This window comes from Butyricicoccus sp., from assembly GCF_977037065.1.
The window spans coordinates 57,672-115,342 of the sequence record NZ_CDRQNY010000002.1; the positions used below are offsets into that span (position 1 = coordinate 57,672).

General features: G+C 53.9%; 54 protein-coding genes (2 of these 54 cut by a window edge). 32 read left to right on the forward strand and 22 right to left on the reverse strand.

Annotated features, from left to right (window positions below; genetic code table 11):
- The 22 genes from ACWVX6_RS01145 to ACWVX6_RS01250 all read left to right on the forward strand — a co-directional run.
- A protein-coding gene (locus tag ACWVX6_RS01145) for an ABC-F family ATP-binding cassette domain-containing protein (protein WP_110436760.1) crosses the window boundary here: on the forward strand, positions 1 to 1,311 show its 3' portion. Its footprint begins 294 nt before the window's first position; only the last 1,311 of its 1,605 coding nucleotides appear in the window; the start codon falls outside the window, past its left edge; it ends in the stop codon at positions 1,309 to 1,311.
- Positions 1,311 to 1,676, forward strand: a complete 366-nt coding sequence (locus ACWVX6_RS01150; protein ID WP_455152111.1) for a DUF2752 domain-containing protein — start codon at positions 1,311 to 1,313, stop codon at positions 1,674 to 1,676. The genes ACWVX6_RS01145 and ACWVX6_RS01150 overlap by 1 nt, the downstream gene beginning before the upstream one ends.
- 155 nt (positions 1,677 to 1,831) lie before the next feature.
- Entirely contained in the window at positions 1,832 to 2,278 is a 447-nt protein-coding gene (locus ACWVX6_RS01155; RefSeq protein ID WP_118645577.1) for an NfeD family protein, read from the forward strand.
- 12 nt (positions 2,279 to 2,290) lie between these two features.
- Positions 2,291 to 3,214, forward strand: coding sequence for an SPFH domain-containing protein (locus tag ACWVX6_RS01160; protein ID WP_118645575.1), 924 nt, complete (start codon positions 2,291 to 2,293; stop codon positions 3,212 to 3,214).
- 221 nt (positions 3,215 to 3,435) lie between these two features.
- Entirely contained in the window at positions 3,436 to 3,741 is a 306-nt protein-coding gene (locus ACWVX6_RS01165; RefSeq protein ID WP_110437221.1) for an ArsR/SmtB family transcription factor, read from the forward strand.
- A 5-nt stretch (positions 3,742 to 3,746) separates the two neighbouring features.
- Positions 3,747 to 6,443 (forward strand): heavy metal translocating P-type ATPase, encoded by a 2,697-nt coding sequence (locus ACWVX6_RS01170; protein ID WP_455152112.1) that lies wholly within the window; start codon positions 3,747 to 3,749, stop codon positions 6,441 to 6,443.
- Between the two features lie 133 nt (positions 6,444 to 6,576).
- Positions 6,577 to 8,427 (forward strand): TIGR03960 family B12-binding radical SAM protein, encoded by a 1,851-nt coding sequence (locus tag ACWVX6_RS01175; RefSeq protein WP_118761245.1) that lies wholly within the window; start codon positions 6,577 to 6,579, stop codon positions 8,425 to 8,427.
- Positions 8,420 to 9,088 carry a TIGR03936 family radical SAM-associated protein gene (locus tag ACWVX6_RS01180; protein WP_118761226.1) on the forward strand — a complete coding sequence of 223 codons (669 nt, stop codon included), beginning with the start codon at positions 8,420 to 8,422 and terminating at the stop codon, positions 9,086 to 9,088. The genes ACWVX6_RS01175 and ACWVX6_RS01180 overlap by 8 nt, the downstream gene beginning before the upstream one ends.
- Positions 9,089 to 9,100: 12 nt before the next feature.
- Positions 9,101 to 10,498 carry a tRNA (N6-isopentenyl adenosine(37)-C2)-methylthiotransferase MiaB gene (gene miaB / locus ACWVX6_RS01185; protein ID WP_118761225.1) on the forward strand — a complete coding sequence of 466 codons (1,398 nt, stop codon included), beginning with the start codon at positions 9,101 to 9,103 and terminating at the stop codon, positions 10,496 to 10,498.
- 15 nt (positions 10,499 to 10,513) lie between these two features.
- Entirely contained in the window at positions 10,514 to 13,108 is a 2,595-nt protein-coding gene (mutS, locus tag ACWVX6_RS01190; protein ID WP_118761224.1) for a DNA mismatch repair protein MutS, read from the forward strand.
- A gap of 60 nt (positions 13,109 to 13,168) precedes the next feature.
- The gene (gene mutL / locus ACWVX6_RS01195; RefSeq protein ID WP_455152113.1) at positions 13,169 to 15,172 is read left to right on the forward strand and encodes a DNA mismatch repair endonuclease MutL; all 2,004 of its coding nucleotides are present in this window, start codon (positions 13,169 to 13,171) and stop codon (positions 15,170 to 15,172) included.
- 16 nt (positions 15,173 to 15,188) lie between these two features.
- Positions 15,189 to 16,130, forward strand: coding sequence for a tRNA (adenosine(37)-N6)-dimethylallyltransferase MiaA (gene miaA, locus ACWVX6_RS01200; protein WP_455152114.1), 942 nt, complete (start codon positions 15,189 to 15,191; stop codon positions 16,128 to 16,130).
- Positions 16,131 to 16,162: 32 nt separating this feature from the next.
- Positions 16,163 to 16,411 (forward strand): RNA chaperone Hfq, encoded by a 249-nt coding sequence (hfq, locus tag ACWVX6_RS01205; protein WP_199667438.1) that lies wholly within the window; start codon positions 16,163 to 16,165, stop codon positions 16,409 to 16,411.
- A 19-nt stretch (positions 16,412 to 16,430) separates the two neighbouring features.
- Positions 16,431 to 17,720 (forward strand): HlyD family efflux transporter periplasmic adaptor subunit, encoded by a 1,290-nt coding sequence (locus ACWVX6_RS01210; protein ID WP_455152115.1) that lies wholly within the window; start codon positions 16,431 to 16,433, stop codon positions 17,718 to 17,720.
- On the forward strand, positions 17,717 to 18,442 hold the full coding sequence (locus tag ACWVX6_RS01215) for a YggS family pyridoxal phosphate-dependent enzyme (protein WP_455152116.1): 726 nt from the start codon (positions 17,717 to 17,719) through the stop codon (positions 18,440 to 18,442). The genes ACWVX6_RS01210 and ACWVX6_RS01215 overlap by 4 nt, the downstream gene beginning before the upstream one ends.
- Before the next feature lie 20 nt (positions 18,443 to 18,462).
- Positions 18,463 to 18,963: a cell division protein SepF gene (locus ACWVX6_RS01220; protein WP_243022707.1), complete on the forward strand. Its 501-nt coding sequence runs from the start codon at positions 18,463 to 18,465 to the stop codon at positions 18,961 to 18,963.
- Between the two features lie 21 nt (positions 18,964 to 18,984).
- Complete coding sequence (locus ACWVX6_RS01225) at positions 18,985 to 19,251, forward strand: YggT family protein (RefSeq protein WP_147356920.1); 267 nt, start codon at positions 18,985 to 18,987, stop codon at positions 19,249 to 19,251.
- 94 nt (positions 19,252 to 19,345) lie between these two features.
- Positions 19,346 to 19,939, forward strand: a complete 594-nt coding sequence (locus ACWVX6_RS01230; RefSeq protein ID WP_117488033.1) for a DivIVA domain-containing protein — start codon at positions 19,346 to 19,348, stop codon at positions 19,937 to 19,939.
- Positions 19,940 to 19,966: 27 nt separating this feature from the next.
- Positions 19,967 to 22,756, forward strand: a complete 2,790-nt coding sequence (gene ileS / locus ACWVX6_RS01235; RefSeq protein WP_455152117.1) for an isoleucine--tRNA ligase — start codon at positions 19,967 to 19,969, stop codon at positions 22,754 to 22,756.
- A gap of 61 nt (positions 22,757 to 22,817) precedes the next feature.
- Entirely contained in the window at positions 22,818 to 23,288 is a 471-nt protein-coding gene (gene lspA, locus ACWVX6_RS01240) for a signal peptidase II (protein ID WP_455152118.1), read from the forward strand.
- A 2-nt stretch (positions 23,289 to 23,290) separates the two neighbouring features.
- On the forward strand, positions 23,291 to 24,211 hold the full coding sequence (locus ACWVX6_RS01245) for an RluA family pseudouridine synthase (RefSeq protein WP_455152119.1): 921 nt from the start codon (positions 23,291 to 23,293) through the stop codon (positions 24,209 to 24,211).
- Positions 24,208 to 25,020, forward strand: a complete 813-nt coding sequence (locus ACWVX6_RS01250) for a Cof-type HAD-IIB family hydrolase (RefSeq protein WP_455152120.1) — start codon at positions 24,208 to 24,210, stop codon at positions 25,018 to 25,020. Before ACWVX6_RS01245 ends, ACWVX6_RS01250 begins: the two co-directional genes overlap by 4 nt.
- A gap of 69 nt (positions 25,021 to 25,089) precedes the next feature.
- Here the strand turns inward: ACWVX6_RS01250 and ACWVX6_RS01255 are convergent, their stop codons facing one another.
- The 9 genes from ACWVX6_RS01255 to ACWVX6_RS01295 all read right to left on the reverse strand — a co-directional run bounded on the left by ACWVX6_RS01255 (position 25,090) and on the right by ACWVX6_RS01295 (position 33,094).
- Positions 25,090 to 25,371 carry a helix-turn-helix domain-containing protein gene (locus tag ACWVX6_RS01255; RefSeq protein WP_158580247.1) on the reverse strand — a complete coding sequence of 94 codons (282 nt, stop codon included), beginning with the start codon at positions 25,369 to 25,371 and terminating at the stop codon, positions 25,090 to 25,092.
- Positions 25,343 to 25,513, reverse strand: coding sequence for a transposase (locus ACWVX6_RS01260; RefSeq protein ID WP_455152165.1), 171 nt, complete (start codon positions 25,511 to 25,513; stop codon positions 25,343 to 25,345). Before ACWVX6_RS01260 ends, ACWVX6_RS01255 begins: the two co-directional genes overlap by 29 nt.
- Positions 25,434 to 25,679, reverse strand: coding sequence for a transposase (locus ACWVX6_RS01265; protein ID WP_118761215.1), 246 nt, complete (start codon positions 25,677 to 25,679; stop codon positions 25,434 to 25,436). Before ACWVX6_RS01265 ends, ACWVX6_RS01260 begins: the two co-directional genes overlap by 80 nt.
- 203 nt (positions 25,680 to 25,882) lie before the next feature.
- Positions 25,883 to 26,467 carry a pyridoxal 5'-phosphate synthase glutaminase subunit PdxT gene (pdxT, locus tag ACWVX6_RS01270; protein WP_118761214.1) on the reverse strand — a complete coding sequence of 195 codons (585 nt, stop codon included), beginning with the start codon at positions 26,465 to 26,467 and terminating at the stop codon, positions 25,883 to 25,885.
- Position 26,468: 1 nt separating this feature from the next.
- Positions 26,469 to 27,341 carry a pyridoxal 5'-phosphate synthase lyase subunit PdxS gene (gene pdxS / locus ACWVX6_RS01275; RefSeq protein WP_110436780.1) on the reverse strand — a complete coding sequence of 291 codons (873 nt, stop codon included), beginning with the start codon at positions 27,339 to 27,341 and terminating at the stop codon, positions 26,469 to 26,471.
- 163 nt (positions 27,342 to 27,504) lie between these two features.
- Positions 27,505 to 29,424, reverse strand: coding sequence for an HlyD family efflux transporter periplasmic adaptor subunit (locus tag ACWVX6_RS01280; RefSeq protein WP_455152121.1), 1,920 nt, complete (start codon positions 29,422 to 29,424; stop codon positions 27,505 to 27,507).
- Between the two features lie 61 nt (positions 29,425 to 29,485).
- Positions 29,486 to 29,998, reverse strand: a complete 513-nt coding sequence (locus tag ACWVX6_RS01285; protein WP_118729857.1) for a nucleoside/nucleotide kinase family protein — start codon at positions 29,996 to 29,998, stop codon at positions 29,486 to 29,488.
- A gap of 130 nt (positions 29,999 to 30,128) precedes the next feature.
- A complete protein-coding gene (gene spoIVA / locus ACWVX6_RS01290) occupies positions 30,129 to 31,604 on the reverse strand; it encodes a stage IV sporulation protein A (protein ID WP_455152122.1) in 1,476 nt (491 codons plus the stop codon).
- Positions 31,605 to 31,618: 14 nt separating this feature from the next.
- A complete protein-coding gene (locus tag ACWVX6_RS01295; protein ID WP_455152123.1) occupies positions 31,619 to 33,094 on the reverse strand; it encodes a DUF3794 domain-containing protein in 1,476 nt (491 codons plus the stop codon).
- A 141-nt stretch (positions 33,095 to 33,235) separates the two neighbouring features.
- Between ACWVX6_RS01295 and ACWVX6_RS01300 the strand changes: the two genes are divergently transcribed.
- Entirely contained in the window at positions 33,236 to 33,382 is a 147-nt protein-coding gene (locus ACWVX6_RS01300; RefSeq protein ID WP_158557213.1) for a hypothetical protein, read from the forward strand.
- A gap of 153 nt (positions 33,383 to 33,535) precedes the next feature.
- Here the strand turns inward: ACWVX6_RS01300 and ACWVX6_RS01305 are convergent, their stop codons facing one another.
- Genes ACWVX6_RS01305 through nrdD form a run of 3 tightly spaced genes read right to left on the reverse strand, consistent with a single transcriptional unit; the run spans position 33,536 to position 36,688 of the window.
- The gene (locus ACWVX6_RS01305; RefSeq protein WP_118285774.1) at positions 33,536 to 34,051 is read right to left on the reverse strand and encodes a dCTP deaminase/dUTPase family protein; all 516 of its coding nucleotides are present in this window, start codon (positions 34,049 to 34,051) and stop codon (positions 33,536 to 33,538) included.
- A 16-nt stretch (positions 34,052 to 34,067) separates the two neighbouring features.
- Positions 34,068 to 34,562, reverse strand: a complete 495-nt coding sequence (gene nrdG / locus ACWVX6_RS01310; protein ID WP_119189370.1) for an anaerobic ribonucleoside-triphosphate reductase activating protein — start codon at positions 34,560 to 34,562, stop codon at positions 34,068 to 34,070.
- 5 nt (positions 34,563 to 34,567) lie between these two features.
- Positions 34,568 to 36,688 carry an anaerobic ribonucleoside-triphosphate reductase gene (gene nrdD / locus ACWVX6_RS01315; protein ID WP_118480065.1) on the reverse strand — a complete coding sequence of 707 codons (2,121 nt, stop codon included), beginning with the start codon at positions 36,686 to 36,688 and terminating at the stop codon, positions 34,568 to 34,570.
- 426 nt (positions 36,689 to 37,114) lie between these two features.
- Here nrdD and ACWVX6_RS01320 point away from each other — a divergent pair, with 426 nt between their 5' ends.
- The 4 genes from ACWVX6_RS01320 (at position 37,115) to hydF (ending at position 41,163) form a co-directional block, all read left to right on the forward strand.
- The gene (locus tag ACWVX6_RS01320; RefSeq protein WP_110436788.1) at positions 37,115 to 37,372 is read left to right on the forward strand and encodes a TM1266 family iron-only hydrogenase system putative regulator; all 258 of its coding nucleotides are present in this window, start codon (positions 37,115 to 37,117) and stop codon (positions 37,370 to 37,372) included.
- Positions 37,365 to 38,411, forward strand: a complete 1,047-nt coding sequence (hydE, locus tag ACWVX6_RS01325; RefSeq protein WP_455152124.1) for a [FeFe] hydrogenase H-cluster radical SAM maturase HydE — start codon at positions 37,365 to 37,367, stop codon at positions 38,409 to 38,411. The genes ACWVX6_RS01320 and hydE overlap by 8 nt, the downstream gene beginning before the upstream one ends.
- A 73-nt stretch (positions 38,412 to 38,484) precedes the next feature.
- Positions 38,485 to 39,933: a [FeFe] hydrogenase H-cluster radical SAM maturase HydG gene (gene hydG / locus ACWVX6_RS01330; RefSeq protein WP_117488055.1), complete on the forward strand. Its 1,449-nt coding sequence runs from the start codon at positions 38,485 to 38,487 to the stop codon at positions 39,931 to 39,933.
- Between the two features lie 12 nt (positions 39,934 to 39,945).
- Positions 39,946 to 41,163 carry a [FeFe] hydrogenase H-cluster maturation GTPase HydF gene (gene hydF, locus ACWVX6_RS01335; RefSeq protein WP_455152125.1) on the forward strand — a complete coding sequence of 406 codons (1,218 nt, stop codon included), beginning with the start codon at positions 39,946 to 39,948 and terminating at the stop codon, positions 41,161 to 41,163.
- A 236-nt stretch (positions 41,164 to 41,399) separates the two neighbouring features.
- On the opposite strand, the gene thiD is transcribed toward hydF, so the two are convergent.
- Together thiD and ACWVX6_RS01345 are read right to left on the reverse strand one after the other, a co-directional pair.
- Positions 41,400 to 42,197, reverse strand: a complete 798-nt coding sequence (gene thiD / locus ACWVX6_RS01340) for a bifunctional hydroxymethylpyrimidine kinase/phosphomethylpyrimidine kinase (protein WP_455152126.1) — start codon at positions 42,195 to 42,197, stop codon at positions 41,400 to 41,402.
- 1 nt (position 42,198) lies between these two features.
- Complete coding sequence (locus ACWVX6_RS01345; protein WP_455152166.1) at positions 42,199 to 43,092, reverse strand: radical SAM protein; 894 nt, start codon at positions 43,090 to 43,092, stop codon at positions 42,199 to 42,201.
- A 176-nt stretch (positions 43,093 to 43,268) separates the two neighbouring features.
- On the opposite strand from ACWVX6_RS01345, the gene metF reads away from it, so the two are divergent.
- The 3 genes from metF to ACWVX6_RS01360 are packed head-to-tail and all read left to right on the forward strand — an operon-like array spanning position 43,269 to position 47,148.
- Entirely contained in the window at positions 43,269 to 44,129 is an 861-nt protein-coding gene (gene metF / locus ACWVX6_RS01350) for a methylenetetrahydrofolate reductase [NAD(P)H] (RefSeq protein WP_118359370.1), read from the forward strand.
- Positions 44,126 to 44,770, forward strand: coding sequence for a vitamin B12 dependent-methionine synthase activation domain-containing protein (locus ACWVX6_RS01355; protein WP_455152127.1), 645 nt, complete (start codon positions 44,126 to 44,128; stop codon positions 44,768 to 44,770). Before metF ends, ACWVX6_RS01355 begins: the two co-directional genes overlap by 4 nt.
- A 5-nt stretch (positions 44,771 to 44,775) precedes the next feature.
- Positions 44,776 to 47,148 carry a homocysteine S-methyltransferase family protein gene (locus tag ACWVX6_RS01360; protein WP_455152128.1) on the forward strand — a complete coding sequence of 791 codons (2,373 nt, stop codon included), beginning with the start codon at positions 44,776 to 44,778 and terminating at the stop codon, positions 47,146 to 47,148.
- Between the two features lie 232 nt (positions 47,149 to 47,380).
- Here ACWVX6_RS01360 and ACWVX6_RS01365 read toward each other — a convergent pair whose 3' ends face one another.
- Positions 47,381 to 48,379, reverse strand: a complete 999-nt coding sequence (locus ACWVX6_RS01365) for a helix-turn-helix transcriptional regulator (RefSeq protein ID WP_455152129.1) — start codon at positions 48,377 to 48,379, stop codon at positions 47,381 to 47,383.
- Entirely contained in the window at positions 48,372 to 48,896 is a 525-nt protein-coding gene (locus ACWVX6_RS01370; RefSeq protein WP_455152130.1) for an O-acetyl-ADP-ribose deacetylase, read from the reverse strand. The genes ACWVX6_RS01365 and ACWVX6_RS01370 overlap by 8 nt, the downstream gene beginning before the upstream one ends.
- Positions 48,897 to 49,025: 129 nt before the next feature.
- On the opposite strand from ACWVX6_RS01370, the gene ACWVX6_RS01375 reads away from it, so the two are divergent.
- Positions 49,026 to 50,078 carry a tyrosine recombinase XerC gene (locus tag ACWVX6_RS01375; protein ID WP_455152131.1) on the forward strand — a complete coding sequence of 351 codons (1,053 nt, stop codon included), beginning with the start codon at positions 49,026 to 49,028 and terminating at the stop codon, positions 50,076 to 50,078.
- Positions 50,079 to 50,292: 214 nt separating this feature from the next.
- Here ACWVX6_RS01375 and pyrB read toward each other — a convergent pair whose 3' ends face one another.
- The 6 genes from pyrB to ACWVX6_RS01405 form a co-directional block, all read right to left on the reverse strand.
- A complete protein-coding gene (pyrB, locus tag ACWVX6_RS01380; RefSeq protein WP_117488072.1) occupies positions 50,293 to 51,357 on the reverse strand; it encodes an aspartate carbamoyltransferase in 1,065 nt (354 codons plus the stop codon).
- Between the two features lie 88 nt (positions 51,358 to 51,445).
- Positions 51,446 to 52,618 (reverse strand): ABC transporter permease, encoded by a 1,173-nt coding sequence (locus ACWVX6_RS01385; protein ID WP_455152132.1) that lies wholly within the window; start codon positions 52,616 to 52,618, stop codon positions 51,446 to 51,448.
- The gene (locus ACWVX6_RS01390) at positions 52,615 to 53,571 is read right to left on the reverse strand and encodes an efflux RND transporter periplasmic adaptor subunit (RefSeq protein ID WP_455152133.1); all 957 of its coding nucleotides are present in this window, start codon (positions 53,569 to 53,571) and stop codon (positions 52,615 to 52,617) included. The genes ACWVX6_RS01385 and ACWVX6_RS01390 overlap by 4 nt, the downstream gene beginning before the upstream one ends.
- 61 nt (positions 53,572 to 53,632) lie before the next feature.
- Complete coding sequence (gene radA / locus ACWVX6_RS01395; RefSeq protein ID WP_110436803.1) at positions 53,633 to 54,988, reverse strand: DNA repair protein RadA; 1,356 nt, start codon at positions 54,986 to 54,988, stop codon at positions 53,633 to 53,635.
- Positions 54,989 to 54,998: 10 nt separating this feature from the next.
- A complete protein-coding gene (locus tag ACWVX6_RS01400) occupies positions 54,999 to 55,697 on the reverse strand; it encodes an N-acetylmuramoyl-L-alanine amidase (protein ID WP_455152134.1) in 699 nt (232 codons plus the stop codon).
- A 51-nt stretch (positions 55,698 to 55,748) separates the two neighbouring features.
- On the reverse strand, positions 55,749 to 57,002 hold the full coding sequence (locus tag ACWVX6_RS01405) for an S-layer homology domain-containing protein (RefSeq protein ID WP_455152135.1): 1,254 nt from the start codon (positions 57,000 to 57,002) through the stop codon (positions 55,749 to 55,751).
- A gap of 116 nt (positions 57,003 to 57,118) precedes the next feature.
- Between ACWVX6_RS01405 and ACWVX6_RS01410 the strand changes: the two genes are divergently transcribed.
- A protein-coding gene (locus ACWVX6_RS01410) for an L-lactate dehydrogenase (RefSeq protein ID WP_455152136.1) crosses the window boundary here: on the forward strand, positions 57,119 to 57,671 show its 5' portion. The gene runs 392 nt beyond the window's last position; 553 of the gene's 945 nt are visible here — the first part of the coding sequence; it begins with the start codon at positions 57,119 to 57,121; its stop codon lies off the right edge, out of view.

The following is a 57,671-nucleotide window of genomic DNA, read 5'->3' on the forward strand; positions in this document are numbered from 1 at the left end:
AAGGATGCGCTCTACATGAAGGACCCGTTCACCGAGGAGGACGGCAACAGGGCTGCCGAGCTGGAGTCCGAGTTTGCTGAAATGGGCGGTTGGGACGCCGAGACCGAGGCCAGCCAGCTGCTGAACGGTCTGGGTCTGGATGCAGATGCCATCCTGTACACCGAGATGAAGAACCTCGGTGACGTTGAGAAGGTCAAGGTGCTGCTGGCGCGTGCACTGTTCGGCAAGCCGGATATTCTGCTGCTGGACGAGCCTACCAACCATCTGGATATTCAGGCAGTCCGCTGGCTGGAGGACTTCCTTGCCGATTTTGAGGGCACCGTCCTCGTTGTATCGCATGACCGTCACTTCCTGAACAACGTATGTACCCACATCGTCGATATTGACTACGGCAAGATCAAGCTGTACGTCGGCAACTATGAGTTCTGGTATGAGTCCTCTCAGTTGGTTCAGCGCATGATCAAGGACCAGAACCGCAAGAATGAGGAAAAGATCAAGGAACTGCAGAACTTCATTCAGCGTTTTGCGGCAAACAAGTCCAAGTCCCGTCAGGCGACCAGCCGCCGCAAGCTGATCGACAAGCTGTCCGTCGAGGAAATGCCGGCTTCGTCCCGCCGTTACCCGTGGGTAGCGTTCGACGCGGACCGTGAGGCAGGCAAGGACATTCTCGAGGTGCGCGGCATCTCCAAGACCATCGACGGCGAGAAGGTGCTCGACAACGTATCTTTCATCGTGCGCCGCGGTGACAAGATTGCGTTCATATCGGATAACGAGCTGGCAATGACTACGCTGTTCCAGATTCTTATGGGCGAGATGAAACCGGATGAGGGCAGCTTCAAGTGGGGCGTTACCACCTCGCAGAGCTATTTCCCGAAGGACAACAACGAGTTCTTCGAGGGCCACGAGGAAAACATGCTCGACTGGATCGCACCGTATTCCCGCACGGATACACTGGAATCCACGCTGCGCGGCTTCCTCGGCCGTATGCTGTTCTCCGGCGACGATGTTTACAAGCCGGTTCGCGTACTGTCCGGCGGTGAGAAGGTTCGCCTGATGCTGGCGCGCATGATGCTGTTCGGCTCGAACGTGCTCGTCATCGACCAGCCGACCAACCACCTCGATCTGGAATCCATCACCGCAGTCAACAACGGCGTTCGTGATTTCAAGGGCACCGTGCTGTTCGCGTCGCATGACCACGAGTTCGTGCAGACCATTGCGACCCGTATTATCGAAATTCGTGAAAAGGGTGTTCTGGACAAGGAATGCACCTACGACGAGTTCCTCGAGTTCCGCGAGACCTACAAGGGCTGATGCCGGAGCGCTTTCGGCGCGGTTTGAACGGTCTGCTCGTGCTGCTGATACTGGGTGCACTGGCATACGCCTCGGCGCTGCTGTTTGGCTGGAACTGTCCGATCAAATACTTGACCGGCGTGCCATGTCCCGGCTGCGGACTGAGCCGTGCACTTGCCGCTCTGCTCCGGCTGGACTTTCGTACGGCACTGCGGTTTCACCCGATGGTTTTCGTTCTGCCGACAGTCGTTTTGTACGCACTGTTTGGTAAAAAGCCGCTTCTTGGCTCAAAAAAACTCGAACGCGTGCTGCTGTGGAGCGTTATCGTGCTGGATATCGCAATTTGGCTGATACGTCTCGCGCTGCATGACCCGCTGATTTTTTGAAGATTTCCCGCTCGAACTGTACTGCACGGTTCGAGCGGATGTTGCTTTATTCGGCATTTTGTGCAATATGCAAAAATTAACCGGAAATTTAATCGGGTTTTGCTGTACTTTTTCGTAGGCACATGCTATACTGTTGCCAAGGGAGGGGATAGTTTATGATGTTTGGAATTGACAGCCTGTATATCTGGCTGGCTGTCATTATCATCAGTGTAGCGGTAGAGGCGTTTACACTCACGCTGTGCGGCATCTGGTTCGCTGCCGGCGGTGTCGCGGCACTCATTGCAGCCAGCCTTTCGGTCGGATTGATGGGGCAGTGGATTGTGTTCATCGTGTTCTCCGCGCTGCTGCTTGTACTGGTGCGTCCGCTCTGCCGCCGTTTTCTCGGCAGCCGACAGCAGGCGACCAACGCAGATCGTATCATCGGACAGACGGCTGTTGTTACCGAACCGATTGACAATATTCTGGAGACCGGTGCGGTGAAAATCAACGGAAAGATCTGGACAGCCCGCAGTACGACTGACGCGCAAATTGCAATCGGGACAAGAGTCACGGTTGTGGAGATCCGCGGCGTCAAGGCGATTGTAAAACCGAACCAACTGTAAAGGAGCGTTATCATGGATTATATTATTGTACCCATCATCTGGATTGTGCTGATTATTCTGTTCATCGCGTTCATTGCAAGCAATATCGTGATCGTGCCGCAGGCGAAGGCGTATGTTATCGAGCGTCTCGGTACCTACCGCGACACATGGAGCACCGGCCTGCATTTCAAGGTGCCGCTGTTTGAGCGCATTGCCCGCAAGGTAACCCTCAAGGAGCAGGTAGTCGATTTTCCGCCGCAGCCGGTTATCACCAAGGATAACGTAACCATGCAGATCGACACGGTCGTGTACTTCCAGATCACCGACCCGAAGCTGTTTGCATACGGTATCGAGAGCCCGATGGCGGCAATCGAAAATCTGACTGCAACCACACTGCGAAACATCATCGGTGATCTCGAGCTTGACCAGACGCTGACCAGCCGCGATATCATCAACACCAAAATGCGCTCCATCCTCGATGAAGCGACCGATGACTGGGGCATTAAGGTAAACCGCGTGGAGCTGAAGAACATCATTCCGCCGGCAGCCATTCAGGAATCTATGGAGAAGCAGATGAAGGCCGAGCGCGAACGCCGCGAGTCCATTCTGGTAGCGGAAGGTAAAAAGCAGTCCGCGATTCTGGTGGCTGAAGGTGAAAAGGAAGCAACCGTTCTTGCTGCAGAGGCAAATCGCCTTGCCAAGATCAAGGAGGCCGAAGGTGAAGCGGAAGCGCTGCTTACCGTGCAGAAGGCACTGGCAGACTCCATCAATCTGCTGAATGAAGCGGCACCGACCGAGCAGGTTATCAAGCTGAAATCCCTCGAGGCATTCAGCAGCGCCGCTGACGGCAAGGCAACTAAGATCATTATCCCGAGCGAGATTCAGAGCCTTGCGGGTCTGGCAACCTCATTCAAGGAAGTTATGACCGATCCGAAGCGCGAACAGCCCAAGAAGTAAAAAATGCGTTCAAGTCCTGCAGACCGTATCCGGCCTGCAGGACTTTTTTGCACGCAAAATTGTCATTTGTGTCCGACTCGATTCTTGACAGAAGTGGACTGGAATGTTATCATAAGTTGAATAGATATGCACATATTGCGGGAGGGATCAAATTGTCGGCAAAGCATACAGACGCAGAACTGGAGTGCTGCGAGGAGCATATCGTCCATACGGACGCAGTTATGGCAGCGCGCAGCGCAATGCCGGCAGAGGAGATCACTACAGCCGCATCAGATTTTTTCAAAGCGTTTTCCGACAAGACCCGCTTGCGGATACTGGCGGCGCTTGTGTCCGCAGAGCTGTGTGTCTGCGATATTGCATCGCTGCTGAACATGAGCCAGTCCGCGATATCGCATCAGCTTCGTTTTTTGAAGCAGGCGCGGCTGGTCAAGAGTCGAAAAAACGGAAAAACAGTATACTATGCGCTGTGCGATGATCATATTCAGACCATTTTGGCACAGGGAATCGCGCACGTGCAGGAGGGATAAACGGAATGAGCGAAAATAACCGCCCTGATTCGGAACAGAAGAAGGACCAGACAACGGCGGAAGATATTTTAGCACAGGTCGATTCGATTTTAGCGGATCTGGAAAATTCGGCAGTAGCGCAGCTGTTTGCCGCTCCGGAAAAGCCTAAAACCGAAGAGAACAAAAAACCGCCTGAAAAAGAAGAATCAGCGCCGCCCGGCGAGCCTGAGCCGCCGGACAAGAATGCGGAGCAGCCGGAAACTGAACCGGAAGCCGATACATCGCACCAAAGTGAAAGCGAATCTCCGGAGGCGGAAACGCCGCCCGAGGAAGCGGCGGCAGCTGAGCCTGCAAAGCCCTCGGAGGAATCAGACGCAGCTGAGGAATCGCCGGAAGATTCGGAAGACGAATTTGACGAAGAAGAAGATTCGCCGGATGAGGCTGAAGACGAGGACGACTGGGACGAACCGGAATTTGACGACGAAGGTATAGAGGACGAGCTTCCTGAGGAAGAACAGTCAGAGGAAGCGGAATTCGAGCCTATCATAGAGGAAAAGCCGGACAGGCTGCAGAAGCTAAAAGAAAAACTGAAAAACCATGAAAAGGACAAGGCGGAGAAAAAGGAACAGGCAAAATCCGCACCTAAGGAGAAGCCTAAGCCAAAGGATGAAGAAAAAACGGAGGAAAAGAAGCCGGAACCGTCAGTAATCGAAGCTCCGGAGGACGTGGACGATACCACCGGTATGAATTTCGTGCAGAAGGCACAGTACCGGGCAAAAATGCGTCGGCGTGAGCAGACCCGTCTGCGGCGAGAAAATGCACGCCGTATACAGGAAGGCGCTGAAGTGACCTATCAGCCGATGACACGGTTGGATATGCAGAGCACAGGCGCACGGCTGGCTGCCGCGGCAATCGTTCTTGTGGCCGGAATCGCGATGGGAGATTCGAGCGCGGCATTGCCGCTCTGCCTGTTGGCGTTTTTGATCACAGCGCTGCCGATTGCAGCGCGTGTGCTGACCAATCTGACACACGGTTCATTTTTCGATGAATATCTGCTTGTGCTAATGGCATCCATCGGCGCATTCGCGCTCGGCAGCCGTGCAGAAGCAACGATCGTGCTCATCCTGTTTGAGATTGGCAAAATTGCAGGTGATATCGTTCTATCATCCACCTATCAGGCATTGCCGCAGCAGCATGATTTCATGCCGGAAAAGGCAACGGTCGTCAACATGAAGGGCGAACAGCGTCAGGTTCCGCTGGCAGATATCCGTCTGGGCGAGCTGGTTCTGGTACACTCGGGTGAGCGCGTACCGATTGACGGCGTTGTACTTCGCGGAGACGGCACGGTGGATGACAGCGTGCTTACCGGTGAAAACGTGCCGATGGCAGTTGATAAGAACACGCGTGTGCTGGCAGGCAGCCGGTATAACGGCTCTCTGATGCTGATTCGTGTGATCTCGCGCTATGAAGACTGCGCGGTTCGTCAGATTCGCCGCGTACAGAATGCGGCCGCCGAACACAAGGCAGCGTTGGAAAACAGTGCGCAGCGTAATGCCAAGCGTCTGGTTCCGGTTGTGATCGTCATTGCCGTACTGGCAGCCGCACTTCCGCCGCTGTTCATGCCCGGTTCAGATATGACCGGCTGGATATATCGCGGACTGACGCTTCTCATCGCCTGCTGTCCGACCGCACTGGCGCTGGCTGTCCCACTTGCTTTTGTATGCGGCGGCGGCCGACTTGAGAGTGAAGGCGTTCACATGAAGGGCAGCGAAGCGATGGAACGGACTGCAGACCTGCGTCTGGTCGTGTTCAACAAGACCGGCACAGTGACTAACGGCAATCTGCAGATTAAAAAGATTTATCCCACACAAGAGTTTTCCGAAAAGAACTGTCTGGCACTTGCCGCAGCAGCTGAGCAGCTTTCACAGCATCCGATTGCGCGCACAATCGCAAGTGCATGCCAGGAAAAACTGCCAAAGATCGAGGAATTTGAGGAATTCCCGGGCCGTGGCGTGCGCGCCCGTATCGGTGATCACGTTCTGCTGGTAGGCAACCGCAAGCTGATGGTCTCCCGCGGTGTCAAGGGCTTGCCGGATATCGACGGCACGGTTGTTTACATCGCCTGTGAAGGGGCGCACATCGGTGTGATTGAATTGGAGGATACGGTTCGTCCGTCCGCTGCTGACGCGATCAAGAAGATCAAGGATCAGGGCGTTGAGCGCACGGTGCTTATCACCGGTGACGCTGAGACACCAACTCAGCGAATTGCAAATGCCGCCGGCATCGACACCGTTCACTGCGGTTTGATGCCCGAGGAAAAGCAAGCGAAGCTGGACTTTATGATGCGCACGATTCCGACAGACGGCACGACCGCCTATGTCGGCGACGGCGTAAGCGATATCGAGCAGCTCAAGATGGCCGATGTCGGTGTGGCAATGGGCACGCGCGGCTCCCGCTATTCAGCGGATGCGGCGAATATACTGATTACCGCAAATGATCTGAGCGGTCTCGGTGAGGCTGTTCAGGTCTGCAAGACTACACACGGAGTTGCAATGCAGAATCTGACACTGCTGGCCGCCATCAAGCTGGTGCTTGCTGTACTGGCGCTGATCGGTCTGGCGCAGATGTGGATGGCAGTTATCGTCGATGCTGTACTCACGGTGCTGACCGTGTTCAATACGACTCGACTGCTCGGTAGCAAGCCGGAAATTCCGGAGGAATAAGCAAAACGCGAAGGAAGTGTAAAAGCTTTCTTCGCGTTTATTTTTTTGTTTCATGTACTTTCTGCGCGAAAACGGTCAAAAACGGTATGGTTTTTTTCGGAAGGATATGATACAATAATCTGTATGAATGAAAATGGAGGAATACGTCTTGCATAAAAAGATGGAAGCCATTTTGTCCCGTGTACAGAAGCCGGCACGCTACGTCGGCGGTGAATGGGGCTCGGTGATGAAAGATAAAAAGAACATCGATCTACGATTTGCGTTCTGTTTTCCGGATACCTATGAGGTTGCCATGTCTCACCTCGGTTCGCGTATCCTGTACGGTCTGCTCAACGATCAGAAGGGCATCTGGTGCGAACGCGTCTGCGCGCCATGGATTGACATGGAGGCCGAAATGCGTGAGGCAGGGCTGCCGCTGTACGGCCTGGAGAGCGGTGACCCATTGTCGGACTTTGATATTATCGCTTTTACGCTGCAGTACGAGCTGTCGTTTTCCAACATTCTGAATATGCTGGATCTCGGCGGTATTCCGGTGCTGGCAAAGGACCGCACCGAGCTCAAGCATATTGTAGCCTGCGGCGGTCCGTGTGCCTACAATCCGGAGCCGCTCGCTGACTTTGTTGACCTGTTCATGATCGGCGACGGCGAGGAGATCATGCTGGAATTTACCGATCTGTACCGCAAGGCCAAGCGCGAAGGCTGGTCTAAGCAGGAATTCCTGATTGCGGCAGCACAGATCGAGGGCATGTATGTACCTTCGCTGTACGAGGTCAAGTACCACGAGGACGGCACGATTGAGCGCGTTACGCCGACACACGGCGCACCCGCACTCGTGCAGAAGCGCATCGTCAAGGATCTGGATACCATGTACTATCCGGAGTCCTTCGTTGTGCCCTCGACGGATATTGTGTTCGACCGTGCGATGATCGAGCTATTCCGCGGCTGTCCGCGCGGCTGCCGGTTCTGTCAGGCCGGCCACACTTATCGTCCACTGCGCACCAAGTCCAAGGAAGTGCTGCTCAAGCAGGCGCAGGCGGTGCTCAAGAACTCCGGTTACGAGGAAATCTCTCTGTCCTCGCTGTCTACCAGTGACTACGGTGAGCTGTCCGGTCTGACCGAGTGCATGCTCGATTATTGTGAGCCGCGTCATATCAGCCTGTCGCTGCCGTCTCTTCGTGCGGACAGCTTTTCCGCCGAACTGATGGAACGCGTACAGAAAACCCGCAAAAGCGGCCTGACGTTCGCATGTGAGGCCGGTACGCAGCGCCTGCGTGATGTTATCAACAAGAACATCCGCGAGGAGGACGTGCTACATGCCTGCGAGATTGCCTTTCAAGGCGGCTGGAATAACGTCAAGCTCTATTTCATGATGGGTCTGCCGACCGAAACCTATGAGGATCTGGATGGTATTTCCGACATCTGCAAAAAGGTTGCCTACTGCTGGCGCGAAAACACGCCCAACCGTGCGCGCGGCGTGCGTATCACAGCGTCGGCATCGTGCTTCGTGCCCAAGCCGCAGACTCCGTTCCAGTGGGATGCACAGGATACGCTCGAGCAGTTCCGCGAGAAGCAGGCGCATATGAAAGTTGTGATGAAGACCAAGAACGTCACCTACAACTGGCATGATGCCGAAACCTCGGTGCTCGAGGGCGTTATTGCACGCGGCGACCGCCGTCAGGGCAAGGCGATTCTGCTGGCGTGGCAGCGCGGCTGCAAGATGGACGGCTGGGATCAGTGCTTCGACTTTGACAAGTGGATGCAGGCGTTCCGCGACTGCGGACTCGATCCAGAGTTCTACGCATCCCGTCAGCGTCCGATGGACGAGGTGTTCCCGTGGGATCACATCGGCTGCGGCACGCGCAAGGAGCATCTCAAGCGTGAGTGGGAGCGTTCCCGTGAAGCGGCTATCACGCCGGACTGTATGCACCAGTGTGCCGGCTGCGGCGCAAGCGCTCTGCTGAAGGGAGGCAAGTGCCATGTTTAAGGCAAGAATGAAGTTTGCCAAGGAGGGACGCGCCAAGTATATCTCCCACCTTGATCTCATGCACGCCATGCAGCGCTCGATGGCGCGCTGTCAAATGCCGCTGTGGTTTACCGAGGGCTTCAACCAGCACGCCTACGTTTCGGTGGCGCTGCCGCTCTCGACCGGCTACTCCGGCGAGTGCGAATTTCTGGATTTCAATATCACGGCAGAAGCCGTGCCGGAAAATGCGGTGGAAGCGCTCAATGATGTATTTCCCGAGGGCCTGCGTGCAATCGAGATTTACCCGCTTGCCGACGGCGGCATGAAGGTCGGTTCGATCGAATGGTCGCAGTACCGCATCACATGGGGTTTTGAGGATGGTACGCCCAAGGGCTTTGCCGACGATGTGCGCAATCTGTTCCGCCGCCCCATGGTCGAGATCGTCAAGCGCTCCAAGCGCGGCGAAAAGGTCGTCAATATGCGTGAGCTGATGCGCGATCTGACCGTGACCGATGGTCCGGATGAGGTGACCGCTGTTGTCACCACCGCTGCCGGCAATAACAACATGAGTCCGGAATATCTGACCCGTGCCATCCGGCAGTATCTGCCGCAGTACGAAATTCCGTTCAGCGCATACCACCGCATGAATGTGTTCACCGCTGACGGCACTCCATTTCGATAAAAGGAGAGTTTCATGGCAACCCAGAATGTTTCCGAAGAACAGCTGCAATCGCAGTTTACCTATATTGACGCAGTAGCCCGCCTATTGGGGGACAAGCGCCCCAAAGCCTATACGCATACGTTCGGCTGTCAGCAGAACGAGGCGGATACCGAGCGTATCCGCGGCATGCTGTCCGAAATGGGCTACGAAATGACCGATACGCCCGACGAGGCAGATTTTATCCTGTTCAACACCTGTGCTGTGCGTGAGCATGCCGAGGATCGTGCGTTCGGCAACGTCGGCGCACTCCGCCATCTGAAAAAGGATCGCCCGGGCATTGTTATTGCAATGTGCGGCTGCATGGCCCAGCAGGAGAAGAACGTCGAGAAGATCAAGAAAAGCTATCCGCAGGTAAATCTCCTGTTCGGCACGCATGCGCTCTGGCGGTTTCCGTCGTTGCTGTACCGCGTGCTGACCGAGAAAAAACGCGTATTTGACATCGGCGGCGAGGACGATATTGCCGAAGGACTGCCGGTGCTGCGTGCCAAGGGCGCGAAGGCGTGGCTGTCCATCATGTATGGCTGCAACAATTTCTGCACCTACTGCATCGTGCCGTATGTGCGAGGTAGAGAGCGCAGCCGCCGACCGGAGGAGATCGAAAAGGAACTGCGCGAGCTGGTCGATGCAGGCTATAAGGAGATTACTCTGCTCGGGCAGAACGTCAACTCCTATGGCAAGGATCTCGGCATTGACGTGGATTTTGCCGATCTTCTGCGCCGTCTCAACGCCGTGCCCGGCGATTTCTGGCTGCGGTTTATGACAAGCCACCCGAAGGACGCGTCCCCCAAGCTGTTCTCTGCTATGGCAGAGTGCGATAAGGTTGCAAAGCAGCTGCATCTGCCGTTCCAGTCTGGCAGTGACGAGATTCTGCATCGCATGAATCGCCGCTACACGGCAGAGCACTACAAATCGCTGATTGCGGCCGCACGATCGAAAATGCCGGATATTACGCTGTCGAGCGATATTATCGTCGGTTTCCCGGGCGAAACGGAAGAGAATTTCGAGGACACCTTAAAGCTGGTGCAGGATACCCGGTTTGACCTGCTGTTTACGTTTCTGTATTCGCCCCGCACGGGCACGCCCGCGGCCTCTTATGAGGATAACGCAACACAGCAGGACAAGCAGCGCCGCTTCGAGCGACTGCTCAAGGCGCAGGATGAAATCGTTGCTGAAAAGCAGGCGGCGTATCAGAGCAAAAAGCTGCGGCTGCTTGTGGACGGCAATGCCAAGGGATCGGAGTATCCGTTCACTGCGCGTACCGAGGGCAACCTGCTTGTCTGCGTACGCGGTGACGATATCAAAATCGGTGAATTTATCGAGGCAGAGATCGAGAAAACCTCGCTTCGCTGTCTGTTTGCACACAAATTATAAGAAAGAGGTAAGAACATGGCTGAACTGACGCCCATGATGCAGCAGTATTTTGAGATCAAAAACAAAAATAAAGATTACATTCTGTTTTACCGTCTGGGCGATTTTTACGAAATGTTCTTTGACGATGCCAAGCTGGTCTCCCGCGAGCTGGAGCTGACGCTGACCGGCCGCGACTGCGGTCAGGGAGAACGTGCACCGATGTGCGGCGTACCGTATCACAGTGCGGAAGGCTATATTGCCAAGCTGGTGCAGAAGGGTTACAAAATTGCAATCTGTGAGCAGATGGAGGACCCGAAAAAGGCAAAAGGTCTGGTCAAGCGCGAGATCATCCGACGCGTGACACCGGGTACGGTCGTGGAAGCCTCCATGCTGGATGAAAATCGGAACAACTTTCTCGGCTGCGTATACGCAGCCGGTGGTTCTGTCGGCGTATGCTTTGCTGATATTACGACAGGTTCGGTGTACGCGACCGGATCGGATAACTGGAATGACATAACCAGTGAGTTCGGACGTTTTGTGCCGCGTGAGGTGCTGGTCGGTGGCGGAGCCATTTCGGCAGACAGCCTTCAGTCCTTTCTGAAGGAACGTCTGGAGGCGCTTATCGAGCCGATGCCGGAGGAGTGCTTTGAGGCACAGCGCAGTGCGGAACGCATTCAGGAGCACTTCAAGGTGCAGGACTTTGACGCTATCGGTCTGACCGACCTGCCGTGCACTGTGCGGTGCCTCGGCGGTCTGTTGGATTACCTTGAACAGACGCAGAAGGCCAGCCTTTCCAGTCTGAATCAGCTGCAGGTGTACCATCAGGGTCAGTACATGGAGCTTGACCTGATCGCACGCCGCAATCTCGAGCTATGCGAGACCATGCGGACCAAGGAAAAGAAGGGCACGCTGCTGTGGGTGCTTGACCACACGCGCACGGCAATGGGCTCGCGCCTGATTCGTCAGTGGATTGAAAAACCGCTGTATAATCCGCTGCATATTGCACGCCGTCAGCAGGCGGTAGGTGCATTGTGTGACGATGTAATTGCCCGCACGGCGTTGACGGACGCACTCAAGCGGGTGTTTGATATGGAGCGCCTGATCGGGCGTGTAGCCTACGGCACTGCAAACTGCCGTGATCTGCGTGCGCTGTCGGCGGCAATTTCTTGTCTGCCGGAGATCAAAACGCAGGCTGCTCTGTTCGGCCAGGCTATGCTGCGCGAGCTGACCGGCAAGATTGATCTGCTCGAAGACATCCGCGCGCTGGTCGAGCAGGCCATTGTAGACGAGCCGCCGATTCTTCTTCGGGAAGGCGGCATGATCCGCAAAGGCTTCAACGAGGAGATTGACCGTCTGCGCGACCTTGCGTCCGGCGGCAAGGGCAAAATTGCCGAAATCGAGCAGGCGGAACGCGAGCGTACCGGCATCAGCAAGCTGAAAATCGGCTACAACCGTGTGTTCGGCTATTATATTGAGGTCAGCCGCTCCAATGCGGAGGCGGTTCCAGAGAACTATATTCGTAAGCAGACGCTTGCGAACAGCGAGCGCTATATCACCGAGGAGCTGAAACAGCTCGAGAGCACCGTGCTCGGTGCGCAGGAACGCCTGACCGCTCTCGAGTACGAGGTATTCGTTTCTGTACGCGACCAGATTGCCGCTGAGGTCCACCGTGTGCAGAAAACCGCGCAGGCTATCGCAGCGCTTGACGTTCTGTGTGCTCTGGCCGATGTGGCTTGTGATAACAACTATGTTTGTCCGGTGGTTGATTTTTCCGACCGCATTGACATCAAGGACGGTCGTCACCCGGTTGTTGAGAAAATGCTGTCCGACAGTCTGTTCATCCCGAACGACACCTTGCTCGACAGCAAGGAAAACCGCGTCGCTATCATCACCGGCCCGAATATGGCAGGCAAATCCACCTATATGCGGCAGGTGGCACTGATTACCATCATGGCGCAGATTGGTTCGTATGTACCGGCCTCGTCTGCGCATATCGGCGTGGCAGACCGCGTGTTTACCCGTGTCGGCGCGTCGGATGATCTGGCGAGCGGTCAATCCACCTTCATGGTGGAGATGAGCGAGGTCGCGGATATTCTGCGGCACGCTACCAAGTCCAGTCTGATCATTCTGGATGAGATTGGACGTGGCACCTCTACCTATGACGGCATGAGCATTGCTCGCGCAGTTGTAGAGTATGTAGCGGACAAAAAGCGCATTGGCGCACGCGCGCTGTTTGCAACGCATTATCACGAGCTGACTGTGCTTGAAGATCTGGTTAAGGGCGTCAAGAATTACAATATCGCGGTCAAAAAGCGCGGTGATGACATTACGTTCCTGCGCAAAATCGTGCGCGGCGGCGCGGATGACAGCTATGGCATTGAGGTTGCAAAGCTGGCCGGTGTGCCGAATCCGGTCATCAAGCGAGCAAAGGCCGTGCTAGCTGATCTGGAATCCACCATGCCGAAAATCGAGCTGCACGCCGTAGCCGAGGAACCGGAAGACGTTCCGCAGATTACGATAGATTCGCTCTCCGGCGATGCAGTTGCAGAGCGGCTGCGTGCACTGCAGGTGGACACCATGACGCCGATCGAGGCGCTCAACGCACTGTATGAGCTGAAAAAGCTGGTTTAATCATTTATCAGGGCAGGAAAGACCAACCATGATTTGTTCCGGAAAGGAAAACAAAGAAAAATGGCAGTGATTCATGAATTATCTCCGCACCTTGCGGATCTGATCGCGGCAGGAGAGGTTGTTGAACGGCCGTCCTCTGTGGCGAAGGAGCTGGTCGAGAATGCGATTGACGCAGGTTCTACCCGCATTACGGTGGAGATCGAAAACGGCGGCATTACCTATCTGCGTATTGCGGATAACGGCTGCGGCATGTCGGCAGAGGATGCACCGGTGGCCTTCCGCCGCCACGCGACCAGCAAGCTGCGTACCGAGGAAGATTTGAATGCTATCGGCACATTGGGCTTCCGCGGTGAAGCACTGGCTGCGATTTCGTCGGTTACGCGCATTGATCTGTTCACGCGTCAGGCGGGTTCGATTGCGGGTCTGCACCTGCATCTGGAAGCCGGTGAGATTCAGACACAGGAGGAAGCCGGCTGTCCGGAAGGCACAACAATCGTTGTGCGCGACCTGTTCTTCAACACACCGGCTCGCATGAAGTTTCTCAAAAAGGACTTCACCGAGGCGGGTTACATTCTCGGCGTAGTACAGCATGCGGCGCTCTCCCATCCGGAGATTGCGTTCACGCTCATTCGCGACGGCAAGCAGGTATTCTCGTCGGACGGCAAGGGCAAGCTGATTGCGCCGGTATTCGGCGTATTTGGCAAGGAAATGACTGCCAATATGATTGAAGTGCCGATGACCGAGCGCAACGGTATGACCGTGCACGGCTACATTGTCAAGCCGCACGCCGGACGTGCCAACCGTTCCATGCAGCACTTTTTCGTCAATGGCCGCTATGTCAAGAGCCGTCTTATGCAGGCTGCAATGGAAGAGGCCTATCGCAATGCAATCATCACCGGCAAATATCCGTCTGGTGCGCTTTTCCTGGATTTGCCGCTGTCGGCGGTCGACGTCAACGTGCATCCTGCAAAAACCGAGGTCAAATTTTCGCAGGAAAAGCCGATTTTCGAAGTAGTGTATATTGCCTGCAAGAATGCGCTTGCCGCAAACGACAATATGCCGCATCTGGAGCACAAGGAGAAGGAAGCGCCAGCCAAGCCGCGTGAAGATAATCTGACGCACGAGCAGCAGCGGTTTGCGATTCCAAAGCCGATAGACCCTAAGCCGTTTGTCACGCCGAGTGTCAAGCCAACACCGATTGCACCGGTAAAGAACGACGAGGAAGCACCGGATTTAGAGGATTTCCTCGTGTCCATCCCGCCAAAGGCAGAGCGTCCGCGCAGTGCATCGAGTTATCTGTCCGCGCCGCGCATACTGCAGGAGGAACCGCAGGAACCTGTTTGTACGCGAATGGCACAGCCGGTCGAGCCGGTCACAGAACCGACACCTGCCGTGCATACGCCGGCACCGGAGCCGGAAGATGAACCGATGGTTGTTGTGCCGTCTGTCAGCGCACCGGAGGTCAGGGGTAAGCCGCAGATCCTGCAGCCGCTGGATACCGGTGTGCGTGTGATCGGCGAATGCTTTCAGACGTACATCATTGCTGAGGACAAGGACGGCTTGATTCTCGTCGACAAGCATGCCGCGCATGAACGTATTCTGTTCAACAAACTGCGTGCGGAGACCGATATGCCGCAGCAGCAGCTTCTCACGCCTGTAATTGTAGAGCTGACCGGCGAGGAAGCCGCCGCTGTGCAGTCGCAGATCGAGGACATCCGTCAGGCAGGCTTTGCCATCGACAGCTTTGGCGAGAACAGCTTTGCCGTACGCAGCGTGCCCGCTTATCTGGATAGCGGCGATGTGCAGAGCGTCATCAGTGAATTGGCCGAAAAGGCGATGAACAGCCGTACCACCGTGCCGGATCGTCTGGACGATTTAATTCATACGGTAGCATGCAAGGCGGCTATCAAGGCAGGCAAACCGACCACGATGACCGAGCTGCAGGACCTGTGCGAGCGAGTGCTGAGTGATGACAACGTGCGTTCCTGCCCGCATGGCAGACCGACGACCGTTCGTCTGACCAAATATGAGCTTGACAAGATGTTCAAGCGTGTAAATCAATAAAAAGCGAGGAAACAGCATGGAAAACCGTTTGATCTGTATCTGCGGACCGACTGCCAGCGGCAAAACCGCCTTATCGGTCGCGCTGGCGCAACAACTGCATACTGAGATCATTTCTGCGGATTCCATGCAGCTTTACCGTGAGATGGATATCGGCACCGCCAAGCCTGATATGAAGGAACGGCAGGGCGTACCGCACCATCTGTTCGATGTGTGCGAGCCCGGCGAAGCGTTCTCGGTGGCACGGTATGTCGAACTGGCAGACGCTGCTGCGCAGAATATTCTGTCGCGCGGCATGATGCCGATCGTTGTCGGCGGTACAGGATTGTACATGGACGCGCTCATCGAGTGCAGCGTATTCTCCGACGATGAGACCGACCTGACCGTGCGTGAGAAATATCAACAGATGGCGGCTGAGCAGGGCAATCAGGCGGTACATGACTGTCTGGCTAAGGTGGATCCGACCGGAGCGGAACGTCTGCACCCGAACAATCTCAAGCGCGTCATTCGTGCTCTTGAGGTGTATGAGCAGACCGGTATGACGATCGACGAATTTAATCGCAGGAACAAGCGCCCGGAGCCAAAGTATGATGCGCTCAAGATCGGTGTTTGCCCATCTGACCGTGAAATTCTGTATGACCGCATCAACCGCAGAGTGGATCTTATGATGGAAAACGGTCTGCTGGAGGAGACGAAACGGCTGGTGGAGCGCGGTCTGCTGACCGGCACTGCCGCGCAGGCCATCGGCTACAAAGAGCTGCTCGGCTATCTGAGCGGCGAGCAAACATTGGAAGAATGTACCGAATTGCTCAAGCGACGCAGCAGAAATTATGCAAAACGTCAGCTTACCTGGCTGAAAAGGGATGACAGCATCCACTGGATATATTATAATAGTGGAGAAGAACTTCCTTTCGTCTTACAGGAAACGACAAAATATCTTCAAAACCACGGTGTACAATGATACCATAAATTGTAATTTCAACTGGAGGAATCATTGTGCGAAACGAAATCAACTTACAGGACAGAATGCTCAGTGCACTGCGTCAGCAGGCGCAGAACATCACCGTATTTTTAACGAACGGCTTTCAGATGCGTGGTATCGTCCGCGGATTCGACAGCTTCGTTGTGATTTTGGAGAGCGACGGAAAACAGCAAATGATCTATAAGCACGCAATCTCTACTCTGATCCCGCAGCATAGAGTCGATCTCCATGCACCGAGAGGGGAGCGTGCGGAACAGTGAACATATACGAGGTCTTTACATGGGACAACAGACAAAAAGCACAAAATCCAAGCCGCGAAAACGGCGGAATGACGGCGGAAACCGCGTTGTATTTATCATTGCGGCGGTGCTGATGGTGATTTATCTGGGCGGCCGTCTTTCTAACGCTTTTTCGGCTGCACCGGAGACCACACCGGCTCTGCATGTCACAGTTAATGACAGCTTTGCGAGCGATGGCTGGTTCTTCCGCGATGAAGAACCGATCGACAATGCCACGGGAAGCTCGGTCAAGCACATCGTGTACAGCGGTGAACGCGTACAGCAGGACGCACCGCTGGCGATCATCTATTCCGATCAGGAATCTATGGACCTGAGCCGACAGCTCGATCCGCTGGAGGAACGTATTTCTCTTCTGGATACGGCGCTGCAGTCCGCATCGGACAGCTCAAACATCGCAAAGCTGGATCAGGTCATCACGCTGACGATCGAGCAGCTGGCCGAGCAGGTGAAGGAAGGCAGCGGTTCTTCGGTCGCATCCGCCGCAAGTTCGCTGCGCACGCTGTCGCTGCGCCGTGAGGCAGGCAATGTGGATACCAACGAGGTATCTGCCGAACGTGACGCTTTGGTTTCTGAGCAGTCCTCGCTTGAGCATCAGCTTACCGGCCGGACCACGGAACTTACAGCATCTTCGTCCGGATATTTCTCCGAGGTAGTGGATGGATACGAGAGTATTCTCACACCATCCTCACTGGATGAGATGACCGTGGAGCAGTTTGACAAGACCGTTGCGCAGCAGCCGTCTGCTGAGAACAGCAATTCGCTCGGCAAGATCGTCAAGGGATTCAACTGGTATCTGGCAGCTAAGATTCCGGCCGAGCAGGCCGAGCGTCTGCAGGTCGGTCAGGAGCTGACAGTAAACTTTACGCAGGCTTCGATGGAATCCAAAGTAACCGTGCATTCCATCAATCATCAAGGTGGCAGTGATACGGCTCTGCTGGTGATGGAAGGCACAGAATTCAGCAGTGAAATGGTTTCCATGCGCGAACAGCCGATCGAAATTATCATTGCGACCTACACCGGACTCAAGGTGCCGAAGAGTGCCGTCCGCGTGCAGGAACAAACAGACAGCGACGGAAAGACCACGCAAATCCCCGGCGTGTTCATCCTGAGCGGCTCGATACAGAAATTCAAAATGATTAACGAGCTGTTTGAGGCGGACGATTATTATGTCGTCAAACAGAGTGCGACCGACTCCGATATGCTGGTCGAGCGAGACCAGGTTATCGTTCAAGGTAAAAATCTGCAAAACAATATGGTGGTGAAAACATGACGGAGCAAGAAAAGAAAGAACTGCAGGAACGCGTAAAATCTGTGATCGAGCGCGTCAACAATGCCGTCGTGCAGGCAGGGCGCGATCCCAGTGAAATTACGCTGGTGGCTGCAACCAAAATGAATGACGCCGAGCGCGTGCAGGCAGCCATCGAAGCAGGCATCCGCGTGTGCGGTGAAAACCGTGTGCAGGAGCTGCAGGAAAAGTATGAACAGGACGCCTACGATGGCGCAGACCTTCAGTTTATCGGCACGCTGCAGACCAACAAGGTCAAGTACCTGATCGGCAAGGTTTCGCTGATTCAGTCAGTCGGCTCGGTTCATCTCGGCGAGGCTATCGCCAAGGAAGCCGAGAAGCGCGGTGTTTGTCAGGATATTCTTCTGGAGGTAAATATCGGCAGAGAAGCCGCAAAAAGCGGTCTTCCGCCCGAAGAACTGCACGATGCGATCGTGAAATTGAGCGCAAAAAAGTCACTTCATATCCGCGGATTGATGGCAATTCCTCCCGTTGCAGATGAAAAAACAAAAAATTCAAACTACTTTACCGAAATGCGTCAAGTATTTATTGACATTTTGACGAAAAAATACGATAATGTAGATATGGATTATTTGTCTATGGGAATGACGAATGATTTTGAAACGGCGATTGCGTGCGGAGCGAACATGGTTCGCGTGGGCACGGCGATCTTTGGCAAACGGCCGTATCAGATCGTTTCGCCTTAAAACATAAGGAGGAACTTGGCATGGGTTCAATCAAAGGCTTTATTGATTGGGTAAAGGGCAGCGAGTTGGAGGACGACTACGAAGACGAGATGCCCCGTCAGAGAAACGAAGAACCTGCGATGGATAGCGAGCCATCATCTTACAATAGAAGATCCTATGACCGTTCGTACGACAGTGATGCACAGGACGCGCCTCAGGTGCGCCGTCACGATCGCAGCGATAAGGTTGTAAACATCAATACTACTACACAGCTGGCTGTGGTTCTGGTCAAGCCGGATCGTTTTGAGGCGGCTGCAGAGATTGCAGATCATCTCAAGGACAAGCGCACGGTTGTCCTCAATCTGGAGCAGACCAACAAGGATATTGCCCGTCGCCTGGTGGACTTCCTCAGCGGTGTTGCATATGCAAACGAAGGCAAGATCAAGAAGGTTGCAAACAGCACCTATATTATCACACCCTACAATGTTGATATTATGGGCGATCTGATCGACGAACTGGAAAACAGCGGTATGTATTTCTAAGCGCAGATCGTGAGTACTATCGTGAACAGCTTGGTAATATATTTCGTAGGCAGCTTATTGCGCATTCTGCAGTTTATGTTTTTTGCACGGGCAATCATGAGTTGGTTCGTACAGGGCAGCGACTCGAAAATCTACGAGTTTCTGTGCCTTGTTACCGAGCCGCTCATTCAACCTTTTCGCAGTCTGCTGAGCCGCGTGAGTGCACTGCGGAATTGTCCGTTTGATTTTGCGTTTATGCTGGCATTTTTTGTTCTGATTGTTTTAGAACAAATGGTATATATGCTTTAAGCCTGCCGGACAAACGGCGCTGATTTGGTCGGGCGCAGCCCGACCATTTTTCCGTGTCAGTACGGCAAATGATATAAAGACGGAGGAAAAACATATGACGGTGCAGGAAATACAAGAAATCGGCTTTGAAAAAGCAGTTTTCGGCGGATATGACATGAAGTCTGTCGATACTTTTCTCGAGCGTGTTGCAGAGGAATTTGCAGCGATGCAGAAGGAAAACGCTGCTATGAAGGCAAAAATGAAGGTGCTGGTCGATAAAATTGAAGAATACCGCGGTGTTGAAGAAGGAATGCACCGTACCCTACTGACCGCTCAGTCGATTGCACAGGAGACAATCGACAAGGCAAAGAAGGAAGCAGAGGAGATCATTGCTTCTGCGAAGGATGAAACCGCAAACAAGGTGAAAGACACCCAGGCGGAAATCAACACCGAGGAACAGAAACTGGAGACTGCCCGCAAGAACACTGCTGAGTTCATCGCTCATGTAGCAAAGCTGTATCAGTCGCAGGCAAGAGCACTGGCAGAGTTGGCGAAGGGCGAAAACCTCGCTCCGGTACAGCAGACTGAAGATGCAAAGAACACAAATGCGACTGGGAAGGGCGATGCACCAGTGGAAGATGCAACGCGTAAATTCGACTTCGGCGAACTGCAGTTCGGCACTGAATACGACCCGAAGGACGTTAAGTAAATAAGCGAAAGGACTGAATACTGCACAATGCAGCAGGATTACAACAACACGATCAATTTGCCCAAAACCGAATTCCCGATGCGTGCCGGTCTGCCGAAGCGCGAGCCGGGTTTTCTGGAAAACTGGGAGAAGAACGACCTCTACCATGAACTGATGAAGAAGAACGAGGGCAAACCGCTTTTCGTTCTGCACGACGGCCCTCCGTATGCAAACGGCAATCTGCATATGGGTCATGCACTGAATAAGATCCTCAAGGATTTTATTCTGCGTTCGCGCAATATGATGGGTTATCAGGCTCCGTACATTCCGGGCTGGGATACCCATGGTCTTCCGATTGAGCGTCAGGCAATCAAGGCTTACGGCATGGATCGCAGCAAGGTTTCCACTGCGGAGTTCCGCTCCAAGTGTGAAGAGTTTGCACACGATCATGTCAATACCCAGCGTACCCAGTTTAAGCGTCTGGGTGTTATCGGCGACTGGGATCGTCCGTACCTGACCCTGACCCACGATTATGAGGCTGCTCAGATTGAGATTTTCGGCGAGATGGCTAAGAAGGGTTACATCTACAAGGGTCAGAAGCCGGTTTACTGGTGCCCGCACGACGAGACCGCACTGGCTGAGGCAGAGATTGAGTACAAGGATGTTCCGTGTAAGTCTATCTTTGTAAAATTCGCTGTAACCGATGACAAGGGTGTTATCACCAAACTGCTTGGTACCAAAGAGAACGTATATTTCGTAATTTGGACCACCACTACCTGGACCATTCCGGGCAACCTTGCAATTTCTCTGAACCCAAACTTCGAGTATGATTTCGTTAAGGTCCCGAATGGCGAGGTTTATGTTCTGGCTAAGGAACTGGTTGCTTCTGTTATGAAGACTGCCGGTATTGACAGCTGGGAAGTTCTCGCAACCGTTCTTGGCTCTGATCTGGAGCTGATCAAGACCAAGCACCCGCTGTTCGACCGTGATTCTCTGGTTATCACCGGTGACCATGTAACGCTCGATGCCGGTACCGGCTGTGTTCATACCGCTCCGGGCTTCGGTGCTGATGACTTTATCGTTTGCCAGAGGTACAACATCCCGATCATCGTTCCGGTTGACGGCAAGGGACGCCATACCGCTGAATCCGGCAAGTACGAGGGTATGTTCGTGGATGATTCCAACGAGGTTATCCTCAAGGATCTGGATGACTGCGGCGCACTTCTCGCAACCGAGGACATCGTGCACAGCTATCCGCATTGCTGGCGCTGCAAAAATCCGATCATCTTCCGCACTACTGAGCAGTGGTTCTGCTCTGTTGATGCGCTCAAGGATGACGCAGTCAAGGCTTGTGAGGACATCAAGTGGATTCCCGGCTGGGGTCAGGAGCGCATGACCTCCATGATCCGTGAGCGTTCTGACTGGTGTATTTCCCGTCAGCGTGTCTGGGGTGTTCCGATTCCGATCTTCACCTGCAAGAAGTGCGGCAAGCCGCTGGTAAATGAGCAGACGATTAAGACCGTTGCTGATCTGTTCCGTGAAAAGGGCTCCAACGCATGGTTCGACATGGCGGCTGCTGAGATTCTGCCGGCAGGCACCAAGTGTGAGTGCGGCTGCAGCGAATTTGACAAGGAAACCGACACCATGGACGTATGGTTCGATTCCGGTTCCTCCTGGCGTGCTGTTATCGAGAACCGCGAAGGCCAGAAGACCCCGGTTGACGTATATCTGGAAGGCAACGACCAGTATCGCGGCTGGTTCCAGTCCTCGATGCTGACCTCTATCGCTACACAGGGCAAGGCTCCGTACAAGACGGTTATCACCCACGGTATGATTGTTGATGAGGAGCGCCAGAAGATGTCCAAGTCTCTGGGCAATGGTATTGCTCCGGAGGATATCCTCAAGCAGTATGGCGCAGACGTAATGCGTCTGTGGGTTGCTTCTTCTGACTACCGTCAGGATATGCGTATTTCCAAGGACATGCTCAAGCATCTGTCGCAGAACTACCTCAAGATCCGTAACACGGCTCGCTACATTCTGGGCAATCTGTTTGACTTTGATCCTAAGACTAACGCTGTTGCATACGCAGATATGCCGGAGCTGGATAAGTGGGCGCTGATGAAGCTGAACGACCTTGCTGCAAAGGTTCGTGAGGGATATGATAGCTACGAATTCCACACCGTATTCCATGCAATTCATAATTTCTGTGTTGTTGATATGTCCAACTTCTACCTCGATGTGATCAAGGATCGTCTGTACTGCGATGAGACCGATGGTCTGAGCCGCCGCTCTGCACAGACTACGATCTATCGTATTCTGAGTGCGCTGGTTCGCATGCTGTCTCCGATTCTGTGCTTTACCGCAGACGAAATCTGGCAGGCTATGCCGCACGCTGCTGAGGATGATGCTCGCAACGTAGCATATAACGAGATGCCGCAGGCTGAGGAGGCTTTGTCCTTCAGTGATGAGGATCGTGCTAAGTGGGACAAGCTGACCGCATTCCGCGATGACGTAAACAAGGCGCTCGAGGGTGCGCGTACCGCTAAGACCATCGGCAAGCCGCTGGAAGCATGCGTTACTGTTTACGCTGACGCTGAGCAGGCTGCATTCCTGAACGGCTGTGGTCAGGATCTGGCTGATCTGTGCATCGTTTCCGAACTTGATGTCATTGCCGGTGACGGCGAGGGCGCTGCAAGTGAGAATCTGCCGGGTCTGAAGATTGCTGTTGCCCGCGCAGCAGGTGAGAAGTGCCTGCGCTGCTGGAAGCAGGCTAAGACCGTTGGTTCTGATGCAAAGCATCCGGGGCTGTGTGCTCGCTGTGCCAAGGTTGTAGGCTAAAAGAAGAATCCAAGGGGGAGCAGAGCAATTCTGTTCCTCCTTTTTGTTTTGGAGGTAGAAGATGCCGATTTATATTTGTGCAATCTTGCTGATGATCGCGGCAGATCAGGCAGTGAAATACTGGGCGTTTACATCCCTGCAGGCACAGCAGACCATTCCGTTGATCAATGGTGTGTTTCACTTGACCTATATTGAGAACCGCGGTGCAGCATTCAGCCTGTTCGCGCAGTTTGATTCACGCTGGATTTTTGTTATATTGGCCATTGTGATTACAGTTGCCATTTTCACAGCGATTTACAGGAATATGCTGCAGACTCAGCTTGGCTGCTGGTCGCTGATTCTGGTAGCGGCAGGCGCACTCGGCAACGCCATTGATCGTGTAGCACGCGGTTTTGTTGTCGATATGTTTGACTTCCGTCTGATTCATTTTCCGGTATTTAATGTGGCAGATATCTTCATTTGTGTAGGTGGCGTACTGTTTGTGCTATATTTTATGCTTCAGCACAAGGAGACAAGCGAAGCGGAGAAGTAACCATGAGTGAATTACAATTTACAGTTCCGGCAGAGCAATCCGGTAAGCGTATCGACAGCTGGCTGGCAGAGCAGATTGAAGGACTGACCCGTTCTGCGGCGCAGAATCTTCTGTCGGAGCAGGCAGTAAGCTGTAACGGTCAGCCGCTCAAGAAAAATTACAAGCTGGTCGGCGGCGAGGCGGTTACGGTTCAACTTCCGGAGTTAAAGGAAGTTGATCTCAAGCCGGAGAATATTCCGCTGGATATCGTTTATGAGGATGCGGATATTGTGGTGGTCAACAAGCCGCGCGGCATGGTTGTGCATCCTGCGGCTGGCAACTGGGATGGTACGTTGGTTAATGCATTGATGTACCACTGTGGTGACAGCCTGTCTGGTATTAACGGTGAACATCGACCGGGCATTGTGCATCGTATAGATAAGGATACCAGTGGTCTGCTCGTTGTGGCGAAAAATGACGCCGCACATCAGAGCCTGGCGGCTCAGATTGCGGCGCATACGGCATATCGCGGCTATGAAGCGATTGTGGTTGGTTCTGTTAAGGATGATACGGGAACGGTGGATAAGCCGATTGCCCGTCACAAGACGGATCGAAAAAAGATGGCAATCGTGGAAGGCGGACGGGAGGCAATCACGCATTATTCTGTCATCAAACGGTATAACGGCTACACACATATGGCGTTTCAGCTCGAGACCGGACGTACACACCAGATTCGTGTACATATGGCATCTATTGGTCATCCGATTATCGGTGATCCGGTGTACGGACTGAAAAAAGACCGGTTTTCCAATATCGGCGGTCAATGTCTGCATGCAGCGAAGCTGACGCTCACGCACCCGAAAACAGGGGAGCGGATGGAGTTTTCGGCATCGCTGCCACAATATTTTACTGAAGTTCTTGATAAATTGGAGCGTATGCAATGAAAAAGTTTAAGGGTATGCTGCTGGCCTGCGATATGGATGGTACGCTGCTCGATGATTCAAAGCAAATTCCGGCAGAAAATCTGCGTGCATTACAATATTTTACGAAACAGGGAGGACAGCTGTCGCTTGCGACCGGCCGTTCTCCTCATGCTATTGGCACATATATAGCTCAGTTGCCGGTCAATGCGCCATACAGTGTGATGAATGGTTCATTGATTTGCGATGAAAATCGACAGATTTTGCATTGTTCCGGTATGCCGTACGAGACGAAAGAAATGATTGAGCATGTATTATTAAAAAATTCACAATTTGGATGCGAGATTTTTACCGCCGAAACAGCGCTGATTCGTCAAATGAGCGATCACACGCTGCAGCACATGCGCAAGCTGCATTTAGATTATCAGATGCTTTCTAATGAGCAGTTTGCAAAAAGCGCAACTGCGGACTGGTGTACGGTCAATTTTACCGGTGAACCGACACCAATCACCGCACTGACGCAGGATTTACTGATTCGGTATCCGCATGTATTTGATGTGACATCCAGCATGCCGACATTCTGTGAAATCACAGCCGCGGGTGTGAATAAGGGTTCGGCTCTACGAAGTATTGTTGAATACTTACCGGACGTTGAACGTGTTTTTGCTATTGGCGATAGCTACAATGATGAATCCATGCTGCAAGAAGCTCAGATTTCGTTTGCACCAGCCAATGCAGAGCCGGAAGTGCTGCGAAATGTAAATGTGATGGTAAGTTCTAATAATGATTGTGCTGTGGCTGATATGATAGAGTATCTGGAGAAAATAGGATGAAAACAGTTAATTACTAATTGTTATTAGATAGATGGTTTGCTAATTATACAAAATCATTATTTTGTATAATTAGATTCCTATGTCTAAATTAGATTCTACACTACGAATGCCTACCTCGTCAACTGTTTTATACGGGTCATCGCTACGACATACCAGCCAATCACAAGTTACACCAAAAATGTCCCCCAGATTCAACAGGACGCTGGACGAAAATAATGTTTCGCCACGTTCCCAGCGATAGACCGTATCACGGCAGATACCGAGCGCCGAAGCAATTTTAAGCGTTGAAACACCGGAACGTCGCCTTGCTTCACGAATACGATTAGGATTTCTTCTCTTTCTGCGGCACATAGACCAGAATATTCCGCATGAAATGCAGCTTGCAGCGCTGCCATGAGGCGTCGGGAAAGGATTCACGAATTGCCGAAACCAGTCCGGCGTGTGCATCTGAAATGGATAAGCCTGGGCGTGGACAGACTACGGTCCTCCAGATTCTGAAACAGCACTTCATAGGAGCTCCCGGATTCTTCGGCCATAGATTCAACGGCAATGATATCCCTATGACCGTTTTCATCCACACCGCACACGATAAGTACCACCATGCTGACAATGCGCTGACTTTTCTCTGCTCCTAGCTGCTGGTCCACCTCGACCTCCATGAGCTCTATGCACAGTCATTCCAGCATACTCAGCATCGGATCCGGCTCCGTCACACATTTCCGTCACACATTGCAGTAGCAAAGGAGCCCTAAGGACCTGTCTATTTTCTGTTGTATATGTGATAGAAACCCAGTTGCCGCTTAATGGGCAACTGGGTTTTTCGACAGACTGTAAGCGGCTCATACAGAGCCGCTTATTTTAGTTATCCTGTATTCTTCAACCGAAACTGCTCAACCATCCGAATGAAATGCTGATGCACCGTCAAATCCTTATCTAATTCCGGATGAAATGCGGTCACGAGCATATTATCCTGCTGTGCAGCAACAATATTACTGTCAACAATGGATAGCACCTCGACATTATTTCCTACGCTCTCAATATATGGTGCGCGAATGAATGTCATCGGGATTCTCTCGATACTGCCAAACCGATCATCCGTGAAAAAACTGCCAAGCTGTCTGCCATAGGCATTACGCTTTACGCGAATATCCATCACACTGAAGCATGGTATGCCGCCATCAATCTGCTTAGCCAACAGAATCAGACCGGCACAGGTTCCGAATACAGGAAGTCCATTTTGAATCTGTTCACGCAGCGTATCATACAATTCCAGTTCACGCAAGAGTTTATTCATTACTGTGCTTTCCCCACCCGGAATAATCAAACCATTCATCGGCTGATCCAAATCGCGCTTCTGGCGAATTTCGAAGTGCGGTACGCCGAGTTTATCCAGCACTGCGGCATGCTCTGCGAAGGCGCCCTGCAGCGCCAGAATTCCAACTGCCATTTTACTTGCCTCGCTCTGCCATCAGCAATGCAATTTCGTTCTCGTTAATGCCAACCATTGCTTCACCCAGATCGGTAGACAGTTCTGCAATCAGCTTTGCATCGGTGTAGTTAGTAACCGCCTTTACGATTGCTGCAGCACGCTTTGCCGGATCGCCAGACTTGAAGATGCCCGAGCCAACGAATACGCCTTCTGCGCCAAGCTGCATCATCAGTGCTGCGTCAGCCGGAGTTGCAACGCCGCCTGCTGCAAAGTTTACGACCGGCAGTCGGCCATTTTCATGCACACTTCGGAGCAGTTCAACCGGAACCTGCAGTTGCTTTGCGGCCTCAAACAACTCATCCTCACGCAGATTCTGCACACGGCGAATCTCTGCGTTCATAGCGCGCATGTGACGAACCGCTTGTACAACATCACCGGTGCCTGGCTCACCCTTGGTACGGATCATTGCAGCGCCTTCAGCGATGCGACGCAGAGCTTCACCCAGATCACGCGCACCGCATACAAACGGAACCTTGAACTGTGTCTTATCAATGTGGTATACATCGTCCGCCGGAGACAGCACTTCACTCTCGTCGATATAGTCGATCTCGATTGCTTCCAGCACCTGTGCCTCAACAAAGTGACCGATACGGCACTTTGCCATAACTGGAATGGAAACCGCTTCCTGAATACCGCGAATCATCTTCGGGTCGCTCATACGGGAAACACCGCCTGCTGCACGGATATCAGCCGGAATGCGCTCCAATGCCATAACTGCACATGCGCCTGCTGCTTCGGCAATCTTTGCCTGCTCCGGTGTGGTTACGTCCATAATGACGCCGCCCTTCAGCATCTGGGCCAGTTCCTTGTTCAGCTTATATTGTACGCTCATGTCGTTCAGACTCCTTTGTTGTTTGGTGTATGAACGCATTATACGCCTAATCTGAATATGTTAAAATATTCAGATTATAATTATTTTATAATGCCAGTTTGCAAGAAATAAAGGAAAGCACGGTTTCTGTTTCTAAAACAAAATCCGTGCTTTATGCTGCTTATCAGCTGTTATATGCTGTATTTTCCTCATCAGTTACCGCGTTTGATGTATTTGGTGTGGCATTCAGATAAACTGTTGCACCTTCATCGATGCCCCAGAAAATTTCGGTATTGTTCGCATCTGAAACGCCGGTTTCCACCGCTACCAGCTGATAACCTTCGGGTGCTTCCATGCCGTCCGGAATCGGCAGTGTATCATCGAACGGAATTTCGTTGCCGTCCTTGTCGATGAGCGTTTTGGTGAATACACCCGTACTGCCATCCGCCGTGTGAACGATAGCAGAAGTCGGTACTATCAAGCAGCTGTCCGATTCGGCAACTGCAATTTTGTAATCGACCATCATGCCGCTGGAAATCGCCTGACCTTCGATAGAATCAACCGTGATAATTGTCTTAAAAGTCGTCAGACTGCCCTGACTGCCCGTGTTCTGACTCGGCTCCGGCGAAACCGAGTCAACCACACCGGTGAGCGGCAGCTCGGAACCATCCATCGTGTACATGTTCATTGTTACCGTCTGACCAGGCTCGACAGACTGCACTTCATCTGTCGTCAGCTCGGCCATAACAACGGTATCGTTCAGGTCGGAAACAACAACCAGAGGCTCGGTACCATCGGTCTCCTCCCCTTCTTCTGCGTTCAGTGAGGTGACAACGCCGTCAATCGAAGCCGTCATCGTAGCATCCAGAATCTCCTGCTGCAGCCTGAGAATGCGCGTCTGAATCTCGCTCACCTTGGCCTGTGCGGCTGCAGCCGTGCTCTGTGCAGCCGTGAGACTGCTTCGCGCGTCCGAAGTATCCGGCGCTGCAACATTGGAAATTGACATAATGACTGCACTGCTGCTGTATGTGCGGTTCGAGCCGTTATAGGCCGTGATTTCACCGCCGATCGGTGCCGTGATAACCTGCTCCTTGCTGTAGTCCAGCGTGCCCGAACCGGAAGAGAAAATCGTGCCGGCACTGTCACTGTTGATCGTTGCGGTAGCACTCGTTCCCTGCGCCAGTGCACCGGAAGGATTCTGCACGGTCAATACGACAAGGAAAGTACCTTTGCCGGAAGTGGAATCAATCGACGAAACCACAGCGGAAACCTGTCCGGCAGAGGTAGAGATCGTAGCCGTCTGACCGGCCTTGATATCTTTGGCATATTCCGAACTAAACTGTACAGCAAGCTGCATCTGGCTGTCGTTGACCATACGGCCGATGGTCTGATCTGCACTTACCTTCTGCCCTACCGCAAATGTGCTTGATGCGATAAACTTGCCGCTGAACGGTGCCGTAGCGCTGCTGTGGGTGTACTGGCTCTGTGCCGAGGCAATGCGGCTCTGTGCCTGCGTGATCGCTGCCTGTGCGTTGGTCAACCCACTCTGCGCGGCCGTGAATTCGGCCTGTGCCGCTGTCAGCTGTTCGCGGATTCCGGTCGGATCGACAACGACCAGTGGATCACCGGCATGCACCTCATCTCCCTCGGAAACCAGCACCTGAGAGATTTTGCCCTCAAGTCCCAGGCCAAGTTCTTCCGTGTTGCGTGCAGCCGTTTCACCGCTGCCCTCGATATAAATGCCAATATCGCCATAGGTAACGACTGCAGTCGTCGGAATCGTGTTTTCCGTACCGGTATTGCGCGACTGAATAACAGCAAATACCGAACCGCCGACCAGCAGAATAATCAATCCTGCTGCAATGATAACGCGGACGCACTTGCTTCGATTAAATCTTTTGCGAAAGGATTCAGCTAGCTGCTCTGCCTTCTCGTTTTTTTCGTCAGCATCAGCTTTTTCGGATGCTTCTTCCAGTGCAGTATTGTCCTCCGTCTGAACGGTCTTGTCAGCAGTGTTTTCTGACATCGACGGAAGCGTCTGTGTCTGCTCAAGCTCCTGTTCATGCTTGTGTTTGCCGAAGAACTTCTTCTTGTTCTGGCTCATATTTTGATGTTCCTTTCTATGCGCTGTTCCTGTAAAACAGAGCCGTGCCCGATCTTGAAAGTTATCTCTCGATCAGAGCCTGTAAAAAGTCATGTACTTTTGCGGGCAGTTCCTCCAGCGAACCGTCGTTGAGGAATTCCGCATCATAGGTATACGCTGCAACGCCGTCATCCGAGCGGTTGCCAAGCTGTCCGCGTGCCTGCTCAAGTGTCGGTCGACGCACGAGAATGGTCTTGCAGTTTACGCCTGCCGCCTGACGGAAGCGCTCGATTTCCTCCGGCTCCCGGATATGGACGAACAGCAGTTCTGCATCATTTTCAGCAAATATCTGCAACTGTTCTGTGCAGTAGCGGAACGGAAGGTCGTTGAATTCCGTACAGTCTGCCTTCAGCTGCGAAAGAAAACGGCGTGCCGCCGGTGTTTTGGTGCCGTCCCATCCGGCGGCTTTGGCCACCTGCAAAATGGGTGTGATGGACGAAATGTTCTGCACCTTCCAGCTTTGCGCGGCAGCACTGCATACGGTATCCTTGCCGACACCGCCGCTGCCGTTTATGATAAACACTTGTTTGGTCAAGTAAAAGTCTCCTTCAAATGCGCATTTCTATACACTATACATTTTAGCACAGCAAATCGACCTTTACAAGCGGACAGTCTTTACAATTCTGTTAAAAAAGCGTGCCTGTTTTTGGCAGGCACGCCCGATTTCACAGGATGATGCAAATGAGTCCTCCTGCGCTTTCATTGATGATCTTTTCCAGTGTTTCGCGGATTTTACCACGGGCATCATCCGGCATACGGCTCAATTTGTGCGACAGTTCCTCACGCACGAGTTCATTGAGCGACTTTCCGAAAATATTGGTCTCCCAAATCTTCTCCGGCTGTTCCTCAAACTCGCTGAGCAGATAGTGTACCAGTTCTTCCGACTGCTTTTCCGTGCCGACGATCGGATTGACCTCGGCTTTGATGTTGGCCCGCATCATATGGATGGATGGTGCAGAAGCCCGCAGACGCACACCATACCGCCCTCCCTGCCGAACGATTTCCGGTTCCTCGAGCGACAGCTCCTCCACCGACGGCATCACAATGCCGTAACCGGTCTGATATACCTGATCGAGCGCACCATGCAGCCGTTCGTACTGCTGTTTCACTGCAGCGAAATCCTCAAGCACACGAATCAAATCTGCGTCATCCCGCACCTGAATGCCGGTCTGCTCGCCGACAATGCCGTAGAATACGGTTTCCGGTACGTCCACATGCACGACCGCCGAGCCGCTGCCGAGCGCCATATTGTCCACGCTCGCCCGCTCGACGTATTCGTTCTCTTCGAGGGTACGGCATAGCTTCTGTACATCACGCATTTTCTCTCCGTCGGCGGCGGCTGTGCGAATGCACTGGTAAATGCTGTTCTGCACCGGATGATGCAGCGGCAGAGTACCGATATAACGCGGAAGGACAAAACCAATCTCGCAGACCGGAAATTCATACAGCACCTGCTGCAGAATATCCGCAATGCCGCTCTCATCCAGTTCAAGACAGTTCACCGCAATCGGTGCAATCCCGTACTGCGACTGCAGCTCGGCGCATACGCACTGTGCTGCTTCGCCGTTCGGCTCTGACGAGTTTACCAGCACGAGAAACGGCTTGCCGAGTGACTGCAGTTCCTCGATTACGCGTTTTTCTGCCGGTATATAGGCTTCACGCGGCAGCTCGGTAAAGCTGCCGTCGGTCGTCACCACCAGTCCGATGGTAGAGTGTTCACCGATAACCTTGTGCGTGCCGATCTCTGCCGCTTCGGCCAGTGTCATGGGTTCCTCCTGCCACGGTGTAGATACCATGCGCGGTGTATCTCCCTCCATGCCGCCGAGTGCGCCCTCTACCAGATAGCCTACGCAGTCCACCAGCCGTACCCGGCATGCGCCGCCTTCCGGCAGAGCGATTTCCGCCGCTTCTTCCGGCACAAATTTCGGTTCGGCAGTCATAATTGTCCGTCCGGTGCCAGACTGCGGCAATTCATCCCGTGCACGCTCCCGCTTGTAGGGATTCTCCATATCGGGCAGCACCATAGTCTCCATGAACCGCTTGATAAATGTGGATTTGCCCGTACGAACCGGACCGACAACACCAATATAAATATCACCGCCGGTACGGCTGCTGATTTGGTCGTAAATCTGGTTTTCCATTCTCTTCCCGCCTTTCAGTCCTGAATCGGAATCAGCAGCATGGCATTCTGCACACACTCTGCCTCTGCCGGCAAGTCATTTGCACAGCGGATGGCCTGCTCGGTCGTACCGCAGTTTTTGGCAATGTCCCATAGCCGTTCTTCGCCGGTGATTTGCCTGAGCACCAGTGTTACGCCGTTATGTCTGCTCTCCTTTGGCTTGATCTCCAGCGCAGAGATATAGCAGAACGTCACGCGCTCCTGTGTTGCAGCAGTGCCGTTTGCGTTGACAGTCAAAAGCAATCCGCGCTCACCCGCCGCTGTGGCGCGTGCTGAAAGTGTAAGATCTTCCGGCTCTCCGACTTCACTATACGGCATGGTCAGCGGTACAATACGCTGCACTGCGCAAAGCTGCTGTTCATCACTCAAATACAGCACACGAACACCGGCTTTGACCTGCAGCTCGCTCTCCGATACGCGCTTTGCGCCGCAGCAGACCGCCTGCGCGGCAATCACATGAGAAACATGCTGTGCAGTCTGCAAGGTCTCACTGCCTTCGGCGGTAAACGGCTGCGCGGACGGCATATTCTGCAATGCAGGATGTTCTGCCTGCGCAGCAAGCACCTTGCCGGGCAGATACATATCCTCGATGCAGCGTAGCTTGCGCTCCTGCCGCAGCAGTACTATTGCCTGTGCGCCGATGGTGCAGGACAACATGCCATCGGATTCCAATCGGCAGTCTGCCTCGGATACGGTCATATGAACTGCGGTCAGGGCGCCTTCTTCTGCTTCCGGCAACTCGAGAATCTGCGTGAACGGCGTGCTGTTGTTCAGTACGCGCACAGCATCATCCTCCTGCATGGCAAGACAGTGCAGTATCGCTTCACCTTTCACGATGATTCTGCCATGCATGGCGCGGCACTCGGATACCTGCATCGTGCAGTCGGTGTGCAGAAGGGACAGCTCCGCTGCATCCGCAAGCTGTATGTCGTCCAGTATTGTCACCGGATAACTGCGTACCTGCTCCAGCAGCGTTATGCTCTGCAAATGGCTCAGGCATTCTATGCTGTCCAGTTCGACCGATTCTGTCACGTCGCACTCTACTTTGCAGTAGCCTTCGGTTAAAAGGCAAAGCTGAACGCTGACGCACACCTTGCGGCTGTTCATAGCTTCGGCCTCTACCGCAGCAATGCGGCACACGGTGCTGCAGACAGATTCTGCCGAGACACCCTCGCATTCCTCAATATGTGCAAACGTGACCGGCACGGAGAGCCGACGCAGTTTACCGCCGTTTTCCGGTTCGTACAGTACGGTCGTCTGCACGGTGCCAGATACCAACAGGCGACCATTCTGCGGAGTCTGGTCCTTGATGACCGCCGTACCATACGCGCACACGATTCGTCCGATATCCGGAAACGTGTCCGGCACAATCGAATCCGCACTCTCTGTCGCCGCAGAGATATGCGCTAATTTCTTTTCGTAGTAGCAGATGCTTGTTTGATTCAGTTCCATTGATGCTGCCTCCTTTGGTTTCACCGCTGCTCCTGCATTACCATATGAAGCGCTTGCGTAAAATATGAGCAGATCGGTTTCGCTTTGCTGTCACATTTTCTATCCGAGCTGCTTATACTGGTAACAGGAGCGTGATGCGCTATGTTCTGCCGTGGTCAGGCGATCGGCCTTGCCGTATTTATGTTTGGAACAGGCTTGCTGCTAGGCAGTCTGCTCCCATCCTGTCTGCCGGTGTGGCTGATTGCACTGGCAGTGATCGCGGCAGGGCTGTTCCTGCTGCAGTGCTGAAGGAGGGTAAGGTATGATGAAGGTTGTTGTATGGAAAAGTCCCAAGTGCTTACGCGGGATCCTGTGCTGCCTGTTTCATGTAAACAGGGCATAAGAAAAAGCGCATTCGCAGATAAATCTCTGTGAATGCGCTTTTGGCTGTTTATGGAATTGTTACTTCTTTTCAGTCGTGCTGCCGAAGCCGCCGGTGCGTTCACCGTCAGCCTCATCGTCCACGGTGATACCGAACGGCAGGAAAATACCTTGTGCAAAGCCGTCGCCGGCGGCAACCGATAGGGTTTTGCCCTTGTGATCGTCGCTGGTCATCTTAATGAGAATGTGTCCTTCATTTTTAGCCTCAAAGTAGTCGCTGTCGATAATGCCAACCGTATTGTCAAGCTGCAGACGGTGACGGAAGCCCAGACCGGAACGCGGGTACAGGCTCAGCACCCAGCCGTCCTCGATCATAACGCGGATACCAGTCGGAATAAGGATGGTCTCATGCGGAACAAGCGTAAAGCTTTCCGGCGCAAAAAAATCATAGCCGGCAGAGCCTTTGGTCGCGCGGCGCGGCAGCCGGATGTTCTGATAGACCTTCTTGGCCTCATCCGCACTGCGGCGGGTAGCCGCGCACCAGTCACGGACAAACTGTTCCTCGGATACCTTGAAAAACTGTGCGATCTGTTGCATAATTCAGCACTCCTTTTTACTTATCGTCATGCAGGACGATATTGTTGGCCGCAAGCGTGCGCGGAACATCGATCACGCGCTGGTTGGCACTGCCGCGCCAGTGAAGCTGCGGATCGGCCTGCGCCTGTACAAAACGACCGTCGATCAGCACGTCAATCTGATCAAGAAACGGCAGCCACTTGATTTCCTCCCAGCGGTAGCCGGTATACAGCCAGATGGTCTTATCCGGAAACTTTTGCCGAATCTCGCGGCACAGCTCGCTGATCTCCTCGCGGTTTCCGGGGAAAAGCGGATCGCCGCCGGAAAACGTGATGCCGGAGATATAGTCCTTGCCAAGCTCGGTGAACAGCTCAGCCTTTGCTGCCTGATCAAACAGCAGACCGCCTTCCGCGTCCCATGTGATGGGGTTGTGACAGCCGGGACAGGCGTGTCCGCAGCCGGCCACCCACAGCACAACACGCAGGCCATCGCCGTTGAGCATATCGTCCTTGGTTATATTGTGATACTGCATTCGTGTTACATACTCTTTCTTTCAGCAATTTCGGCCATCTTGGCATCGTTCAGGCGCGTATCGCCCTTCACGCGAGAGTAGGAAAGATAGCCGTTCATTCTCTCGATTTTGGTAAGGTTGCGGCTGCCGCACTTCGGGCAGACGTCCATGGAAAGCTCCTCATGACCGCAGTCATCGCAGTACGCGAGTGAAAGATTGACACCCTCATAGAAGCCCTTTGCCATGGCGCGGCGCACCAGAGAGCGAATCGCCTCATGGTTGTAGTCAATCGGGTACTTGACATACTGGATCTTGCCGCCGTTGCACAGATTCCAGAAACGCCCCTCAAGATCCTGCTTCTGAATCGGTGTCAGGTCCTCGGTAACGTGGCAGTGGAAGCTGTTGGAGACATACGGACGATCGGAAACACCCTCGATGATGCCGTATTTCTTGCGGAACTGCTCGACCTGCAAACCGCACAGACTCTCTGCCGGTGTACCGTAGATAGCATACAGATTGCCGTCCTCGTTCTTGAACTGCTCGACCTTATCGTTGATATACTGCAGTGTTTCGAGGGCAAACTGACCGTCCTCGGCAAGCGATTTACCGTTGTACAGTTCCTGCAGCTCGTTGAGTGCAGTAATGCCGAACGATGCGGTAGCGGTTTTCATGATCGGCTTGATCTTGTCCGACGGCTTGAGATGTCCGCCGTAGAAGCCGCCCTCGCAGTACGCCAACGGATTGGTAGATGCACGCATCTCCCCCAGGTATGCATAGGTGCGGATGTGCAGCTTGCGGATAAGCTCCAGATAGTAGTCCAGCACCTCGCGGAACGGACGGCTCTCCTGCTGTGCCTTAGCGTAGATCATCGGCAGGTGCAGCGATACCGCGCCAATGTTCCAGCGACCGACAAATACCGGCTTGTCGCTCTCATCAGCGGGCTTCATGCCGCCGCGCTCGTACCACGGAGACAGGAACGCGCGGCAGCCCATCGGACTGATGATCGCGCCGTACTTCTTATACATACTCGGCACATAGCCTTCACCGGTCAGCGACAGCCAGTCCGGATACATCGCACGGGACGAGCACAGGATACCGGCTTCAAATACATCCTCGAGCAGCTTGCCGGGACCGTGCAAGTTCTCATCGTACAGGAATACGATCTTTGGGAACAGGACCGGCTTTTTCTGGCCTTTTTTGCCCTGCCCCTTGCGGCGTACATTCAGCATGGTAATGGAGGCCAGCTTGGCAAAACGACCGGTGCCGGTTCCCATTGTCATGGTGATGAACGGATAGTCGCCGCGGCTGGATGCTACCGTGTTGAACTTGTACTCCCAGCCCTGGAAGCCCTGCTCAAAGTCGTTGAGAATGTCCGCCATAACTTCCTTCTCGACCGTATCAGCATCCAGTCCCAGACGAGTATACTTCTCGGTCAGCATTTTGTAGCTGCGCTCGGCATACGGCTCGAGCAGCAGATCGACCGACGGCACGGTAAAGCCGCCATACTGCTGGCTTGCAGCGGAAAGCACGATATCACCGATCACGTCAAATGCAACATTAAGTGTTTTCGGCTCGTTGTACCACAGATTGCCCATCTCAAAGCCGTCCTTGAGGACACTCGCTACATCAAACAGGCAGCAGTTCATGGTATCGCGGCGTGCCGACATATCGTGGACGTAAATGTAGCCGTCCCGACAGGCCTGCAGTTCCTCGGTGTTCATAAAGAACTTCTGGTATAGCTCCTTGTTGAGCTGATTGAAGATCAGGCTGCGCTTAGTGGAGACCAGCGCAGAATCCGTGTTGGAATTTTCCTTATCGCCGATATACATGATAGACTGGCTTTTCTGGTATACGCTGTCCAGCATGCCGACAAAATCCTGCTTATAGTTGCGGTAGTCGCGGTAGCTTTTGGCAACCTCCGGCTGCACCGACTCAAGTGCAGACTCAACGATGTTGTGCATTTGCCAGATCTGAATCTCGGTCATGTGATGGTCACGGATATAACCCTCGACATGATTGCAGATCGACTTCAACTCATCCTCTGTAAAGTTGTAGAGGACACGGTTTGCCGACTTATTGACGGCGATAACAACCTTCTGGATGTTAAACGGTTCTTTGGTGTGATCCTTTTTGACAACTCGAACCATGTGTTGTTCTTCCTCTCTAAATTTCATACGTTCATCATTATATCATATTGTCCGATAAAAAGCGAACAAAAAAGCACTGCTGTTTACAGGCAAAGCGTAAAAGTGCATACCCATATATCATGTGCCGCTATTGCATTGTACCATACAAGATATAGATTTGGAAGGATAAAATTCGACAAAAATATCATACATATTTTTGCGAAAATAATTCTTTGCACAAAATCGTCGGTTTTGCTTGCGGGTCTGCCGACTATCCTCTATAATAGATGTAGCGATCCTGACAGTAAGCCTCTGCGTCCGCAGATTCTGCATGAAAGGAGCCGTCCATATCGTATTGCAGCGTTTCTTGCACGGAAGCGCCGTTTATATCTGTATCGGACTGCGTCTTTCAGAGGACGCAGTTATTTTTTATTCCGAGGTGTTTTTATGCAAACAAGAGTTGCCGTCATGGGAATCGTGGTAGAGAACACGGATTCTGTGGAACGGCTCAATACCCTGCTGCATGAGTACGGCAGCTATATCATCGGGCGCATGGGTATTCCCTATCGAGCGCGCAATATCAACATTGTGTCCATCGCCATTGATGCGCCGCAGGATGTGATTTCAGCTTTGTCCGGCAAAATCGGCAATCTGGACGGCATCAGCGTCAAGACCGCGTACTCCAATGTGCAGAGCGATGAATAAGGAGAAGCAGCTCATTGACCGGCTGGAAGCGCAGCACAGCCTGTCAATAGAGGAATACGAATATCTAATCGAAAACCAGAGCGATGAACTGGCAGCCTATGCCGCAGAGAAAGCGGTTGCCTTACGAAAGCAGGTATACGGTACGGATGTGTACATTCGCGGACTGATCGAAATCGGCAATATCTGCCGCAACGACTGCTATTACTGCGGTATCCGGCGTTCCAATCCTGCGTGTGACCGCTATCGACTGACCGAGGCGCAGATACTGGACTGTGCCCGGGAAGGTTATGCGCTCGGCTTCCGCACTTTTGTCATGCAGGGCGGCGAGGACAGCGCATTCTCAGTCGATGTGGTTTGCCATCTGGTACGACAGATCAAAGCCGAGTTTCCGGACTGTGCAGTAACGCTGTCGCTCGGAGAGTTCCCTCGTGAAGCCTATCAGGCGATGTTCGACGCAGGCGCGGACCGTTATCTGCTCCGTCACGAAACCGCCGATAAGGCGCATTATGAAAAGCTGCATCCGTCCTCCATGTTGTTCGACAACCGTATGCGCTGCCTGCACGATTTGAAGGACATCGGCTACCAGACCGGCTGTGGCTTTATGGTCGGCTCGCCGTATCAGACGGCGCGGACACTCGCTGAGGACTTAAAGTTCATCGAAGAATTTCGGCCGGAGATGTGCGGTATCGGCCCGTTTATTCCGCAGAAAGACACACCGTTCCGCGATTTTCCGGCAGGAACGTGCGAGCAGACGGTGTATCTGCTGTCACTGCTGCGGCTGATCCAGCCGAATTTGCTGCTGCCCGCCACAACGGCGCTCGGCACCATCCGACCGGACGGCCGCGAGCGCGGACTACAGGCTGGTGCAAACGTAGTGATGCCCAATCTGTCTCCGCTTGGGGTGCGAAAAAAATATGCACTGTACGACGGCAAACTATGCACCGGCGAGGAGGCTGCACAGTGCATCGGCTGCCTGTCGCGCCGTGTGGCGTCGGTCGGCTGCCGGATTGTTACCGCACGCGGAGATATTATCCGATAAGTGATACATTTTAAGGGACTCTGACGGAAAGAGTAATCTTCTGACCGCAAGATAAGAAAGGAAAACGAAAAAAATGGCTCAGTACAACCCGAAATCACTCCATGCAGAGGAGTTTATCAACCATGAGGAAATCCTTGAAACGCTGAAATACGCCGAGGAGAACAAGCACAACATCGAGCTGATTGACAGCATTCTGGAAAAGGCCCGTCCGCAGAAGACCGCCACCGGCGTACACTGTGCCGGTCTGACGCATCGCGAAGCCTCCGTGCTGCTGGCCTGCGATATTCCCGAAAAGATCGAGCAGATGTATCAGCTGGCCGAGGAGATCAAGCTGGCGTTCTACGGCAACCGTATTGTTATGTTTGCGCCGCTGTATCTGTCGAATTACTGCGTGAACGGCTGCGTTTACTGTCCGTATCACGCAAAAAACCGCCATATCACTCGCAAAAAGCTGACGCAGGAAGAGGTTGCCCGCGAGGTTATCGCACTGCAGGATATGGGTCACAAGCGCCTTGCCATCGAGGCCGGTGAGGACCCGGTCAACAACCCGATCGAGTACATTCTCGAGTGCATCAACACCATTTACTCCATCAAGCATAAAAACGGTGCAATTCGACGTGTCAACGTCAACATTGCGGCGACCACAGTCGAGAACTACCGCAAGCTGAAGGACGCCGGCATCGGCACTTACATTCTGTTCCAGGAGACCTATCACAAGCAGAGCTACCTCAAGCTGCATCCGGCAGGTCCGAAGCACGATTACGACTACCACACCGAAGCAATGGATCGCGCGATGGACGGCGGTATCGACGACGTTGGTCTGGGTGTTCTGTTCGGTCTGGAGATGTACAAGTACGAGTTCGCCGGTCTGCTCATGCACGCCGAGCATCTAGAGGCTGTACACGGCGTTGGCCCGCATACTATCAGCGTGCCGCGTATCAAGCGCGCGGACGATATTGACCCGGATGTATTCGACAACGGCCTGAGTGACGAGCTGTTTGCAAAGGTTATCGCGTGCATCCGCATTGCCGTGCCGTACACCGGCATGATCATCTCCACCCGCGAGAGCCAGCAGGTGCGTGAGCGGGCGCTTGGTCTGGGTATTTCGCAGATCAGCGGTGCTTCCCGTACCTCGGTCGGCGGCTATGAGGAAGAGGAGCGTCCGCACGACTCTGAGCAGTTTGATGTATCCGATCAGCGCTCGCTCGATGAGGTTGTTCACTGGCTCATGCAGCTTGGGTTTATTCCGTCGTTCTGCACCGCCTGCTACCGTGAGGGGCGCACCGGCGACCGTTTCATGAGCCTGTGCAAGAGCGGCCAGATCCTCAACTGCTGCCACCCGAACGCATTGATGACACTCGCGGAGTATCTGGTCGATTACGCAAGCGAGGACACCAGGCGCGTCGGCATGGAGCTGATTCAGGAGGAACTTAAAAAAATTCCGCGCGATAAGGTACGCGAAATTGCAGCCGAGCATATCAAGGATATCTGCAGCTCCAACCGCCGTGATTTCCGCTTCTAAGGAGGGTTTCCTATGGGACTGAACGCACAGCCCTCCGGCGAGCGCGTACACATCGGCTTTTTCGGCCTGCGCAATGCGGGCAAATCCAGCGTGGTAAACCGCGTGACCGGACAAACACTGTCCATTGTTTCCGATGTCAAGGGCACGACCACCGATCCGGTGCAGAAGGCGATGGAACTGCTCCCTATCGGTCCGGTGGTTATCATTGACACACCGGGCATTGATGATGAGGGCACGCTCGGTGAGGAACGTGTCCGCCGGGCGCTCCGCGTGCTGGAAAAGACGGATATTGCGGTTCTTGTCACGGACAGCACGCGCGGTTTGCAGCCTGCCGAGCAGGAGCTTATCGAGCTGTTCCACAAGCGGGAGATTCCGTTTGTCATCGCGCACAACAAGGCGGATTTGACTTCGGTTCCTGCCGCCATGCCGGAAAACGAGATTTACGTCAGCGCAGCAGCCGACAGCAACATCCGCGAACTCAAGGAACTGATCGCACGAGCCGTCAAGCCGACCGAGCCGGAAAAACGTCTGGTTGCTGACCTGCTTGCGCCGAATGACACAGTCGTACTGGTCGTGCCGATCGACTCAGCCGCACCGAAAGGCCGGCTGATCCTGCCGCAGCAGCAGACCATCCGCGATATTCTGGAAGCAGGCGCAATTTCGCTTGTCACCCGCGAAACCGAGCTGACCCGCACGCTGGAATCCCTGCGTGAGCCGCCGAGGCTGGTTATCACGGACTCGCAGGCGTTCGGCATTGTGGACAAGCTGGTGCCGAAAAATGTCCAGCTGACCTCGTTCTCCATCCTGTTTGCCCGATACAAAGGCAATCTGCGGCAGGCGATTCTCGGTGCTGCACAGCTGAATTCTTTGCAGGATGGCGATACTGTGCTCATCTCCGAAGGCTGCACGCATCACCGCCAGTGCGGCGATATCGGCACGGAAAAACTGCCGAACTGGATTCGCAGGTTTACCGGCAAGGATGTGCAGTTCTCATTTACCGCGGGTAATGAGTTTCCTGAGGACGTGAGCAAGTACGCACTTGTCGTGCACTGCGGCGGCTGCATGCTGAACGAGCGGGAAATGCAGTATCGTCTGCGGCACAGCGCCGAGCGGAATGTGCCGATGACCAACTATGGCATTGCCATTGCTCATATGCACGGCATTCTCGATCGTGCGCTTGCTCCGTTCCCTGATCTGCATCAGGCATGGAGCAGCACCGCAAAAGGATAAAACATGGGGCGCGCTGAAAACAGCGCGCAAGAAAAGACGAGTAAGTTTCTCCGAATGGGGTTTGCTTACTCGTCTTTTTGCTTTAGATTATGGTGTGAAACAACACCGGTGCAGTGTAAATGAGCGCAGGGGCAAGAAGCCTTCTTCGGCCTTTCGTCCCTGTGTTCTTTGCGCTTTTTTCTGATTACATTTTGAAAGATTGAAATGCTTGATCTGCACCGAGAATGCGTCGCAGTTCACGCATGCCGGTTCTCCCAATTCGCAATGCGGTGCTGCAGCGGACCGGAACCGTGACCAAGATCCAGCTTGAAGTCAATGCAGGCGGTCAGATACCGCTTGGCCCGCTTGACGCTGCCGATGAGCGACACGCCCTGTGCCAGTCCGCATGCGATTGCACTGGATAGCGTGCAGCCGGTACCGTGCGTGTTCGGGTTGTCAATACGCGGCGCGGGAAGCCAGTGCATTTCTGTGCCGTCAAACAGCAGATCATCTGCGCAGTCTGCCAGATGACCACCCTTGACCAGAACGGCGCCGCCGGTCTTGCCGACGATTTCGCGTGCTGCCTGCTCCATATCTTCACGATTGGTGATGTTATGGCTGCAGACAGCAGCTGCCTCATGCAGATTAGGCGTTACCAAGGTGCACAGCGGGAACAGCTCCTCCTGCAGAACCTTTGCCGCATCGTGATGCAGCAGCTCGGTACCGCTTGAGGACATCATTACCGGGTCGAGTACGATATTCTTGGCGTGGTACGCCTTCAAGCGCTCCGCTACTGTGTGAATAATCTCTGCGTCATACAGCATACCGACCTTGATAGCATCCGGGCGAATATCGTCAAACACACAGTCAATTTGCTTGCCAACCAGTTCAGCGGAAACCGGCTGCATACCGAATACGCCAGTGGTATTTTGTGCGCACACGACAGTGATAACGGCCATGCCATACACGCCGAAGGCTTCAAAGGTTTTCAGGTCGGTCTGAATACCTGCGCCGCCTGTCGGGTCGGTGCCTGCAATGCTGAGAACGGTTTTCATGTTAGTTTTCCTCCAATCCTGTGCCGTCAAAGGCGGGAATAAAGCTCTCGCTGATGGATTCATCTTGCTGAAAAAAGCCGCCGAGTCCAAGCTCACCGAACAGCGTACAGGCATCTGCGTACTCCTCTGCGGTGATGGTGCGGTCAAGCTCGGGATAATCCTGCATATCAAACGGCGTGTACTGCCGCATAAGACTGACAAGCACGCTGTCGCCCCATCGAGAGGCGATATCCCGAAGTACCTGCGCGGTGTCGCCGGCCAGTCCGGGCAGCATCAAATGCCGGATGACGGTGCCGCGCTTCAGCAGGCCATTTTTATCAAACTGCGGTGCACCTGTCTGGCGCACCATTTCATCAATAGCCGGAACGGCGAACTCACGGTAATCCTCCGCATGCGAGTACAGACCTGCGTAGTAGCTGCTGTAATACTTGTAATCCGGCAGATAGATGTCAATGTGACCATCGAGCAGCTGCAGCGTTTCCACCTGCTCATATCCGCTGGAATTGTATACAATAGGAAGCGAAAGCCCCCGTTTTCGGGCAATTTGCAGCGCTTCGATAATTTGCGGCACATAATGGGCGCCGGTAACAAGGTTGATGTTATGCGCACCTTTTTTCTCCAGAGAGAGAAAGGTTTTCGCCAGTGCGTTTACCGTAATGTTCTGTCCCTCGGCCTCTCTGCGGCTGATCTTGCGATTTTGGCAGAACACACAGCCGAGCGAGCAATGGGAGAAAAACACCGTGCCCGAGCCATTTGTACCCGAAATAGGCGGCTCCTCCCACATATGCAGCGACGCGCGTGCGGCTTCGATTTCAACGCCTGCACCGCAGGCTCCGCGGTTCTTTGTGCGGTTTGCGCCGCAGGCGCGCGGACACAGCTGACAGTTCTTAAGCATATCGGTCAAAATAATCCCTCCGATACGGTATATTATATCGTATTTTTGGCTGGAAATAAAGTAGGGAAATGTGATATAATAAACACTACGGCTTTGGAACGTATAGAATTTTCGCGCGGATCAAAATCGTGTCTTTTATTAAACAGAAATACGAGTAGAAATATAGGAGATGCAATATGAAGGTTTCTCAACTTTTGAATCAGGATAAAGTAACCCTTTCTTTTGAGGTATTCCCGCCCAAGACCAACAGCAGCTATGAGTCTGTCGCGCACGCAACGCAGGAAATTGCGGCATTGCGTCCGGACTTTATGAGCGTTACATACGGTGCAGGCGGCGGCACGAGCGAACACACTGTCAACATCGCGGCAGATCTCAAGAAGAAGTATGATGTTACCGTTCTGACCCATCTGACCTGTGTTTCCTCTACCCGTGAGCACGTTGCAGCGATGGTAAAAAAGTATAAGGATGCCGGTATCGAGAACATTCTTGCACTGCGCGGTGATATTCCGGAGGGCGGTGCTCCGCATTCTGACTACCACTATGCCGCTGAGCTGGTACGCGATATCAAGTCGCAGGGCGATTTCTGCGTCGGCGGCGCCTGCTACCCGGAGGGTCACGTTGAGGCAGCCAATAAAACCGAGGATATTCTGCACCTCAAGGAGAAAGTAGACGCAGGCTGTGAGTTTCTGACTACGCAGATGTTCTTTGATAACAACATCATGTACAACTTCCTGTACCGCATTCGAGAAAAGGGTATTACGGTTCCGGTTGTTGCGGGCATTATGCCGGTGACGAATGTCAAGCAGATCAAGCGTATCACTTCCATGTCCGGCACCTACCTGCCCGAACGCTTCAAGGCCATCGTTGACCGTTTCGGTGACAATCCGGCGGCTATGAAGCAGGCAGGCGTTATCTACGCGACCGAGCAGATCATCGACCTGATTGCAAACGGCGTCAACCATATCCATGTTTACTCGATGAACAAGCCGGAAATTGCCGCAGGCATTCAGTCCAGCCTGTCGGAGATTCTCAAGTGATTGAACTGGATAGATCGGAAGCCATTCGCTACATGGGCTATCACGGCACGCAGCCGGATGAGGCAGTGCAGGCCAGCCTGACACGATGCGGTGAAGCACTGCAGCAGGCGGCGGAACCCAAGTCGATCTACCGTGTGTTTCCGCTGCAGCATATTGACGCGCAAACGCTCGAGATCGCAGATGTACAAATTCACAGCAAAAATCTGGCACGTAATCTGCAGGGTTGCAGCGAGGTCTGTCTGATGGCAGCAACGCTCGGCATCGGACCGGATCGCCTGATTGCCCGCGCGTCTGCAGTCCGGATGAGCGACGCGGTGATCTATCAGGCGGCGGCAGCGGCCATGGTCGAGACCTATTGCGATGAGGTCAACGAATGCATCCGGCAGGAAGCCGCTCAGCGCGGCATGTACTGTCGGCCGCGATTCAGCCCCGGCTACGGCGACTTTCCGATCGCACACCAGCGGGATTTCAGCCGCCTGCTGGATACGCCGCGCAAGATTGGCTTGACCGTGACTGAAAGCTGTCTTCTGGCACCTATCAAGTCGGTAACGGCGGTAATCGGTCTGTCTGAAACACCGCAGCCGTGTCACCGCAAGGGCTGTGAGGAATGCGGCAAGACGGATTGCGCTTACAGGAGATGAAAAGAATGAAACTGACCGAACGACTGGGAAAAGAATGGATATTTTTCGATGGCGGCATGGGCACCATCCTGCAGGAGCACGGCTTAAAAGCCGGTGAACTGCCGGAAACATGGAATCTGTCCCATCCGGATGAGATTATCGCGCTGAACCGCAGCTACTTTGAAGCCGGCTGTGATGTGGTGAACACCAACACTTTCGGTGCAAATGCCCTCAAATATCCGGATAACCTGCAGGAAATCGTGCAAGCTGCGGTTTCGCATGCAAAAACCGCGCGTCAGCAGGCAGGCCGAGAGGATGCCTATATCGCGCTTGACATCGGCCCGACCGGCAAGCTGCTCCAGCCGATGGGCGATCTGCCGTTTGAACGGGCGGTTGAGCTGTTCGGAGAAACCATTCGCATCGGTGCGGCGGCGGGCGCAGACCTCGTGCTCATCGAAACCATGAGCGACAGCTACGAGGCTAAGGCGGCTGTGTTGGCTGCCAAGGAAAACTGCGATCTGCCGGTGCTCGTAACGCTGATTTTCGACGAAAAAGGCAAGCTGCTGACCGGCGGCACGGTGGATTCCACGGTTGCCATGCTCGAGGGCTTGCGCGTAGACGCGCTCGGCGTTAACTGCGGTCTTGGTCCGAAGCAGATGCACCCGATCATCGAGCGTCTGACGCAGGTCAGCTCACTGCCGATCATCGTCAACCCAAATGCCGGTCTGCCGCGCAGCGAAAACGGCAAGACGGTATTCGATATCGCGCCTGCTGAGTTTTCCGACCTGATGGAAGAAATCGCGGGCATGGGCGTGCAGGCGCTTGGCGGCTGCTGTGGCACTACGCCGGAGCATCTGCGGCTGACCATCGAAAAGTGCCGTAAGGTACCGTTCCGACCGCCGGTAGCCAAGCGCCGCACGGTGGTCTCCTCGTTCTCGCAGGCCGTGGAGATCGGGCCGAAGCCGGTTATCATTGGTGAGCGTATCAACCCGACCGGCAAGAGCAAATTCAAGGCAGCTCTGCGCGAGAATAACATCGAGTACATCCTCGGTGAAGGCATGGCGCAGGAGGACAGCGGCGCACATATTCTTGATGTCAACGTCGGTCTGCCTGAAATCGACGAACCCGTGATGATGGAGCGCGTTGTTACGCGCCTGCAGAGTGTTATCGCGCTGCCGCTGCAGATTGATACCTCGGATACCATCGCAATGGAGCGCGGCATGCGCCTGTACAACGGCAAGCCGATGATCAATTCGGTCAGCGGCAAGATGGAAAGCATGGAAGCTGTGTTCCCGCTTGTACGCAAGTATGGCGGTGTTGTTGTTGGTCTGGCACTGGATGAAAACGGCATTCCGTCCACGGCAGAGGGCCGCATCCGGATTGCAAAGAAGATTTACGATACAGCGGAGAAATACGGTATTCCGCATGAGGATATCGTGATTGACGGTTTGGCGATGACCATTTCGTCGGACAGTGGTTCGGCTCTCGTAACGCTCGAAACGCTGCGCCGCATTCGTGATGAGCTGCACGGTCACTCGATTCTCGGCGTGTCGAACATTTCGTTCGGTCTGCCGCAGCGTGAGATTGTCAACTCGAACTTCTTCACAATGGCGATGCAGAGCGGTCTGTCCTGCGCGATCATCAACCCGAATAACGAGGCGATGATGAGGTCGTACCGTTCCTATCTGGCGCTGGCCAATCTGGATGAGCAGTGCGCAGGCTACATTGCGGCCTACGGCAACCAGCCGGCAGCGGCGGCTCCTGCAGCAGCAGGCAGCACGGCGATGCCGCTCGCGGAGAGCATTGAACGCGGCTTGCGTGAACGTGCGATTGACGCGGCAAAGGAAATGCTGCAGACGGTTCCGCCGCTCGAGGTTGTCAACAACGAGCTGATTCCGGCGCTTGATCGCGTCGGCAAGGGATTCGAGAAGGGCACCGTGTTCCTGCCGCAGCTGCTCATGAGCGCAGAAGCGGCCAAGGCGGCTTTTGAGGTCGTAAAGGACGCGATGAAGGGTGAGAGCCAGCAGATCAAGGGCAAAATTATTCTTGCGACCGTCAAGGGAGATATTCACGATATCGGCAAGAATATTGTCAAGGTTTTGCTGGAAAACTACGCCTATCAGGTGCTTGATCTCGGCAAGGACGTTCCGCCCGAGGTGATCGTTGATACCGCTATCAAGGAAGATGTTCCGGTGGTCGGCCTGAGTGCACTGATGACGACGACGGTTGTCAGCATGGAAGAGACCATTAAGCAGCTGCGTGAGAGAAAACCGGGCACCAAAGTCGTTGTCGGCGGTGCCGTGCTTACGCAGGAATACGCAGATTCCATCGGCGCGGACTGCTACGCGAAGGACGCTATGGCAACCGTGCATTATGCGGATTCCGTATTTGGCGTATAAGATAAGGAAAAGAGACTGTATCACCGATACAGTCTCTTTTTTATAAAATTAAGCGGCGTCTTCGAGTTCTTCAAGCGCCTCCTGTTTGGTGTCGGCAGAGAAAAGAAACGCGCCGGTTCCGTCATATACTTCAATGTGTCCGTTTACATATTCGAGAGTGCAGTTCATCTTGCGCATCCCCTTTCCTTTTGTTGTACATAGTATAACAAAAGGAAAGTACGTTAAACGGTACTTAGTCTATGAATTTGTGAATCTGCTTTTCAAACGCTTCGCAGACCTCCGGCGGGTTTACAATGCGCACATCGCCTTCCAGACTGAACACCCAGGAAAAAAACTGCGGACTGACGACAACATCCACATCCAGATAAAAATGTTCGTTATCCGCCGGAAACAGACGCAGACTGCTGCCGAAGCGGTCGAGCATGACACCGATAAAGCGGTTCGGGCATTTCAGCTTCACGGTTTTCTCCTCGCCGGAGAACATGCCGAACACCTTACGGGAGTAGGCTGCCGCGTCAAACCGATCATCGAACAGCTGTTTACCCTCACGAGGCAGGTCGGTCTGCACAAGTGAATCCATCTTATCTACGCGGTAGTGGCGGATTTCACCGGCATCGTGATCGAAGGCAATCAGATAGTAATTTTCATTGTCCCACGTCAGTGCCCACGGACTGACGCGGTAGCGCGCACCATCTCGGCGGTACTGCTTTTGAATGCGCGGACTGGCAGAGAAATTCAGCACCCAGTTGAAATAGTGAAACGTAATCTGGACATCGTTGGATATGGCCGCATGCAGCGCATCAATATTGTAGTAAATCTGCTCATTAAGCGTTTTCACACGTTCGGAAACATACACCTGACGCTGGAGCGTATGTGCTTCATGGTCACTGGTGAGGTGCTCGATTTTGCCGATGAGCTCGTTGGATTTCTTCTCGGTGATAAAGCGGGAGCACTGGATTGCATCCACGAGCAGCTTGAGCTCGGGCAGTTCAAATTCGCGTGACGCGACGTAATAGCCGCCGCCGGTACCTCTCTGACAAATTACATCCAGGCCAAAATTCTGGAGTGCTTCGATGTCCGAATAAATGCTTTTGCGCTCAGCGGTAATGCCGCAGCGCTCGAGCGCCGCACGCAGTTCATCTGTGGTGAGTTTATGGTTCTCATCCGTTCGCTGCAGCAGGATTTGGTATAAATACAGCAGCTTCAGCTTTTGATTCGGATTTTTAGACATGGTTAGCCTCACGTTCAGAAAGCGCGTCTTGATACGCCGAAAGCGTGGTTCCATCAAAGCAGATCATGCTTACCTGCTCAATTTCTGCATGTGTTGAAAGATATTCCTCAATCGTACGGATAGCGATTTCAGCGGCACGATTCAGCGGAAAGCGATACACACCGGTGCTGATGGACGGAAACGCCACGGTTTTGCAATTTAATTCAGATGCAATGCGCAGGCAGTTTTGATAGCAGCCTGCCAGCAGTACCGCCTCACCCGCATGTCCACCGCGCCAGATCGGTCCCGGCGTATGAATGACATACCGACATGGCAGACGATATGCTCGTGTTGCTTTGGCTTCGCCAGTCCGACAGCCGCCGAGCGTGCGGCATTCCGCCAGCAGCTCCGGTCCTGCCGCTCGATGAATGGCACCGTCCACACCGCCGCCGCCCAGCAGGGACGTGTTGGCAGCGTTTACGATCGCATCTGTCGTGCATTGGGTAATATCTCCGCGCTGAATAGAAATTCGGCTCATCAGCCATGCCCCTTCCATTAAGTTGTTGGCTTTATTATACGTTGTTTTTCCGAAAATTGCAAGTTTGACGCAAATTGCAGAATGCGTTATAATAAATACAGTATCACAGCAGGCGAGGAGAGCGCAGCAATGGACAAGCCGATGAACGAATACGCCGCAGACGCACCGCGCGTTTTGCGGGATTTTTTAACCTATATTTCCACAATACGCGGCAAATCCGCAAAAACCGCACACGAGTATTATCTTGATTTGCGGCTGTTTTTTCGCGTACTCAAGCACAACAAAGGCGCAGTCGATAAAAATCTTCCGCTTGATGAAATCGACATCAGCGACATTGATCTGGATTTTATCCGTGATATTACGCTGTCGGACACCTATGATTATCTGGAATACATGGCGCAGAGCCGCCCGACTCAGCAGAACAGCAACCACACCAATTACGGATTGAGTGTCAACTCGCGTGCACGCAAGGTCTCTGCGATACGCGCATTTTTTCGGTATTTGACCGATAAACAGCATGTTTTAGAGGTTAATCCGGTCAGCGGACTGGAAGCGCCGACTGTCCGAAAGTCCCTGCCGACTTACCTCACGACAGACGACAGTGTGCGGCTTCTGGAATCCGTCATCGGCCCGTATGCCGAGCGAGATTACTGCATCCTGACGTTTTTCCTTAACTGTGGCATGCGTGTTTCCGAGCTGGTCGGTCTGAATCTGACCGACTTCAAGGACGATACCGTGCGCGTGCTCGGTAAGGGCGGCAAGCAGAGGACGGTATTTCTCAACGATGCGTGTCTCGCCGCGCTCGAACAGTATCTACCCAAACGCCTGGAGCCGAACGAGCAGGACGCGGACGCGCTGTTCGTCAGCAAAAAGCGCAACCGTATTAACGTACAGACGGTCAAGTGGCTGGTAAAGAAATATATCGGTCAGGCCGGTCTCGATCAGAAAAAATACTCTGCGCACAAGCTGCGTCACACAGCGGCAACGCTCATGTACCAGAACGGCGTGGATATCCGCACACTGCAAAGCATTCTTGGTCACTCGAGTGTGGATACGACCATGATCTACACCCACATCGAGAATGAAAACATGCGCGAAGCTGCGGCAAGGAATCCGCTGGCGGAAATCCGGCCGAACGGTGAGCATGTGCCTGTAAAACAGCCGAAAAACAGTGATAAGTAACATAAAAGGGCGCGCTGCAAAATAGTGCGTAAGAAAAGACGGGTAAGTTTCCCCGAAAGGGATTGCTTACTCGTCTTTTTGCTTTATGATTAGGTGTGAAACAAGATCAAACCACCCATTTTCGAAAACAAACGCAGGGACGAAATGCCTTATGTGACCTTTCGTCCCTGCGTTCTTTGCGAACCTGTTCTGCAACAGACTCTTTGTTTTTTTATTACAGCTGCATCTCCAGCGCGGCATCACAGTACGGACAGCGGTCACCGACCTTGCCGTGCAGCGGTACATACAGCTCGCTTCGCGTAATGCACTTGTGGTTGGAGCAGCGGATGCCGGGATCTGCACCGATTTCATGATGACCGGCACGCTCGAACGGCAGCTTGGACAGCGTCAGCAGCAGTGCCATACGGCCGAACATGCCGAACCGCGCCTGGCGGAAGTAGACCGCACGCGGATCATCATCCACGTCCTGTGCAATCTCATCAACACGCGGCAGCGGATGAAGCACCAGCATGTCCTTCTTGGCGCGCTTCATCTTCTCAGCTGTCAGCTGATAATTGCCTTCAAGGTTTGCGTACTCCTCTGCCGTGACAAAGCGCTCGCGCTGAATGCGAGTCATGTACAGCACATCCAGCTCGGGCAGAACTTCATCAATGCTGTCTACCTCGCAGAACGGCATATTGTTGTCTTTCAGGAATTTTACCATATAGTCCGGCAGCTTGAGTGCATCAGGTGCGATCAGATAAAACTGTACATTATGATACCGCTGCAGGAAATGCAGCAGAGAATGCACGGTACGACCGTACTTCAAATCACCGCACAGACCAATCTTCATATCGTCAGCAGAGCCGCGCATACGCAAAATGGTAATCATATCGGCAAGCGTCTGGGTCGGGTGCAGATGACCGCCGTCGCCGGCATTGATGACCGGCACAGACGAGTACATTGAAGCTACCTTGGCTGCGCCCTCTCGCGGGTTGCGCATGACGATCATATCCGCATAGCTGGATACCATGTTGATAGTATCCTTGAGTGTTTCGCCCTTAGACGCAGAAGTGGCGTTCGGATCGGAGAAACCGACAACACTGCCGCCCAGTCTCATCATCGCGGTGGAAAACGACAGGTTGGTACGGGTAGAAGGTTCATAAAACAGGCTGCCCAGCACCTTGCCGCGGCAGGCATCTACATAACCCTCTGGTCGGTCGATAATATTGCTGACCAGCTTGTACAGATCGGAAAATTCCTTTTCCGTTAAATCACATAAATCAATAATATGGCGCATGCAAACTCCATTCCTTTCTACGGTACAGTCGCCCTATTCGTTATTTGTCACTGTTAATGATAGCACAAATAAAGACGAAAGAAAAGAGTTATTTGCACATTGCGTCGATTGGATCGAGAGCGGCCGCACGAACCGCCGGGAGCAGTCCGGCAGCGGCTCCGCTGAGTGTGGAAAGTATCAGCAATCCGGCAAACACACGGCCTTCCGGCAGGAGCAGTGCTGCTCCGAAGTGCAGGAGCGCACCTGCGGCTGCCAGACCGGCGGTTCCGCCGAACAGGCACAGCAGAACAGCCTGCAGGAGAAATGTCCGGCGAATATCATGCGGCTGTGCGCCGAGCGCCAGCAGAATTCCGATCTCCCCTGTTTTCTCGTGAGCGGCAGCCAGCATGCTTCCCATAACACCGATGAGCGCGACAAACAGTGTCACCGCACCGACGGCGGCAAACAGGCCGATTCCCATTTCGGCAAGCTGCTGTACGGTCTGCACCGCACCCGACATATTCTGTATATGCACGCCGCGCACCTGCTGTCGATCGGTCAGATACTTTTCGATCTGAGAGCTGACCGAAGCAGTATCTGTCTGCGAAATGCACTGCACGAACACTTGATCCGTGCGTTCGGTTTGCGACGCGATACACGCATACGGCACATAGACCAGATGCGGTGCAACCGCCGACAGCATTCCGCCGAATGCCCCCGTCTGTGCCCGCACAACACCGCATACCGTGAAATACCGGTCGGTGCCGTTTACCTTTAGCCGAATCTGCCGTCCGGTGATATTTGTCCGTCTGTACAGCGTCTGTGCCAGATCATCGCCGACCACGGCGACCGGCTCAGCGTTTGCACACTGCCATGCGTTCGGCAGTGTGCCTGCCAGCATCTCCATTTGCATGACTTCACCGAGCCGTTCGTCTGCACCGAGAAGTACCGCGTGCTCAGTTGTGTGTCCGACACGCACGGTGCCGCTCTGCGCCTTGATCGGCATCAGCGTGCGAATGCCGTCCACATCTTGCTCTATCTCATCCGCCAGTGCTGCCGAGAGTATCGTTCCCGCGTGTCCGCTTTCCGTGTACACCGATAAACCGCTGACGCCGAGTGTCTGCAAACCGACGTCCACCTGTTTTCGCCCATACAGACCAATGGAAAGGATAAGCAGCAGTGCACCGCTTCCAACCGCAACAGAAAGCGCGCAAAGTGCCGTCCGCAGCAGACTTTCCCGCAGATTATGTGCCGCCAGTGACAGAATATCCCGCAGTCTCATGTCTGTACCTCCACCGGATCACCGTCAGTCAATTCATCGGGCGGCGACAGAATGACCGATACACCTGTCGGCAAGCCGTCTATAATTTCAACCGTATCCTCGAGCAGATAGCCGGTCTGTACCGCGCACTGCACGGCATGGCCGTCCTGCACACAGAATACAAACTCTTGTTCTCCACGCTGGCAAATTGCTTCATATGGTACAACCGCAGCATCGTCTCGATGGTCTGTGAACACCTTAACGGTCGCGGAATAGCCGGGGCGCAGATTTTTGGTTGAGCCGTTCAAATCAAGCAGCACCTCAACGGTTGCTTCGGCATCTTCGTTTGTCAGACTAAAGGTTTTCACAGCCGCAGGCGCGATTGCGGTTAATTCGGCGTGAAAGGTGCCGTCCACTGCAGAAAATGTGATGTTAGCGCGCTGCCCGACAGCAAGCTCTCCCACATATAGCTCGGGAGACTGCGCACGCACGCGCAGCTTATCCGGATTTGCAATTTGTATGCACGGCATATCGGCCGATACGCTCTCGCCCGCCTGCGGCACGGTCAGCACAGTACCGTCCATCGGTGCATACAGCGCGTGAGCGTCCTCGGCGGTGACAGTGTTCACCGTGCCGGAAATTGCAAACACGCTCTGTGCGGTCTGCCAGTAATCCGCAGCTGTTTGCGATCTGCCGATATCAGTCAGCGTGCACAGAATATCACCCTTCTGCACGGTGTCGCCTGTTGCGGCATACACTGCACTTACTACACCATTTTTCGCCGGACAAACCGCTGTGCTCTCTGCGGACTCGACCGTACCGAAAATCGTCACACTATTGTAGATATCCTGCGTTTCGGCGGCCGCTGTGCGTACCAAAACCGCCTCCGGCGGACGGTGCTTCCACGACCAGAACAGCATTGCCGTCAGCACACCTGCCGTCGTAAGCAGCACCGCGCGGATCTTATTCTCCAAATGCAAAACCTCCCCTGACGCAAACTGAGTTTAGTCTGCGGAGAGGAGGTGAAAATTATGCTTACAATACGGCACGAATCGCGTCACCGACGGTTTTCGCACGCACGATATTCATTTTCTGCAGCAGGTCCTCGTCTACATCCTGCATAGGCATGATGCAGGTGTGGAAACCAAGGCGGTATGCCTCATTGATACGCTGTCCCGGATTGGACACCGCACGCAGCTCGCCGGTCAGGCCGACCTCGCCGAAGCTCATGACGCCTTCCGGCAGCGGCTTGTCCCGAAAGCTGGATGCGATTGCCAGCACCATCGGCAAATCCACAGCAGGCTCGTCCAGCCGCATGCCGCCGACGACGTTGACGTACACATCGCTCGACGACAGAAACAGCCCGCAGCGTTTTTCCAGAATGGCGAGCAGCAGCACCATGCGGTTGTAGTCCACGCCGGCAGCGGTGCGGCGCGGCACACCAAACTGCGTTTTCGCAGCAAGCGCCTGCACCTCGGCGAGCAGAGGACGGCTGCCCTCCATCACGCAGGCAATGCAGTTGCCGGACGCACCCTGCGGATGACCGGCCAGCATAGCCGCAGACGGATTCTGCACCTCGAGCAAACCGTGATCGCTCATTTCAAACACGCCGATTTCATTGGTTGAACCGTAGCGGTTTTTCGCCGCACGCAGACAGCGGAACGGACCTGCGGATTCCCCTTCAAAATACAGCACGCAGTCCACCATGTGCTCAAGGATTTTGGGGCCTGCCAGCGTACCCTCTTTGTTGACATGACCAACAATAAAAATCGTCACGTTACGATTCTTCGCGTACTGCATCAGACTCATCGCGCATTCCTTGATCTGGGTCGTACCGCCGGGAGCGGCAGTTAAATCGCGCTTATAGACCGTCTGGATAGAGTCCACGATTAGAATATCCGGCTCGAGCAGCTCGGTTTCGTTGATGATCTGCTCCATGTCGGTCTCGGCAAGGATATACAGCTCGGGTGAAGAAATGTGCAGGCGTGCCGCACGAATTTTGATCTGCTTGAGCGATTCCTCGCCCGAAACATAGAGCACGCGTGCGTTTTTGCACATTTCCTGACACATCTGCAGCAGCAGCGTCGATTTGCCGATGCCCGGCTCACCGCCGACCAGCACAAACGAGCCGTGTACAGCGCCGCCGCCGAGAACGCGGTCGAGTTCACCGATTCCAGAATGGAACCGGCTTTCGTCTCCGGTATCAATATCCTTGAGCAGCGTCGGCCGCGATTCGCCGCGCTGAAATGTATTCGTGCCGCGTGCCGCCGAAACCGGCTTCTCCTTGAATTCGCTCATGGTGTTCCATGCGCCGCAGGACGGACATTTGCCGTACCATTTCGGACTTTCATATCCGCAGTCACCGCACAGAAAAACTGTCTTTTGCTTCATATTTCCTCCGTTACATACCGCTCTGGCTGCGTAAATATCCGCAGATCACGGCGGCAGCAAGTTGTTTGTGATAGGTTTCGTCCCGCAGCCGCGCTTCTTCGGCCGGATTGGACAGAAAGCCGCATTCGATGATAACCGCCGGACAGTCCAGCCTTTTCATCAGATAGATGGCGCTGTCTGCCTGTTTAGCCTTGCGATGATTCAATGGGTCGCAGCCGTCGATCAAGCACTGCTGTATCTGCTCGGCCAACGGCTTGCTCTGCACATTCCCTGCCGAGTAGAACACCTGTGCGCCATGGTACTGTGCGTCACTGAATTTATTCAGGTGAATGCTCAGAAACACCGGTGACGGAATGCTGTTCACCAGCTTTTCCCGTGCCTTGATATCTGCGATTTTGTTCTCTCGCACCGTGCGGGAAGGATTGTAATCAAGTGCATTTTCATCCGGCCGCGTCATAGCAGTCGGCACACCGAAGAAATTCGCCAGCACTTGCACCCGTTTTGCAATGCTCAAATTGATATCCTGCTCGGCGGTTCCATCCGCGCCGACCGCGCCGCCGTCGAAGCCGCCGTGTCCGGCATCAATGACGAGCGTGGTTTGAGCGTTCCCTGCCGTCTGCATTGCACGGGTTTTCTGCTCCATGCCAAAGCACAGCACCAGCGCCAGTGCCGCCGCGGCACAAACGCCGCATTTCAGCCGTCTCTCCATCTCCGCACCTCCGTATCACACAAATATGCGAAAAAGGCGGAACTTATGCGTTTACTTGGGCGCGTTCAGCACAGCATCTGCACCGGTTTTGTCCAGTGTGCTGATGATAACAGGCTCTGCCGTCATGCCGTCCAGCGTGAAGGCTGCGGAAACGCTCTGCCTGCGAATCGTGCCGCCGCTGACCGACTGCGTTACCGTGGTCGGCTGCAGCCGGACGGCTTCGTCTAAATCACCCATTGCACTCTCGACCGACCAGAGCAGTTCGGTGTACGCATTCGGCGTATCGGCACAGGTAATGGTCCAGCTGCCTGCACGCTGATTCAGCGAATCGACACATACCAGCGGTACGCGGCCATACATCGCGGCAAGGCTCTCCTGCTCAGCGGCAGTCACCAACTCTGCCGACCACGAGCCATTCAGCTTGTGGTACAGCGCACCGTCCGACAGATAACTCTGCGTCAGCAGCTGCTTATCCGATGTATTCGGCGCGGAAAGCGTCATTTTACGGTCGGTGAGCAGTTCGTTCTTCTCGCGGTCGAATACGGTGGTCTCGCTCGTCTGCACCTGCATGACGATCTTGTCGTCATGGGCCACAGCCACCGGAGACGCAAACTCGCTGTTGACCGAGTAATGCAGCAGAGCATCCATACCGGCGGTTGCCTCGCGGTACTGCGCGTAGGTCGAAAACAGATTCTGATACGATTTCGCGTTCGCTTCGGTTATCGCGTTTTCGCTGACAAGCTGGTCCAGCAGCGTGCCTTCACTGTTCTTCGGTGAAACGGACAGCGCCGTGTAGCTTGCCGCTGCAGCATCGTCGCGCAGAAAATTCTGCACGTTGATGATACCGGTGTCGTAAATACCCTGCTCACGAGCAGTCTCTATCGCGTTCGCATAGCTGAAATCCGCCGTATCCGAGTAGCCGAGCGCACGCAGCAGGAAGGTCGCGTACATCTGCGCGGTGCACTTGCCGGTCGGATTGAAGGTCGTCCGGCTCGTGCCGTTCACCAGACCGTTGCTGTACAGATACTGCACATACGGCTTTTCCCATCCCTTGAGATCGGTAAACGGTGCAGTATACGTCAGCGTCTTGACCTCAGCCTCCTTGCCGAGCAGCCGCACCAGCATGACAGCCGCTTCCGCCCTGGTCGGCGTGCGGTCAAGATCGTAGCCGTTCTGCGTGCCCTGAAACAGACCCATTTCGTGCAGCGAATCCGCACAATTCGTATAATTTGCCGCAAAGGCCGAAGCGGTCAGCATAGCAGCGGCAGCCGCGCCAACACAGACAGCGCGTAACCATTTATTCATAGCCCTATCCTCCTGAACTGATATTGCCGATAAAAATACAGTATAAGTATAGCACAAAGTCATGTGTTTTCCAACAACAAAACGGATATACTACTCGCAGAAGGAGTGTATCCAATATGACGAATATTCAAAAATGCGGCGTGATCGGTGTAGGCTTTGTCGGCGCGACCTGCGCGTACACATTGGCGGTTTCCGGGCTATTCTCCGATCTGGTACTCGTGGATATGAACCGCGCCAAGGCTATCGGTGAGGCATCGGACATCAATCATGGTGTGGCGTTCAGCAAGCCGTGCCGCGTCACTGCCGGAGACTATGCTGACCTCGCCGAATGCGGTCTTATCATCATTGCGGCAGGCGCAAACCAGAAACCGGGCGAAAGCCGTCTGGAGCTGCTCGGACGCAATAAAGGCATCCTATCCTCCATCATTGCACAGCTTACGGCAGTCAATCGTGAGGCGATCCTGTTGGTTGTGTCCAATCCGGTCGATGTGCTGACCTGTCTGGCGCAGCAGTTGAGCGGCTTCCCTGCCGGACGTGTGCTCGGTTCCGGTACCGTGCTGGATACTGCGCGGCTCAAGTATCTGCTCGGGCAGCGGCTTGGCGTGGACAGCCGCAACGTGCATGCGTTTATCATCGGCGAACACGGCGACAGCGAGCTGGCGGTATGGT

Excerpts from the sequence above, each read along its gene's own strand:
- ACWVX6_RS01150 (WP_455152111.1), top strand. The coding sequence starts at position 1,311 with ATGCCGGAGCGCTTTCGGCGCGGTTTGAACGGTCTGCTCGTGCTGCTG.
- ACWVX6_RS01155 (WP_118645577.1), top strand. The coding sequence starts at position 1,832 with ATGATGTTTGGAATTGACAGCCTGTATATCTGGCTGGCTGTCATTATC.
- ACWVX6_RS01160 (WP_118645575.1), top strand. The coding sequence starts at position 2,291 with ATGGATTATATTATTGTACCCATCATCTGGATTGTGCTGATTATTCTG.
- ACWVX6_RS01165 (WP_110437221.1), top strand. The coding sequence starts at position 3,436 with ATGGCAGCGCGCAGCGCAATGCCGGCAGAGGAGATCACTACAGCCGCA.
- ACWVX6_RS01170 (WP_455152112.1), top strand. The coding sequence starts at position 3,747 with ATGAGCGAAAATAACCGCCCTGATTCGGAACAGAAGAAGGACCAGACA.
- ACWVX6_RS01175 (WP_118761245.1), top strand. The coding sequence starts at position 6,577 with ATGGAGGAATACGTCTTGCATAAAAAGATGGAAGCCATTTTGTCCCGT.
- ACWVX6_RS01180 (WP_118761226.1), top strand. The coding sequence starts at position 8,420 with ATGTTTAAGGCAAGAATGAAGTTTGCCAAGGAGGGACGCGCCAAGTAT.
- miaB (WP_118761225.1), top strand. The coding sequence starts at position 9,101 with ATGGCAACCCAGAATGTTTCCGAAGAACAGCTGCAATCGCAGTTTACC.
- mutS (WP_118761224.1), top strand. The coding sequence starts at position 10,514 with ATGGCTGAACTGACGCCCATGATGCAGCAGTATTTTGAGATCAAAAAC.
- mutL (WP_455152113.1), top strand. The coding sequence starts at position 13,169 with ATGGCAGTGATTCATGAATTATCTCCGCACCTTGCGGATCTGATCGCG.
- miaA (WP_455152114.1), top strand. The coding sequence starts at position 15,189 with ATGGAAAACCGTTTGATCTGTATCTGCGGACCGACTGCCAGCGGCAAA.
- ACWVX6_RS01210 (WP_455152115.1), top strand. The coding sequence starts at position 16,431 with ATGGGACAACAGACAAAAAGCACAAAATCCAAGCCGCGAAAACGGCGG.
- ACWVX6_RS01215 (WP_455152116.1), top strand. The coding sequence starts at position 17,717 with ATGACGGAGCAAGAAAAGAAAGAACTGCAGGAACGCGTAAAATCTGTG.
- ACWVX6_RS01220 (WP_243022707.1), top strand. The coding sequence starts at position 18,463 with ATGGGTTCAATCAAAGGCTTTATTGATTGGGTAAAGGGCAGCGAGTTG.
- ACWVX6_RS01230 (WP_117488033.1), top strand. The coding sequence starts at position 19,346 with ATGACGGTGCAGGAAATACAAGAAATCGGCTTTGAAAAAGCAGTTTTC.
- ileS (WP_455152117.1), top strand. The coding sequence starts at position 19,967 with ATGCAGCAGGATTACAACAACACGATCAATTTGCCCAAAACCGAATTC.
- lspA (WP_455152118.1), top strand. The coding sequence starts at position 22,818 with ATGCCGATTTATATTTGTGCAATCTTGCTGATGATCGCGGCAGATCAG.
- ACWVX6_RS01245 (WP_455152119.1), top strand. The coding sequence starts at position 23,291 with ATGAGTGAATTACAATTTACAGTTCCGGCAGAGCAATCCGGTAAGCGT.
- ACWVX6_RS01250 (WP_455152120.1), top strand. The coding sequence starts at position 24,208 with ATGAAAAAGTTTAAGGGTATGCTGCTGGCCTGCGATATGGATGGTACG.
- ACWVX6_RS01255 (WP_158580247.1), bottom strand. The coding sequence starts at position 25,371 with ATGTGCCGCAGAAAGAGAAGAAATCCTAATCGTATTCGTGAAGCAAGG.
- ACWVX6_RS01265 (WP_118761215.1), bottom strand. The coding sequence starts at position 25,679 with ATGGAGGTCGAGGTGGACCAGCAGCTAGGAGCAGAGAAAAGTCAGCGC.
- pdxT (WP_118761214.1), bottom strand. The coding sequence starts at position 26,467 with ATGGCAGTTGGAATTCTGGCGCTGCAGGGCGCCTTCGCAGAGCATGCC.
- pdxS (WP_110436780.1), bottom strand. The coding sequence starts at position 27,341 with ATGAGCGTACAATATAAGCTGAACAAGGAACTGGCCCAGATGCTGAAG.
- ACWVX6_RS01280 (WP_455152121.1), bottom strand. The coding sequence starts at position 29,424 with ATGAGCCAGAACAAGAAGAAGTTCTTCGGCAAACACAAGCATGAACAG.
- spoIVA (WP_455152122.1), bottom strand. The coding sequence starts at position 31,604 with ATGGAAAACCAGATTTACGACCAAATCAGCAGCCGTACCGGCGGTGAT.
- ACWVX6_RS01295 (WP_455152123.1), bottom strand. The coding sequence starts at position 33,094 with ATGGAACTGAATCAAACAAGCATCTGCTACTACGAAAAGAAATTAGCG.
- ACWVX6_RS01300 (WP_158557213.1), top strand. The coding sequence starts at position 33,236 with ATGTTCTGCCGTGGTCAGGCGATCGGCCTTGCCGTATTTATGTTTGGA.
- ACWVX6_RS01305 (WP_118285774.1), bottom strand. The coding sequence starts at position 34,051 with ATGCAACAGATCGCACAGTTTTTCAAGGTATCCGAGGAACAGTTTGTC.
- nrdG (WP_119189370.1), bottom strand. The coding sequence starts at position 34,562 with ATGCAGTATCACAATATAACCAAGGACGATATGCTCAACGGCGATGGC.
- nrdD (WP_118480065.1), bottom strand. The coding sequence starts at position 36,688 with ATGGTTCGAGTTGTCAAAAAGGATCACACCAAAGAACCGTTTAACATC.
- ACWVX6_RS01320 (WP_110436788.1), top strand. The coding sequence starts at position 37,115 with ATGCAAACAAGAGTTGCCGTCATGGGAATCGTGGTAGAGAACACGGAT.
- hydE (WP_455152124.1), top strand. The coding sequence starts at position 37,365 with ATGAATAAGGAGAAGCAGCTCATTGACCGGCTGGAAGCGCAGCACAGC.
- hydG (WP_117488055.1), top strand. The coding sequence starts at position 38,485 with ATGGCTCAGTACAACCCGAAATCACTCCATGCAGAGGAGTTTATCAAC.
- hydF (WP_455152125.1), top strand. The coding sequence starts at position 39,946 with ATGGGACTGAACGCACAGCCCTCCGGCGAGCGCGTACACATCGGCTTT.
- thiD (WP_455152126.1), bottom strand. The coding sequence starts at position 42,197 with ATGAAAACCGTTCTCAGCATTGCAGGCACCGACCCGACAGGCGGCGCA.
- ACWVX6_RS01345 (WP_455152166.1), bottom strand. The coding sequence starts at position 43,092 with ATGCTTAAGAACTGTCAGCTGTGTCCGCGCGCCTGCGGCGCAAACCGC.
- metF (WP_118359370.1), top strand. The coding sequence starts at position 43,269 with ATGAAGGTTTCTCAACTTTTGAATCAGGATAAAGTAACCCTTTCTTTT.
- ACWVX6_RS01360 (WP_455152128.1), top strand. The coding sequence starts at position 44,776 with ATGAAACTGACCGAACGACTGGGAAAAGAATGGATATTTTTCGATGGC.
- ACWVX6_RS01365 (WP_455152129.1), bottom strand. The coding sequence starts at position 48,379 with ATGTCTAAAAATCCGAATCAAAAGCTGAAGCTGCTGTATTTATACCAA.
- ACWVX6_RS01370 (WP_455152130.1), bottom strand. The coding sequence starts at position 48,896 with ATGAGCCGAATTTCTATTCAGCGCGGAGATATTACCCAATGCACGACA.
- ACWVX6_RS01375 (WP_455152131.1), top strand. The coding sequence starts at position 49,026 with ATGGACAAGCCGATGAACGAATACGCCGCAGACGCACCGCGCGTTTTG.
- pyrB (WP_117488072.1), bottom strand. The coding sequence starts at position 51,357 with ATGCGCCATATTATTGATTTATGTGATTTAACGGAAAAGGAATTTTCC.
- ACWVX6_RS01385 (WP_455152132.1), bottom strand. The coding sequence starts at position 52,618 with ATGAGACTGCGGGATATTCTGTCACTGGCGGCACATAATCTGCGGGAA.
- radA (WP_110436803.1), bottom strand. The coding sequence starts at position 54,988 with ATGAAGCAAAAGACAGTTTTTCTGTGCGGTGACTGCGGATATGAAAGT.
- ACWVX6_RS01400 (WP_455152134.1), bottom strand. The coding sequence starts at position 55,697 with ATGGAGAGACGGCTGAAATGCGGCGTTTGTGCCGCGGCGGCACTGGCG.
- ACWVX6_RS01405 (WP_455152135.1), bottom strand. The coding sequence starts at position 57,002 with ATGAATAAATGGTTACGCGCTGTCTGTGTTGGCGCGGCTGCCGCTGCT.